The 54,998-nt window shown below is 71.4% G+C and carries 54 protein-coding genes and 1 pseudogene (2 of these 55 running past the window's edge); 34 read left to right on the top strand and 21 right to left on the bottom strand.

What is annotated here, in order from left to right; genetic code table 11:
• The 3 genes in view from BLU02_RS08130 to BLU02_RS08120 are tightly spaced (at most 19 nt apart) and all read left to right on the top strand, a layout consistent with a single transcriptional unit that may run on beyond the window.
• Window positions 1-23, top strand: partial view of an Ig-like domain-containing protein gene (locus BLU02_RS08130; RefSeq protein ID WP_060922926.1) — the 3' portion only. It extends 4,051 nt beyond the left edge of the window; 23 of the gene's 4,074 nt are visible here — the last part of the coding sequence; its start codon lies beyond the left edge, outside the window; it ends in the stop codon at window positions 21-23.
• The gene (locus BLU02_RS08125) at window positions 14-619 is read left to right on the top strand and encodes an SGNH/GDSL hydrolase family protein (protein WP_060922925.1); all 606 of its coding nucleotides are present in this window, start codon (window positions 14-16) and stop codon (window positions 617-619) included. Before BLU02_RS08130 ends, BLU02_RS08125 begins: the two co-directional genes overlap by 10 nt.
• Before the next feature lie 19 nt (window positions 620-638).
• The gene (locus BLU02_RS08120) at window positions 639-1,289 is read left to right on the top strand and encodes a GntR family transcriptional regulator (RefSeq protein WP_060922931.1); all 651 of its coding nucleotides are present in this window, start codon (window positions 639-641) and stop codon (window positions 1,287-1,289) included.
• A 201-nt stretch (window positions 1,290-1,490) separates the two neighbouring features.
• Here the strand turns inward: BLU02_RS08120 and BLU02_RS08115 are convergent, their stop codons facing one another.
• The 8 genes from BLU02_RS08115 to BLU02_RS08080 all read right to left on the bottom strand — a co-directional run bounded on the left by BLU02_RS08115 (window position 1,491) and on the right by BLU02_RS08080 (window position 9,810).
• Window positions 1,491-2,300 carry an amidohydrolase family protein gene (locus BLU02_RS08115; protein WP_083370934.1) on the bottom strand — a complete coding sequence of 270 codons (810 nt, stop codon included), beginning with the start codon at window positions 2,298-2,300 and terminating at the stop codon, window positions 1,491-1,493.
• A 21-nt stretch (window positions 2,301-2,321) separates the two neighbouring features.
• On the bottom strand, window positions 2,322-3,266 hold the full coding sequence (locus BLU02_RS08110) for an aldo/keto reductase (protein ID WP_060922548.1): 945 nt from the start codon (window positions 3,264-3,266) through the stop codon (window positions 2,322-2,324).
• The gene (locus BLU02_RS08105; RefSeq protein ID WP_060922547.1) at window positions 3,236-4,018 is read right to left on the bottom strand and encodes an RraA family protein; all 783 of its coding nucleotides are present in this window, start codon (window positions 4,016-4,018) and stop codon (window positions 3,236-3,238) included. Before BLU02_RS08105 ends, BLU02_RS08110 begins: the two co-directional genes overlap by 31 nt.
• Window positions 4,015-5,931, bottom strand: coding sequence for a DUF8034 domain-containing protein (locus BLU02_RS08100; protein WP_060922546.1), 1,917 nt, complete (start codon window positions 5,929-5,931; stop codon window positions 4,015-4,017). Before BLU02_RS08100 ends, BLU02_RS08105 begins: the two co-directional genes overlap by 4 nt.
• Window positions 5,928-6,782 (bottom strand): carbohydrate ABC transporter permease, encoded by an 855-nt coding sequence (locus tag BLU02_RS08095; RefSeq protein ID WP_017204137.1) that lies wholly within the window; start codon window positions 6,780-6,782, stop codon window positions 5,928-5,930. Before BLU02_RS08095 ends, BLU02_RS08100 begins: the two co-directional genes overlap by 4 nt.
• Window positions 6,782-7,765: a carbohydrate ABC transporter permease gene (locus BLU02_RS08090; RefSeq protein ID WP_231919661.1), complete on the bottom strand. Its 984-nt coding sequence runs from the start codon at window positions 7,763-7,765 to the stop codon at window positions 6,782-6,784. The genes BLU02_RS08095 and BLU02_RS08090 overlap by 1 nt, the downstream gene beginning before the upstream one ends.
• A 99-nt stretch (window positions 7,766-7,864) precedes the next feature.
• Entirely contained in the window at window positions 7,865-9,133 is a 1,269-nt protein-coding gene (locus BLU02_RS08085; RefSeq protein ID WP_060922545.1) for an ABC transporter substrate-binding protein, read from the bottom strand.
• A 140-nt stretch (window positions 9,134-9,273) separates the two neighbouring features.
• A complete protein-coding gene (locus tag BLU02_RS08080) occupies window positions 9,274-9,810 on the bottom strand; it encodes a CGNR zinc finger domain-containing protein (RefSeq protein ID WP_060922544.1) in 537 nt (178 codons plus the stop codon).
• 38 nt (window positions 9,811-9,848) lie between these two features.
• On the opposite strand from BLU02_RS08080, the gene BLU02_RS08075 reads away from it, so the two are divergent.
• The 6 genes and pseudogenes from BLU02_RS08075 to BLU02_RS08055 all read left to right on the top strand — a co-directional run bounded on the left by BLU02_RS08075 (window position 9,849) and on the right by BLU02_RS08055 (window position 17,071).
• Window positions 9,849-10,793, top strand: a complete 945-nt coding sequence (locus tag BLU02_RS08075; protein WP_060922543.1) for an EamA family transporter — start codon at window positions 9,849-9,851, stop codon at window positions 10,791-10,793.
• Window positions 10,794-10,987: 194 nt separating this feature from the next.
• Window positions 10,988-11,629 (top strand): annotated as a pseudogene (locus BLU02_RS17575) (GntR family transcriptional regulator); the annotation flags it as partial.
• Between the two features lie 18 nt (window positions 11,630-11,647).
• Window positions 11,648-13,174, top strand: a complete 1,527-nt coding sequence (locus BLU02_RS08070) for an MmgE/PrpD family protein (RefSeq protein ID WP_060922550.1) — start codon at window positions 11,648-11,650, stop codon at window positions 13,172-13,174.
• A 118-nt stretch (window positions 13,175-13,292) separates the two neighbouring features.
• Window positions 13,293-14,201, top strand: coding sequence for a methylisocitrate lyase (gene prpB, locus BLU02_RS08065; protein ID WP_060922542.1), 909 nt, complete (start codon window positions 13,293-13,295; stop codon window positions 14,199-14,201).
• 77 nt (window positions 14,202-14,278) lie between these two features.
• On the top strand, window positions 14,279-15,412 hold the full coding sequence (locus BLU02_RS08060) for a bifunctional 2-methylcitrate synthase/citrate synthase (protein ID WP_060922541.1): 1,134 nt from the start codon (window positions 14,279-14,281) through the stop codon (window positions 15,410-15,412).
• 171 nt (window positions 15,413-15,583) lie between these two features.
• Window positions 15,584-17,071 carry an MFS transporter gene (locus BLU02_RS08055; protein WP_060922540.1) on the top strand — a complete coding sequence of 496 codons (1,488 nt, stop codon included), beginning with the start codon at window positions 15,584-15,586 and terminating at the stop codon, window positions 17,069-17,071.
• 13 nt (window positions 17,072-17,084) lie between these two features.
• Here the strand turns inward: BLU02_RS08055 and BLU02_RS08050 are convergent, their stop codons facing one another.
• Window positions 17,085-17,687: an antibiotic biosynthesis monooxygenase gene (locus BLU02_RS08050; protein WP_231919660.1), complete on the bottom strand. Its 603-nt coding sequence runs from the start codon at window positions 17,685-17,687 to the stop codon at window positions 17,085-17,087.
• A gap of 153 nt (window positions 17,688-17,840) precedes the next feature.
• Window positions 17,841-18,815, bottom strand: a complete 975-nt coding sequence (locus BLU02_RS08045) for a putative endonuclease domain-containing protein (RefSeq protein WP_060922539.1) — start codon at window positions 18,813-18,815, stop codon at window positions 17,841-17,843.
• 392 nt (window positions 18,816-19,207) lie between these two features.
• On the opposite strand from BLU02_RS08045, the gene BLU02_RS08040 reads away from it, so the two are divergent.
• From BLU02_RS08040 to BLU02_RS08025, 4 genes are all read left to right on the top strand, one after another.
• Entirely contained in the window at window positions 19,208-20,707 is a 1,500-nt protein-coding gene (locus tag BLU02_RS08040) for a CoA-acylating methylmalonate-semialdehyde dehydrogenase (RefSeq protein ID WP_060922538.1), read from the top strand.
• Between the two features lie 9 nt (window positions 20,708-20,716).
• Window positions 20,717-21,898 carry an acyl-CoA dehydrogenase family protein gene (locus tag BLU02_RS08035; RefSeq protein WP_060922537.1) on the top strand — a complete coding sequence of 394 codons (1,182 nt, stop codon included), beginning with the start codon at window positions 20,717-20,719 and terminating at the stop codon, window positions 21,896-21,898.
• Window positions 21,895-22,773 (top strand): 3-hydroxyisobutyrate dehydrogenase, encoded by an 879-nt coding sequence (gene mmsB / locus BLU02_RS08030; RefSeq protein WP_083370933.1) that lies wholly within the window; start codon window positions 21,895-21,897, stop codon window positions 22,771-22,773. The genes BLU02_RS08035 and mmsB overlap by 4 nt, the downstream gene beginning before the upstream one ends.
• Before the next feature lie 102 nt (window positions 22,774-22,875).
• Window positions 22,876-23,652: an enoyl-CoA hydratase-related protein gene (locus BLU02_RS08025; protein WP_060923510.1), complete on the top strand. Its 777-nt coding sequence runs from the start codon at window positions 22,876-22,878 to the stop codon at window positions 23,650-23,652.
• A 92-nt stretch (window positions 23,653-23,744) separates the two neighbouring features.
• Here BLU02_RS08025 and BLU02_RS08020 read toward each other — a convergent pair whose 3' ends face one another.
• From BLU02_RS08020 to BLU02_RS08010, 3 genes are read right to left on the bottom strand one after another with little or no spacing between them, the layout of a single operon-like run.
• Window positions 23,745-24,188: a YdeI/OmpD-associated family protein gene (locus tag BLU02_RS08020; RefSeq protein WP_060923511.1), complete on the bottom strand. Its 444-nt coding sequence runs from the start codon at window positions 24,186-24,188 to the stop codon at window positions 23,745-23,747.
• Window positions 24,185-24,655 (bottom strand): SRPBCC family protein, encoded by a 471-nt coding sequence (locus BLU02_RS08015; RefSeq protein ID WP_060923512.1) that lies wholly within the window; start codon window positions 24,653-24,655, stop codon window positions 24,185-24,187. The genes BLU02_RS08020 and BLU02_RS08015 overlap by 4 nt, the downstream gene beginning before the upstream one ends.
• Window positions 24,655-25,191: a MarR family winged helix-turn-helix transcriptional regulator gene (locus BLU02_RS08010; protein WP_025105418.1), complete on the bottom strand. Its 537-nt coding sequence runs from the start codon at window positions 25,189-25,191 to the stop codon at window positions 24,655-24,657. The genes BLU02_RS08015 and BLU02_RS08010 overlap by 1 nt, the downstream gene beginning before the upstream one ends.
• A gap of 175 nt (window positions 25,192-25,366) precedes the next feature.
• Between BLU02_RS08010 and BLU02_RS08005 the strand changes: the two genes are divergently transcribed.
• From BLU02_RS08005 to BLU02_RS07985, 5 genes are read left to right on the top strand one after another with little or no spacing between them, the layout of a single operon-like run.
• Window positions 25,367-26,143: an electron transfer flavoprotein subunit beta/FixA family protein gene (locus BLU02_RS08005; RefSeq protein WP_060923513.1), complete on the top strand. Its 777-nt coding sequence runs from the start codon at window positions 25,367-25,369 to the stop codon at window positions 26,141-26,143.
• A 1-nt stretch (window position 26,144) separates the two neighbouring features.
• The gene (locus BLU02_RS08000) at window positions 26,145-27,116 is read left to right on the top strand and encodes an electron transfer flavoprotein subunit alpha/FixB family protein (RefSeq protein WP_060923514.1); all 972 of its coding nucleotides are present in this window, start codon (window positions 26,145-26,147) and stop codon (window positions 27,114-27,116) included.
• Between the two features lie 2 nt (window positions 27,117-27,118).
• Window positions 27,119-28,780, top strand: coding sequence for a cytochrome b/b6 domain-containing protein (locus BLU02_RS07995; RefSeq protein ID WP_083370932.1), 1,662 nt, complete (start codon window positions 27,119-27,121; stop codon window positions 28,778-28,780).
• A 3-nt stretch (window positions 28,781-28,783) separates the two neighbouring features.
• The gene (locus BLU02_RS07990; protein ID WP_060922626.1) at window positions 28,784-29,257 is read left to right on the top strand and encodes an ASCH domain-containing protein; all 474 of its coding nucleotides are present in this window, start codon (window positions 28,784-28,786) and stop codon (window positions 29,255-29,257) included.
• Between the two features lie 13 nt (window positions 29,258-29,270).
• The gene (locus BLU02_RS07985; RefSeq protein ID WP_060922627.1) at window positions 29,271-30,422 is read left to right on the top strand and encodes an acetyl-CoA C-acetyltransferase; all 1,152 of its coding nucleotides are present in this window, start codon (window positions 29,271-29,273) and stop codon (window positions 30,420-30,422) included.
• 51 nt (window positions 30,423-30,473) lie between these two features.
• On the opposite strand, the gene BLU02_RS07980 is transcribed toward BLU02_RS07985, so the two are convergent.
• Window positions 30,474-30,983 carry a GNAT family N-acetyltransferase gene (locus BLU02_RS07980; protein WP_060922628.1) on the bottom strand — a complete coding sequence of 170 codons (510 nt, stop codon included), beginning with the start codon at window positions 30,981-30,983 and terminating at the stop codon, window positions 30,474-30,476.
• A 130-nt stretch (window positions 30,984-31,113) separates the two neighbouring features.
• Here BLU02_RS07980 and BLU02_RS07975 point away from each other — a divergent pair, with 130 nt between their 5' ends.
• The 7 genes from BLU02_RS07975 (at window position 31,114) to rocD (ending at window position 39,933) form a co-directional block, all read left to right on the top strand.
• Entirely contained in the window at window positions 31,114-31,674 is a 561-nt protein-coding gene (locus tag BLU02_RS07975) for an acyl-CoA thioesterase (RefSeq protein ID WP_060922630.1), read from the top strand.
• Window positions 31,675-31,738: 64 nt separating this feature from the next.
• Window positions 31,739-35,413 carry a proline dehydrogenase family protein gene (locus BLU02_RS07970; RefSeq protein ID WP_083370931.1) on the top strand — a complete coding sequence of 1,225 codons (3,675 nt, stop codon included), beginning with the start codon at window positions 31,739-31,741 and terminating at the stop codon, window positions 35,411-35,413.
• 532 nt (window positions 35,414-35,945) lie between these two features.
• Entirely contained in the window at window positions 35,946-36,380 is a 435-nt protein-coding gene (locus BLU02_RS07965) for a hypothetical protein (protein ID WP_060922631.1), read from the top strand.
• Entirely contained in the window at window positions 36,380-36,610 is a 231-nt protein-coding gene (locus tag BLU02_RS07960; protein WP_060922632.1) for a helix-turn-helix transcriptional regulator, read from the top strand. Before BLU02_RS07965 ends, BLU02_RS07960 begins: the two co-directional genes overlap by 1 nt.
• Entirely contained in the window at window positions 36,607-37,605 is a 999-nt protein-coding gene (locus BLU02_RS07955; RefSeq protein WP_060922633.1) for an NAD(P)-dependent alcohol dehydrogenase, read from the top strand. Before BLU02_RS07960 ends, BLU02_RS07955 begins: the two co-directional genes overlap by 4 nt.
• 163 nt (window positions 37,606-37,768) lie before the next feature.
• On the top strand, window positions 37,769-38,647 hold the full coding sequence (gene ddaH, locus BLU02_RS07950) for a dimethylargininase (protein WP_060922634.1): 879 nt from the start codon (window positions 37,769-37,771) through the stop codon (window positions 38,645-38,647).
• Window positions 38,644-39,933, top strand: coding sequence for an ornithine--oxo-acid transaminase (rocD, locus tag BLU02_RS07945; RefSeq protein WP_060922635.1), 1,290 nt, complete (start codon window positions 38,644-38,646; stop codon window positions 39,931-39,933). The genes ddaH and rocD overlap by 4 nt, the downstream gene beginning before the upstream one ends.
• A gap of 90 nt (window positions 39,934-40,023) precedes the next feature.
• On the opposite strand, the gene BLU02_RS07940 is transcribed toward rocD, so the two are convergent.
• Genes BLU02_RS07940 through BLU02_RS07930 form a run of 3 tightly spaced genes read right to left on the bottom strand, consistent with a single transcriptional unit; the run spans window position 40,024 to window position 42,146 of the window.
• Window positions 40,024-40,308: a hypothetical protein gene (locus BLU02_RS07940; protein ID WP_060922636.1), complete on the bottom strand. Its 285-nt coding sequence runs from the start codon at window positions 40,306-40,308 to the stop codon at window positions 40,024-40,026.
• A gap of 60 nt (window positions 40,309-40,368) precedes the next feature.
• The gene (locus BLU02_RS07935; protein WP_060922638.1) at window positions 40,369-41,700 is read right to left on the bottom strand and encodes an MFS transporter; all 1,332 of its coding nucleotides are present in this window, start codon (window positions 41,698-41,700) and stop codon (window positions 40,369-40,371) included.
• A gap of 5 nt (window positions 41,701-41,705) precedes the next feature.
• Window positions 41,706-42,146: a MarR family winged helix-turn-helix transcriptional regulator gene (locus tag BLU02_RS07930; protein WP_060922637.1), complete on the bottom strand. Its 441-nt coding sequence runs from the start codon at window positions 42,144-42,146 to the stop codon at window positions 41,706-41,708.
• A gap of 71 nt (window positions 42,147-42,217) precedes the next feature.
• Between BLU02_RS07930 and BLU02_RS07925 the strand changes: the two genes are divergently transcribed.
• The 5 genes from BLU02_RS07925 (at window position 42,218) to BLU02_RS07905 (ending at window position 47,403) form a co-directional block, all read left to right on the top strand.
• A complete protein-coding gene (locus BLU02_RS07925; RefSeq protein WP_083370930.1) occupies window positions 42,218-42,976 on the top strand; it encodes a copper homeostasis protein CutC in 759 nt (252 codons plus the stop codon).
• Between the two features lie 9 nt (window positions 42,977-42,985).
• Window positions 42,986-43,840: an alpha/beta fold hydrolase gene (locus tag BLU02_RS07920; protein WP_060922639.1), complete on the top strand. Its 855-nt coding sequence runs from the start codon at window positions 42,986-42,988 to the stop codon at window positions 43,838-43,840.
• A gap of 720 nt (window positions 43,841-44,560) precedes the next feature.
• Window positions 44,561-45,298: a DUF1684 domain-containing protein gene (locus tag BLU02_RS07915; protein WP_060922640.1), complete on the top strand. Its 738-nt coding sequence runs from the start codon at window positions 44,561-44,563 to the stop codon at window positions 45,296-45,298.
• A 33-nt stretch (window positions 45,299-45,331) separates the two neighbouring features.
• Window positions 45,332-46,381 carry a lipoate-protein ligase LplAB gene (locus tag BLU02_RS07910; RefSeq protein ID WP_060922641.1) on the top strand — a complete coding sequence of 350 codons (1,050 nt, stop codon included), beginning with the start codon at window positions 45,332-45,334 and terminating at the stop codon, window positions 46,379-46,381.
• 104 nt (window positions 46,382-46,485) lie between these two features.
• A complete protein-coding gene (locus BLU02_RS07905) occupies window positions 46,486-47,403 on the top strand; it encodes a DNA-methyltransferase (protein ID WP_083370929.1) in 918 nt (305 codons plus the stop codon).
• Window positions 47,404-47,426: 23 nt separating this feature from the next.
• Here BLU02_RS07905 and BLU02_RS07900 read toward each other — a convergent pair whose 3' ends face one another.
• Genes BLU02_RS07900 through BLU02_RS07890 form a run of 3 tightly spaced genes read right to left on the bottom strand, consistent with a single transcriptional unit; the run spans window position 47,427 to window position 49,671 of the window.
• Entirely contained in the window at window positions 47,427-47,777 is a 351-nt protein-coding gene (locus tag BLU02_RS07900; protein ID WP_060923656.1) for a cupin domain-containing protein, read from the bottom strand.
• Window positions 47,774-49,177 carry an NAD(P)/FAD-dependent oxidoreductase gene (locus BLU02_RS07895; RefSeq protein ID WP_083370928.1) on the bottom strand — a complete coding sequence of 468 codons (1,404 nt, stop codon included), beginning with the start codon at window positions 49,175-49,177 and terminating at the stop codon, window positions 47,774-47,776. Before BLU02_RS07895 ends, BLU02_RS07900 begins: the two co-directional genes overlap by 4 nt.
• Window positions 49,178-49,203: 26 nt before the next feature.
• Window positions 49,204-49,671, bottom strand: coding sequence for an Lrp/AsnC family transcriptional regulator (locus BLU02_RS07890; RefSeq protein WP_025105441.1), 468 nt, complete (start codon window positions 49,669-49,671; stop codon window positions 49,204-49,206).
• Window positions 49,672-49,770: 99 nt separating this feature from the next.
• Between BLU02_RS07890 and BLU02_RS07885 the strand changes: the two genes are divergently transcribed.
• Entirely contained in the window at window positions 49,771-51,219 is a 1,449-nt protein-coding gene (locus BLU02_RS07885) for a gamma-aminobutyraldehyde dehydrogenase (protein ID WP_060923584.1), read from the top strand.
• A gap of 13 nt (window positions 51,220-51,232) precedes the next feature.
• Here the strand turns inward: BLU02_RS07885 and BLU02_RS07880 are convergent, their stop codons facing one another.
• A complete protein-coding gene (locus BLU02_RS07880) occupies window positions 51,233-51,760 on the bottom strand; it encodes a GNAT family N-acetyltransferase (RefSeq protein WP_060923583.1) in 528 nt (175 codons plus the stop codon).
• 168 nt (window positions 51,761-51,928) lie between these two features.
• On the opposite strand from BLU02_RS07880, the gene BLU02_RS07875 reads away from it, so the two are divergent.
• The 3 genes in view from BLU02_RS07875 to BLU02_RS07865 are tightly spaced (at most 23 nt apart) and all read left to right on the top strand, a layout consistent with a single transcriptional unit that may run on beyond the window.
• Window positions 51,929-53,074 carry an ROK family protein gene (locus BLU02_RS07875; RefSeq protein ID WP_083370927.1) on the top strand — a complete coding sequence of 382 codons (1,146 nt, stop codon included), beginning with the start codon at window positions 51,929-51,931 and terminating at the stop codon, window positions 53,072-53,074.
• A gap of 23 nt (window positions 53,075-53,097) precedes the next feature.
• Complete coding sequence (locus BLU02_RS07870) at window positions 53,098-54,024, top strand: polysaccharide deacetylase family protein (RefSeq protein WP_060923380.1); 927 nt, start codon at window positions 53,098-53,100, stop codon at window positions 54,022-54,024.
• Window positions 54,021-54,998, top strand: the 5' portion of a protein-coding gene (locus BLU02_RS07865; protein WP_060923381.1) for an MFS transporter. Its footprint extends 348 nt past the window's final position; only the first 978 of its 1,326 coding nucleotides appear in the window; its start codon is at window positions 54,021-54,023; the stop codon falls past the right edge of the window. The genes BLU02_RS07870 and BLU02_RS07865 overlap by 4 nt, the downstream gene beginning before the upstream one ends.

Here is a 54,998-nt window from a genome sequence, read left to right as displayed (position 1 = left end):
AGGACGTGCCACGATGCGGGTGACCTTCATCGGAGACTCGATCACCGACGCGGGGCGCGATCGCTCCGACCCGGAGTCTTTCGGGGACGGCTATGTGTCGCTCCTCGCCCCCGAGCTGCAGGCCGCTGGGGCCACGGTCCGCAACCTCGGGGTCGCGGGGGACCGCGCCCGCGACCTGGCCGCGCGGTGGGACGCGGAGCTGCTCCCGACGGCGCCGGAGCTGCTGACCGTGTACGTCGGCGTGAACGACATGTGGCGACGGTTCGACAGCGACGACCCGACCTCGGCCGAGGAGTTCGCCGCCACGCTCGGCGACCTCCTCGGCCGCGCGGTGGCCGCGCACGCCCCGCGGCTGATCCTCATGGAGCCGTACTTCCTCCCGGTGACGGAGGAGCAGCACGCATGGCTCGACGACCTCGACGGGAAGCGGGCGGCGGTGCGGGCTCTCGCCGCGGAGCACGGGGCGGCGTTCGTGCCCCTGCACGAGGTGTTCACGGCGGCGACGGAGCAGTATCCGGTCGTCGAGCTCGCGCCGGACGGGGTGCACCCGACGCCCCGCGGATCCGCCCTCATCGCGGATGCCTGGCGCACGGCCGCGTCCATTAGCGATAGTCGATAATGGACGTAGACTGATGGTCATGACGGATGCTCTCGGCACGGCCGGACTGCAGCGCGGACTGCTGTCGGATCAGATCTACGCGCTCATCAAGGCGATGATCAAGGACTCGACGCTGGCCCCCGGCGAGCAGCTCGTGGAGTCGCAGCTCGCCCGGCAGATGCAGGTGAGCCAGGCGCCCGTGCGCGACGCCCTCAAGCGGCTCGCGCACGAGGGGCTCGTGTCGCACGTGCGGCATCAGGGCAACTTCGTCGCGAGCTACTCCGCGGAGGAGGCGGCGCAGGCGAAGGTCGCGCGCGTCGAGCTGGAGGGGCTGGCGGGACGGCTGGCCTGCGGAGCGCTCGACCCCGCTCGCCGGGCCGAGCTCGTCGGCCTCATCGCGCAGATGCATGAGGCGGCTGAGGCGGAAGACCTCGCCCGGTTCCGCGAGCTCGACTTCACCTTCCACCGTGCGGTGATCGAGGCCAGCGGCAACGTGTACCTCCCCCGCATGTGGGACCTCCTGGAGCCGAGCCTGCGCGTCATGCACGTGCTCGGCGACCCCACCTTCACGGGGGACTGGCACGAGGTCGCGGACTGGCACAAGGGCCTGCTCGACACGCTGGAGGCCGGTGACGAAGAGGCCGCGTCCGCCCTGTTCCGCGCCCACGCTGCCGGCACCCTCCTCGACTGACCCCGCTTCCCGCCGCGCAAGGTCGCAGTTTCGCACCGAGGTCGCATGGCTGGCCGGAGTCCCTGCGACGCGGTGCGAATCCGCGACGGGACGCGACTCTGCTTCCGGGATGGGGTGTTCCGGCGCGAGGTCGCAGATTCGGCACGCGGTCACATCCATCCCCGGAATCCCTGCGACCTCGGGGCGAAACTGCGACGGGGGCTACGCGGTGAAGGGGGAGAGGCGGTCGGCGGTGCCGGACCAGAATGCTCGAGCCTCGGCAGCGGAGAGCGGAGGAAGAGCCTGCCGGGTCGCGGCGAGAACCTCCCCGTAGGTCGTGGTCCGCGTGGACATCGGCCAGTCGCTGCCGTACATCAGTCGATCCGCGCCGAAGAGGGCGAAAGCGGAGCGCAGCAGTTCCCGCGACTCGTCCGCCCCGCGCGCCGTGAGGTCGAGCCCGGAGACCTTCGCCGACACCCCCGGAGCCGACGCGGCCTCGGTGAGGGCGGAGAGCCATGCGCCATCGGCCGTCCGGGCGCCGAGGCCGAGGTGGCAGACGACGATCGCGGTGTCGGGGTGCCGTCGGGACAGGGCGGCGGCGGCGGGCAGCTGGTCAGGGCGGATGAGCAGTTCGAGGGTGCGGGAGGTCGCGCCGAGGTGGGCGGCGAGGGCGTCGAGGCCGTCCACATCCGAGAGATCCGCGGCGAACTGCGGCACCGCGGCGCGCACGCCGACCACGGCGGGAGAGAACGCGACCGCCGTGGCGCCGGCGGCTCGTCCCGGCGCGGGGGTGTACTGCAGCACCACGCGCCGCAGGAACGGGTCCCGGGCGGCGGTCGCGGTCAGCCACTCCGACTCCGCCACCGAGTCCGCCGCCTGCACGGCGATGGCGGAGGAGACGCCGGCGTCGGCCAGCTCCCGTCCGAGACGAGCGGCCGCGGCCTGCCGGGGGAGCCCGAGGTCGTCGCGGAACCACGGGATCGGCACGGCGTCCGCATCCCAGACGTGCACATGGGCGTCGACGATCCGCACGTCAGCTCCCGGGTCGCGCGGTCATGCGGCCTCCGCATCGAGGGCGTCCCACAGCGCGGCGGGCAGCGCGGCGTCGAGGCCGTCCACGAACGCGTCCACCTCGGCGGGGGTCCGCGCCCCGACGACCACCGCATCCGCGCCCTGCCGCAGCGGGAACTGCACCGCGGCGTCCGCGAGGTGCACGCCGTACGAGGCGCAGACGGCCTGCAGGCGCTGTGCCCGCTCTCGGAGCTCCGGGGGTGCCGGCTTGTACTCGAAGAAGGGGGAGCCGACCGGGTCGACGAGGATGCCGGAGTTGAACACCGCGGCCGCGAGCACCCCGATGCCGCGGGCCGCCGCGGTCGGCAGCAACCGGTCCAGGGCGGTGCGGTCGAGCAGCGTGAGCCGACCGGCCTCCATCACCACGTCGAGCGGCGCCTCGGCGACGTAGCGCTCCAGGGGGTCGAGCCGTCCCAGCCCCACGCTGATCGCGCGCACCACCCCTTCGTCGCGCAGTTCGACGAGGGCCGGAAGCGCCGTCGCGAACGCCGCCTCCACGTCCAGGGGGTCGTGCAGGTGCAGCACGTCCACGCGATCGACACCCAGCCGGGCGAGGCTGCCGTCGAGGCTCCTCCGCACGCCGTCCCTGCTGAGGTCGACGACGGAGTCGTGCCCGCTCGCGGCGCCCGCGACGGGGCGGCCGTCCGCATCGACCAGCACCCGGCCGACCTTCGTCGCGATCACGTAGTCGTCCCGAGGTACGCCGCGCAGGGCGAGGCCGAGCTTCCGCTCGCTCTCGCCCGAGCCGTACAGCGGTGCGGTGTCGAAGAAACGGACATCGCGGGCGAGCGCGGCCTGCACGGTCGCCACCGCGTCGCCGTCAGGCACGGGGGCGAAGAGGTTGCCGATCGGCGCGCACCCCAGTCCGACGTCGTCGCGCGCGGCGACCTCGGGATTCAGCGGACGGAGCTCTGGACGGAACGCCATGCCTCGTACTCCTCGCGGCTGTCGGGGGTCAACGGGTAGTAGTCGCTCAGGCGTGCGCCCTCGTCGAGACGGCGGCGGCTGAACACCTCCCACTCCTCATGATCGCGCGCGTCGTCCACGACCCGCGGCGCCATGGCCTGCGGCACCACGACAGGGCCGTCGTCGTCCGCGACCACGAGGTCGCCCGGCATGCACAGGGCCCCGCCCACCGCGACGGGCACGTCGTAGGCCCACGGCACCAGCTCCGACTGCGAGGCGTAGTGCGGGGTCGTGCCCGTCGACCACACCGGGATCCCGAGCTCGCGGATGCGGCCGGCGTCGCGGATGCGGCCGTCCACGACGATCCCCGCGCCCCCCTTGCGCGCGAAGTAGCGCGCGAGGATGTCGCCGATGCACCCGGAGAACCGGCTGCCGTACGCCTGAATCACCAGCACGTCGCCGGGTTGCACGGCCTCGAGCACGTGCCACAGGGCGGTGTGCCGCTCGGCGTACTCCTGGCCGTCGCCCGAGGCCATGTCCTCGCGCTGCGGCATGAACTGCAGGGTCAGCGCCGAGCCGACGACGCGCTGGCCGAGGCTCAGCGGCTCCGGTCCGTCGATGTAGCTGCGGCGGATCCCGAGTCCGTGCAGCTTGGCGCACGCGGTGGCGGAGGAGATCGCGTCGAAGGACTCGACCACCTCGGGCGAGGGCCGCTGGTAGGCCCCACCCCGCACGGGCAGGGCGAAGTCGGGTCGGATCAGATCGGCGCTCATGCGTCTCCTTCAGGGAACAGGTGGCGCGGCGAGCCGGTCGCACGCGCGATGGTCAGGTCGAGATCGGCGCTGTGCGCCGGGGGCAGGGTCACCACGAGGTCGTCGTCCACGTCGAAGGTCGTGGTGACGGTCGGGGCGTCCGGGGCCGTGTAGGTGCCCGAGGCGCCGGGCCAGAAGCCGGGCTCCTCGCCGGTCGCCGTGACCCGCACGATCCGGTCGAGGCCGAAGCGCCCGCCGCGCAGCCGCACGGTGCGGGTGTGCACGGCAGAGGTGTTCACGAGCTGCACGCCGATGCCGTCGTCGTCGAGGCGGTGCACGAGCGCGGCGACGTCCTCCGGGAGTCCGGGCCGCGCGCGGTCGACGTCCTCGTAGCGGAGCGCCGTGAAACCGAGTCCGCCGTTGTAGAGCACCTGTGGCGCCCCGCCGACGAGCTGCGTCAGCACCTCCGTCACCACGGGATTCACGCGCTGCCAGAAGTGCAGGTGTGCGGCGTCGGGATCGCGGTCGTCGGCGAGCATCATCGCGGCGCGACGTGCCACCTGGCCGAGCGCCATCTCCAGCGCCCGCACCGGATAATCGGGCAGGTCGCCGGAGAGGTACGCGAACCAGCCGGCCTCGTGACCCGCCTCCTCCTTGTCGCGGAACGGCGCGACGAGGTCGGCGGAGGAGGGGAGGCCGGCGATCGCCGTCTCCAGCCGCTCCCGGTCGGACGTGCGTCGCGACCACCACCACAGCCACAGGGGGAGGTCGAGCTGCAGCGGACCGTAGTCGAACCAGCCGTCCGCGCCGTGGCGGTAGGGGACCAGCAGGGCGGGCTCGGTGGCAGCGGCGCCGAGCCGGGCCATCCACCCGCCGCGCAAGCTGTACGTGGACTCCGCGACGCTGCCGCTGCGCGCCTCGGCGAGCACGGTGTCGAGCATGGTGCGCACGAGGTCGAGGGCGCCGTCGTCGCCGGTGACGAGCGCGTGGTTGAGCGCGCCGATCAGGGCGCTCATGCCGACGGAGTGCAGCCCGTGCGGCCAGGCCCAGCCGTAGTGTCCGCCCCACCAGCGGCCGTCGTGGAGGGAGCCGACGGTGCCGTCGGGGCCGACGTTGTCGGGGAGCAGGCCCCCGTCCGCCCGCGCGCGCCAGCCGTCGACGTACCGGCGGATCCACGCGGCCGTCTCCTCGTCGCCGTCGTAGAGCCAGCGATTCGCGGCGAGGGAGGTCGCAGCCAGGTTCACGGCGATGTCACCCGCCGCGCGGCGCTGCATCTCCTCCGCCATCCGCTGGGCGTGGGCGGGGTCGGCGAGGTCGTCCCAGGAGGCGATGCCGTCCAGGCCGTGCAGCGGCAGACCGTAGGGGCGCATCTCGTCCCGGTCGGCCGTGTACGGCACGATCTTCTCGTCCAGCCCCTCGCGGGCACCCAGAGCGCCGTTGTGCGGCGAGCGGATCATGTTGCGCTCGGCGTCGTAGTTGCCCTTCGCGGGGTCGGTGAAGAGGGCCGAGAACCGGGCGGCACGCGCGGCGAACGCGGTGTCGGCCGGGTCGGCGGCGCAGATGCCGGCGAGGAACAGCAGCGACTCGCCCTGATGGAACCAGTCGTAGCCGTTGTCGTACTCCTCGGTGAGCATGCCCGCGTCGGCGAGCTGCACGGTCACGCCCTCCCAGTGCCGCTTGGCGTCGGCGAGCACCTCGTCGGAGCCGCCGAGCAGATAGAACGCGGGCCAGTTGAAGAAGGGCTCGTACAGGTCGTCCACGCCGTCGCGGTCGATGAACTCGGCGACGCCGCGGAGGCGGCCGTCCGGCAGCGTGTAGCGGTCGCCGAAGAGGCGGCGGGCCTCCTCGACCTCGGCGAAGAGCCGGCGCTGCAGCACGGCCCAGGCCGGGATCGTGCGCAGCGGACGGGTGAGCGGGGTCTCCGGCACGGTCATCCCTTCGTCGCTCCGGCGACCAGGCCGCCGATGATGTGGCGCTGCATCACGATGAAGAACACCATCGCGGGCAGCACGGCCAGCAGGAGGGTCGGGAACACTTGGGTGTAGTCGGTCGAGAACTGTCCGACCGCCGCGTAGACGCCGGTGGTCACCGTGTAGATCCCGGAGCTCGGCCCGAGGATGATCTGCGGACTCACGAAGTCGTTCCACACGCCGATCGAGTTGAGTACCACGACCGTCGCGACGACGGGCTTCATGATCGGGAAGATGCACGCCCAGAAGGCGCGGATGGGCCCGGCGCCGTCCAGCGACGCCGCCTCGTCGATGTCACGCGGGACGCTGCGGAGGTAGGCCGTGAACAGGAAGATCGTCACCGGCAGGGTCGCCGCGGTCTCGAAGAGGATGAACCCGGGGATCGTGTTGATGAGCCCGAGCACCCGCAGCACGAAGACCACGGGGATCAGCGTCACCTGGCCGGGGATGAAGAGCCCGGAGACGAAGAGGAGCAGCAGTCCCAGGTGCCACTTCGACCGTCCGCGGGCGATGACGTAGGCGACGGGCGCGGCGAGGGCGATGCAGCACAGGTTCACGAGCACGACGAACAGCAGTGTGATGCCGTACGCGGCGATCACGTTGAACTTGCTGCTCGTGATCGCGGCCCACAGGTAGTCGAACGTGAACATCTGCGGCGTGATCAGCAGCGGGTTCTCGATGATGTCGGCCTGCGGTTTGAACGCGTTGATCAGCATCGTGTACATCGGGATCAGCATCGTGATCGCGACGACGCCGAGGACGATCCACCGGATCGTGCTGACGGCGAGGGCCGGGCGGTTGCGGGTCTGCTTCATCAGTCGGTCGCCTTCTGCTCGGCGCGGCGTCGCACCAGCGTGACGGCGAGGCCGACGACTGCGGTGACGATGAGGAGGATCATGGACTGCGCGGCGCCGAAGCCGAGGGCCGAGTTCGCGAAGGAGTCCTTGAGGATCTGGTAGACGATCGTCTGCGTCGAGCCGGCGGGTCCTCCGTCGGTGAGCGACAGCACCACGTCGTACGCCTTGAGGAGCCCGACGAGGGTGAGCACGAGGTTCACCGTGAAGACGGGGGCGATGAGCGGCAGGGTGATGGAGCGGAACTGCTGCCACCGCGAGGCGCCGTCCACGGTCGCCGCCTCGTAGTACTCCGCGGGGACGGACTTGATGCCGGCGAGGAACAGGATCATGTTGAAGCCGAAGTGTGACCACACGATCGTGAAGATCACGCTCGCCTTGGCGAAGGTCGGGTCGGTGAGGAACGGCATCGCCGGGAGGCCGAGCGTGCTGAGCAGGCCGTTGACGGCGCCGGTGGGGGAGAGCATCGCCGACCAGAGGAAGCCGATGATGAGGGCGCTGATCACGTACGGGTAGAAGAAGATCGTGCGCAGGATCGTGTTCGAGCGGCCGGGCCCGGAGATGAGGGCGGCGATCGCGAGGCCGATGGCGTTGCAGAGGATCGTGCCCACCACCGCGATGATGCCCGTGAAGATCGCGGCCTGGGTCGAGCGCGGGCTGCGGAACGCCTTGATGTAGTTGTCCCAGCCGATGAAGTTGAAGTTGAGGCTGTACCCGTTCCAGTCGGTGAAGCTGAGCACCGCCGCGAGGATCATCGGGATGACGAACATCGCGAGGAAGACCGCGACGGCCGGGCCGCCCATGAGGATGCCGGGGATCCGGTTCCGCCACTGCTGCAGCGCCGTGCGGCGGCGCGGGGCGGGGGGCGAGCTCATCGGCGTCGATGGTCCTGTCGGGGTGGCGGCGGCGGCCGGCGGCGGCGCGGTCGTGGTGGGCGGAGTCATGGCGGCACTCTCGTTCTCGGTGGCGCGTTCAGGGGGAGGCGCTGGGGCAGCGCCGGGACGGCGCCCGGGACGGATGTCGCGTCCCGGGCGCCGCGAGGGTCAACCGGCGTTGGCGGCGAACCAGTCGTCCATGGCCTGCAGCACCTGGTCGGCGGGTGCGCCGCCGAGCAGGGCCTGGGTCTGGGTGTTGATCTCGCCCGAGTAGCCGTCGGGGAGCGTGCGCTCGCCGTAGCCGCCGCCGGTGGGCGTGTAGGCCTCAGCCGGGGTGTCGGCCACGATCTGCAGCAGCTCCTCGCCGAGCGGCGTCATGTCGTACTCGTAGCCGTCGCGGAAGTTGCCGTCGACCGCGAGCTGGTCGCTCACCGCGGTCTGGTCGGTGGTGAGGAACTCGATGAGCTTCGCCGCCGCGTCCTGGTTCTTGCTCGCCTTGAGGATCGAGTACGGGCTGGCGATGTTGGCGCCCATCGCGGGCTGCTCGTCGGCGCTCATGGCGGGGGCGCGGAAGACGCCGATGTCCGCGGAGTCGGCGGCCTTCGCCTGGGTGCCGGCGAACCAGCTTCCCATCGAGTACACCGCGGTCTTGCCCGAGAGGAAGGCCTGCTCGGCGTCCGGGTACTTGATGCCCAGGGCGTCGCCCGGGATGTAGCCCTCGGACACCCAGTCCGCGTAGGTCTCGACCGCATCGCCGTAGGTCTCGCTGAAGGTGACGTCGCCCGCCGAGATGTCCTGGAACCACTCCGGGTCCTCGGCGATGATGGTCGGCAGCCCGAGCGCCTGCAGGGTGTGGCTCGTCATCCAGTCGCCACCGGTCTGGACGGGCGTCCACCCGGCGTCCTTGAGCTTGCCGAGGGCTTCGGTGAGCTCGTCGACCGTGGTCGGCACCTCCGTGATCCCCGCCTCCTCGAACGCGGTCTTGTTGTAGAAGAAGAGGCTCTGCAACTGCACGCCGATGCCGGCCATGTAGTTCTTGCCGTCGATCGAGTACTGGTCGGCGAGCGGACCGGACGACGCCCACTCGTACTGCGAGAGGTCGACGAGCTCGGGAGCGAGCTTGGTGGTGGGGGCGATGGACTGCACGACGTCGGGAGCGTCGCCGGCGGCCAGCAGGCGCGGCACGGCGGCTTCGACGCCCTCCGCACCCGGGTTCTGGATGACGACGTCGATATTCGGGTTGGCGTCCTCGAACGGCGCGACGAGGTCGTTCCAGAACTCCTCGGTCAGGTTCGGGGTGACGTTCACGAGCATGCGGACGGTGACGTCGCCACCGGCATCGCCGCCGTCGTCGCCGGCGGTGGTCGAGCAGCCGGCGATGGCGAGGGCGGATACCGCCGCGATGCCGACGAGGGGGAGGACTCGGGCCTTGATCATCGTTGATCCTTTCCTGATGCATGAGGGAGGGCCGCTCGCGACATTACACTAATCGATAATCGTTTGTGAAGAGCGGGCAGCATCGATTCCGCTCGGACCGCGTTCCGGTCTGCGGTCTCCGAGCGGAGCGCGCGGCGTGGTCAGCCGGCGGCGCGGCGGGCGCGGTACGCCGCGACGGCGTTGCGGTTGGCGCAGCTCGTCGAGCAGTAGCGCTTGGAGCGGTTGCGGGAGAGGTCGAGGGCGATCGCCTGGCATGTCCCGTCCGCACAGACGGTGAGGCGAGAGCCCTCGTCCGTGCGGATGACGTCGATCAGGGCCATCGCGGTCTCCACGAGCACCCGTTCGGCGAGCGGGCGTTCGTCGGCGAGGCCGTGCAGGTGCCAGTCCAGCTCGTCGTGACGCACGAGCCGCGGGGTCAGGCGCACCTCGGCGAGAGCGGCATTGACGTGCGCGGCCATCTCGTCGCGCGGAGCGAGCAGCATGGCGCGGAGGCGCGGCCGCAGAGCGCGGAGGTCGTCGAGTTCCACCGTGTCCCCGTCGACCCGTCCCGTGTACGGGAACACCTGAAGGAAGGTCTTCTCGTCGTCGATGTCGACCAGGGTGTCCGGGTCTTCCGCCGAGTTCGCGAGCCAGACCGCCGCGCGCAGCGCATCCTCTGTGTCATCGGTGAAGACCATGTTGACAGCTTACTCCCGCGGGCGTAGCGTCATCCCTCATGAGCACCGTGGCCGATGACACTCCGCGCACCCGGACCGGGGTGCGCCTCGGCCTGCCGCTCGCTGTCGCCGCCGCCTTCGCGTTCGGCTCCTCCGGGGCGTGGGCACGTGGACTCATCGACGCGGGATGGACGCCGGGCGCTGCCGTCACGGTGCGGGTCTGGGTCGCGGCGCTCGTGCTGCTCGTCCCCACGGTCCTCGCGCTCCGCGGGCGGTGGCGTGCCCTCCGGCAGAACGCGGGGATGGTCGCCGCCTACGGCCTCCTCGCCGTCGCCGCCACCCAGCTCTGCTACTTCCAGGCCGTGGCGTTGATGGACGTCGGGATCGCGCTGCTCATCGAGTACACCGCCCCGGTCGCCGTGCTCCTCTGGCTCTGGCTGCGCCGGGGCGAGCGTCCCACGCGGCGCAGCGTCCTCGGTGCCGGCATCGCCTTCGTCGGGCTCGTCCTCATGCTCGACATCGTGACCGGGGCGCAGGTGGATGTCGTCGGTATCCTCTGGGCGCTCGGGGCGATGGTGGGGGCCGCGAGCTACTTCGTGCTGTCCGCCAGGGCCGACACCGGGATCCCGCCGATCGCCCTCGCGGGCAGTGGGCTGCTGCTCGGTGCCGTGGGTCTGAGCCTCGCCGCGCTCGTCGGCGTGCTGCCGTTCGCGTGGACGACGGCCGACGTCGACTACCGGTTCGGCGCGGTGCCGTGGTTCGTGCCGGTCCTCGCGATCGGCGTGATCGCCACGGCCCTCGCGTACGTGCTCGGCATCGTCTCGACGCGGATGCTCGGCTCCCGGCTGGCCTCGTTCGTCGCGCTCGCCGAGGTCGTGGCGGCCCTGCTCTTCGGCTGGCTCCTACTTGGGCAGCTCCCCGGCCCGCTGCAGGCCCTCGGGGGCGTGCTCGTGCTCGCCGGCGTGGTCGTCGTGAAGCTCGGCGAGCCCCGCCCCGCCCCCTGAGCGGCGTCCCGCGGGCACGACTTCGGAGATCGGAGCCGACACGCCGGCCTCCCGCCCCGCGGTGCGGCGTGTCCCGGGCGCTCTCCGAAGCTGTGCCCGGGTGCGGGGCGGGTGGACGGAGATTATGTATACGAATCGACCACCCGCGCCCGAGAAGGGGACCACCTCGGGAGGTTTATGTATACACTGACGGAATGGTTCTCCCGGTCGAGCGCACGTCCATGGGTGATCGCGCCTATGCGGCGCTCCTCGACGGCATCCAGTCCGGGGAGCTGCCGGCCGGGTACGTGCTCGGCGAGGTGGAGCAGGCCGAGCGCCTCGGCGTGAGCCGGACCCCGCTGCGAGAGGCGCTGCGCCGCCTGGCCGCCGACGGCCTGGTGGTGCAGCAGTCGCCCCGCGTGACCGTGGTCGCCGACCTTGACGCCGACGACATCCGGTCCCTGTTCGAGATCCGTCGCGCGCTGGAGGAGACCTCCGCCCGACTGGCGGCCGTCCGGGGCGACGCCGACCGGTTCGCCGCGCTCGCCGCGGAGTTCGCCCACGTGGACCTCACCAGGGCGGAGGGCCGCGATGCCTACTACGCCCTGATCGCACGATTCGATGCGGCCCTCGACGACGCCGTCGCCAACGACTACATCGCTGCGGCGCTGCGCACGGTCCGCACCCACCTCGTCCGCGTGCGGCGCATGGCGCGGGACAAGCCCGCGCGGCTCGCCGCCTCCGCGGCCGAGCACCGCACCATCGCCGAGGCGCTCGCCGCCCGCGACGGCGACCTCGCCGCCCATGCCACGCACGTGCACCTGCACAACGCGCTCACCGGCATCCTCGACTCCCTCCCTCAGCGAAGGACACTCATGACCGTCACCCACCACGTCCGCGTGCACGCCAGCTCCGAGAACCTCGTCCGCGAGGATCAGCTCGCGTGGAAGATCGCCGAGGTCGCAGTCGACCAGGTCGAGGTCGAGCAGCCCGTCGTCGACATGATCATCAACCGCATCATCGACAACGCCGCCGTCGCCGCCGCCTCCCTCACCCGTGCGCCGATCGTCGCCGCCCGCGCGCAGGCGTTCAGTCACCCCGTCTCCACCGGTGGTGCCGGCGCCAACCTCTTCGGAACACCGCTCGACCGCCGCACCAGCCCGGAGTGGGCGGCCTGGGCGAACGGCGTGGCCGTGCGCGAGCTCGACTACCACGACACATTCCTCGCCGCCGAGTACTCGCACCCGGGCGACAATATCCCGCCGATCCTCGCTGTCGCGCAGCACACCGGCAAGGACGGCCGCGCGCTCGTGCGCGGCATCGCCACCGGCTACGAGATCCAGATGGACCTCGTGCGCGCGATCTGCCTGCACAAGCACAAGATCGACCACGTCGCGCACCTCGGCCCGTCCGCCGCCGCCGGCATCGGCACCCTCCTCGGCCTCGACGTCGAGACGATCTACCAGGCGGTCGGCCAGGCGCTGCACACCACGACCGCCACGCGCCAGAGCCGCAAGGGCGAGATCTCCACCTGGAAGGCGCACGCCCCGGCCTTCGCCGGGAAGATGGCCGTCGAGGCCGTCGACCGGGCGATGCGCGGACAGACGAGCCCCGCGCCGATCTACGAAGGCGAGGACGGCGTGATCGCCTGGATGCTCGACGGGAAGGACGCGGCCTACGAGGTGCCGCTGCCCGCTGCCGGCGAGGCCAAGCGCGCGATCCTCGACTCGTACACGAAGGAGCACTCCGCGGAATACCAGGCGCAGGCGTGGATCGACCTCGCCCGCAAGCTCGGCACCGCGAACCCGGCCCTCCGCGACCCCGCGAACATCGCCTCGATCGTGCTGCACACCAGCCACCACACCCACTACGTGATCGGCTCGGGAGCGAACGACCCGCAGAAGTACGACCCGACGGCCTCCCGCGAGACCCTCGACCACTCCATCCCGTACATCTTCGCGGTGGCGCTGCAGGACGGCGGCTGGCACCACGTCGACTCCTACACGCCGGAGCGCGCAGGCCGCCCCGACACCGTCGCGCTGTGGCACAAGATCACCACGGCCGAGGACGCGGAATGGACCCGCCGTTACCACTCGGAGGACCCGGACGAGAAGGCGTTCGGCGGCCGCGTCGAGATCCGCCTCACCGACGGCTCGACCGTGGTGGACGAGATCGCCGTCGCCGACGCCCACCCCCTCGGCGCGCGCCCGTTCGCGCGGGAGAACTACATCGCCAAGTTCCGCCTGCTCGCGGAGCCCGTGCTCGAGCCCGCCGAGATCGAGCGGTTCCTGGAGCTCGTGCAGCGCCTGCCCGAGCTCACGGCCGCCGAGGTCGCCGAGCTCTCGATCGTCGCGAAGCCCGGTCTGCTCGACGACGCCGCGGCGCCCGCCGGTCTGTTCTGATGCCCACGCCGTTCATAACTCAGGAGAATCGGCGCGGAACGCGTCGGCTGACCGCCTACACGGCTCTCTCCCCCGCCGGTCTCCTGAGTTGTGAACACCGATCGAAGGGGAGCAACTGATGCTGTACTCCACCACGACGCCGGCCGAGAAGCGGCGCCTGTTCCGGGAACGGCTCGCCTCCGGGGAGCTGCTGCGCTTCCCCGGCGCGTTCAATCCGCTGAGCGCCCGGCTCATCGAGGACAAGGGCTTCGAGGGGGTCTACATCTCGGGGGCCGTGCTCTCCGCCGACCTCGGCCTGCCGGACATCGGGCTGACCACGCTGACCGAGGTCGCCGGGCGGGCGAAGCAGATCGCCCGCATGACCGACCTCCCCGCGATAGTCGACGCCGACACCGGCTTCGGCGAGCCGATGAACGTCGCGCGGACGATCCAGGAGCTCGAGGACGCCGGTCTCGCCGGTACCCACATTGAGGACCAGGTCAACCCGAAGCGCTGCGGCCACCTCGACGGCAAGGCCGTGGTCGACGAGGACACCGCGATCAAGCGCATCCGCGCCGCCGCCGACGCCCGCCGCGACGAGAACTTCCTGATCATGGCGCGTACCGACATCCGGGCGATCGAGGGGCTGGATGCGGCGATCGACCGGGCCAAGGCGCTCGTCGACGCGGGAGCCGATGCGATCTTCCCGGAGGCGATGCGCACGATCGGCGAGTTCGAGGCCATGGCCGCGGCGCTGGACGTGCCGATCCTCGCGAACATGACCGAGTTCGGCAAGAGCGAGCTGTTCTCCGTCGACGCTCTCCGCGATGCCGGGGTGCGCATGGTCATCTGGCCGGTGTCGCTGCTGCGGATCGCGATGGGGGCGGCGGGCCGTGCGCTCGATACGCTGAACGACGAGGGGCACCTGACCTCGAAGCTCGGGGAGATGCAGCACCGCGCCGACCTCTACGAGCTGATCGACTACGAGTCGTACAACCACTTCGACTCGGGCGTCTTCAACTTCACACTCGACAACACCGGTCGCTGAGCGCAGCGAAGCGGACACACGACGCGGTTGCTGAGCGAGGAGCGCAGCGACGAGTCGAAGTACACGAAGGAGTGACCATGACCGAGCCGGACATCAAGAAGGGCCTCGCGGGGGTCGTCGTCGACACGACGGCGATCTCGAAGGTCAACCCCGAGACGAACAGCCTGCTCTACCGCGGCTATCCGGTGCAGGAGCTCGCAGACACGCAGTCCTTCGAGGCCGTGGCGTACCTGCTGTGGAACGGCGAGCTGCCGACGGGCGACGAGCTCGCCGCGTTCCGGCTGGAGGAGCGGAAGCACCGCGCCCTGGCCGACAACGTGAAGGCCGCCATCGACCTCGTGCCCCTCGAGGCGCACCCGATGGACGAGGTGCGCACGGCCGTGAGCCTGATCGGCGCATCCGACCCCGAGGCCGGCGGTTCCGTGCTCGACGCCGGTGGCAGCCCCGAGCAGAACCTGGCGCGCAGTATCCGCCTGTTCGCCGCGCTGCCGGCCATCGTCGCCTACGGCCAGCGTCGCCGTCGCGGCCAGGAGCTCATCGCTCCGCGCGACGACCTCGACTACTCGGCGAACTTCCTCTGGATGACCTTCGGGGAGGAGGCCGACCCGGTCGTGGTCGACGCGTTCAACCGGTCGATGATCCTCTACGCCGAGCACTCCTTCAACGCCTCGACCTTCACCGCCCGGGTCATCACCTCGACCCTCAGCGACATCTACTCGGCTGTGGTCGGGGCCATCGGCGCGCTCAAGGGCCCGCTGCACGGCGGGGCGAATGAGGCCGTGCTGCACATCTTCAAGGAGATCGGTTCGGCGGACGCCGTCGAGGCCTGGCTCGACAAGGCCCTCGCGGAGAAGCGCAAGATCATGGGCTTCGGACACCGCGTCTACAAGAACGGCGACTCACGCGTGCCGACCATGAAGGCCGCGCTCGACACCCTCGTCGCGCACTACGGCCGGGAGGACGTCGCCGAGCTGTACAACGCGCTGGAGTCACAGTTCGTCGAGCGCAAGGGGATCCACCCGAACCTCGACTACCCGTCCGGCCCCGCGTACAGCCTCATCGGCTTCGACACGCTCACCTTCACGCCGCTGTTCGTCGCGGCGCGGGTGACGGGGTGGACGGCCCACGTCATCGAGCAGGCCGGCGCGAACGCCCTGATCCGCCCGCTGTCGCACTACGACGGCCCCGACGAGCGGCACGTGGCCGGCTGACTCCGTTCCGTTCGAATCGCCTGAATGGCTCCATCTCACCGCGGGATGGAGCCATTCGCGCGATTCGGAGCAGTAGCGTGCCGACGGCCCGGGGTCAAGCGGATGCGGCGGATTTCCGGGAGGAGTAAACCGGATCCGGGACGACAGCGTGTCCCGCGAGAAGGAGGCCCCATGTCCGCGTCCGACGTCACCGTCAAGGAGGTCCGGTCGCTCGTCCCCGCGCGCATGGACCGGCTCCCCTGGTCGCGCTTCCACTGGATGATCGTCGTCGGACTCGGGTTCTCCTGGATCCTCGACGGCCTCGAGGTGCAGATCGTCGCGGCGAACGGCTACGCGCAGACGCTGGGGATGGGCCCGGCCGAGGTTGGCCTCGCCGGCACCTGCTACCTGCTCGGACAGGTTTTCGGCGCCCTCGTGTTCGGCCGTCTCGCCGACCGTCTCGGCCGCAAGAACCTCTTCCTGCTCTCCCTCGGGGTGTACCTCGTCGGGTCGGCCGTCGCCGGTCTCGCTTTCGCCCCGTGGTTCTTCTACATCTGGCGCTTCGTCGCCGGGGCGGGCATCGGCGGCGAGTACGCGGCCATCAACTCGGCCATCGACGAGATCATCCCCGCGAAGTACCGCGGCCGTGTCGACATCGCCATCAACGGCACCTACTGGGGTGGTGCGGCGCTCGGCGCCGTCGCCAACATGTTCTTCCTCAACACCGACCTCCTGCCCGCTGACATCGGCTGGCGGCTGAGCTTCTTCGTCGGCCCGATCCTCGGCCTCCTCATCATCTGGCTGCGGCGGCACATCCCGGAGAGCCCGCGCTGGCAGATGACCCACGGTCGCGAGGAGGAGGCGGAGCGCAACGTCGACGAGATCGAGGAGCGCATCCGCAAGGAGGGCAAGACGATCGAGCCCGTCGACGAGAGCAAGGCCATCACGGTCAAGGAGTACGGCAGCGTCCCGTTCCTCGTGATCGCGAAGGTGCTGTTCAAGAAGTACCCGCGGCGCACGCTCGTCGGCATCACGATGATGGTCACGCAGTCCTTCCTCTACAACGCGATCTTCTTCACGTACGCGCTCGTGCTGGAGAACTTCTACGACACTCCGCCGGCATCCGCGTCGCAGTACTTCATCGTCTTCGCGGTGGGCAACCTCGCCGGCGCCCTCATCCTCGGCCACTTCTTCGACACGTGGGGTCGTCGGCGGATGCTGTTCGGCACCTATGTGCTCGCGGGACTGATCCTGCTCGTCAGCGCCTTCCTCTTCAACGCGGGCGTGCTGAACGCGGGCACGCACACGGCGTTCTGGTGTGCGTCGTTCTTCTTCGCCTCAGCCGGGGCCTCCGCCGCGTATCTGACGGTGAGCGAGATCTTCCCACTCGAGCTGCGCAGCCAGGTGATCTCGTACGTCTTCTCGATCGGGCAGCTCGTCGGCGCCATCGCCCCGGTGCTCTACGGTGCACTGATCGGTGCGAGCGCGGAGTCCGGCGACCGCGGTCCGCTTTTCTGGGGCTACGTGCTCGGTGCGGCGATCATGATGTTCGGCGGTGTCGTGTGCGGTGTCTTCGGAGTCAGCGCCGCCGGGAAGTCGCTGGAGGACATCGCCGATCCGCTCTCGCTCGTGGAACCGGCGAAGAAGGGCGTCACCCCGGGCGCGGAGTCCGGCTCCTGAGAAGGCGGTTCCGCTAGCGGGCGAGCCAGTTCCGCAGGGAGCGTGTGACGAACGGCAGCACCCAGTACGTCATGATCGGCGTGAGCACGAGGGTGGTGATGAGCACCCGGAGCCACATCGGCACGGCGTCCCATCCCGGCACCGGGCTCATGGCGTAGGTGAACGCGAGGTTCACGGGGAAGAAGCCGAGCCAGATCGAGACGGCCTGCTTCCACCGCGGCGGCGCGGGGGCGACGGTCACGGTGCTGGTCGTGCCGTCCGGGTCGACGACGGGGATGGAGCCCGTGGAAGGCTCGTCGAACCAGCCCTCGATGCCGGAGCGGCGCTTGGACCGCTCGCTGCGGACGAAGCCCTGGCCCATCGACAGCCACCACGCGCGCTCTCCGGACTGCTCCCACGCGGTGAGCGCGTCCTCGCTCGCGAAGCGGTAGAGCATGTGCCAGACCTGGGAGTCCTCGCCGGCACGGACCCAGCCGGAGCCGAGGAATCCCGGGTACTTCGTCGCGAGGTTCACCCCGGTCTGCACCCACGCGGTGGCCTCGGCGATGCGCTCCGGGTCGACCTCGCGGCGGATGGAGACGGTGACGGGTTCGGACACAGGGGCGGATGCGGACATGGTGCGGTCCTCGGGGTGAGCGGCGTCGGGGTGCGGACGCGGGGTGGCGGCGCCAGGGTCGCGGCGCCTGGTCGATTCTAGTTCCCGTTCGAGTCGCGCGATTGGCTGTGAATCCGGGCCGGATGCCGCCATTCGCGCAACTCGAACGCGGGGTCATCGCCCCAGCGCCGACGCCACACGGCGGATCAGCTCCTCGGGTCTGTGGAGGAGAGGTGCGGTGACCTCGATCACCGTCCACCCGGCAGCCCGGAGCGCCGCGACCCGCTCGACATCCCGTGCCCACTGCGCGCCGTGCATCATGCCGTGATACTCCGCCGCGACGCGTTCGGCCTCCCAGACCATGTCGACGCAGGCGAGGAAGCGACCCCGGTCGTCGAACACGTCCACGTTGAGCTGCGGTTCCGGGATTCCGGCTGCCACGAGGAGGCACCGCATCCGGCTCTCCCGCGGCGACCAGGAGTCCTCCCGCACGAGCTCGACCGCCTCCCGCAACCGTGCCGCCCCGCGTCTCCGCCCAGCCGCCAGCATCTCCCGCAGCTCATCGATCGTCGCCCAGGGCTGCCTCGTGACATCCGGCCGTCCGACCCCCGGCCTCCAGTGTCGGCAGAAGTAGTCGCCGAGCGCCACCAGGTCCACGAGCGGCAGCGTGCCGAGGGAGACCCAGGTCGCGGCGGGGGAGGTCACCCGGAGGCCGTCCCGATAACGGATCGAGGTGAGGCTGGACAGCGTGCGGTGTCCGGTCACGCCGCGGGCGCGGGGGAACGGGATCCCGCCGGACGCGCTGACATGGAGGGCGAGGTCGTCCGCCGTCGCGACGCTCCCGCGGTCGTCGAAGGCGAGCGGTAGCGGACCTCCCCAGATCGATGCGGCGGTCTCGTGACTGAAGAAGTGTCCGGTGTGCAAGATCGGCGCGTAGGACTGGGCTCGTGCCACCCGCGCTCGTCGCTGACGTTCGTACGGGTCGGCGATGTCGATCGAGGGGTCCGCTCGCGGGTGCACGCGGACGCCGTGGAACGGAGCCTCGAGGTCGGATCCGCGCAGCCGACCGCGGCTCACGCCGTGCAGTCGCGCCGTCCGTACCGCGAAGTCCACCCCGAAGCGGGCCGGAAGCTGCTGTCGTCGTCCCATGCCCCCACGCTCCCACCCCGGCGGCCGCGACGGGATCGGTCTCCACAGCCCCGCTTCGAATCGCGCACTGTGCTCTATCCCCGGCCGAAATGGAGCAAAGCAAGCGATTCGAAGAAGGAGAAGACCCCCGCCGACCCGATTCGGCGGGGGTCTCGGGAGCGAGAGTGCTCACCGTGTGCACGGGAGACGCGACTACCCGATCCGGTCTGAGTCTGTGCCGTGCATCTGCAGTTGTAATCGGCCCGGATGTCCGGCGGGTGAACGGCCGGAGAACGGGCGACGGCGGCATCCGCACGCGGGGCGCCGCAAAATGCAAGGACGTCCTCGTATTTTCACGGTCGTCGGAGTAAACTCGCCGATGTGCCAAAGAGGGCACGGAGGGATGTCGCACAATGACCCGTACTATCCCGCACTTCGTGGGCGGAACGCATGTCACCCCGGAAGACGGACGCTTCGCCGACGTCTTCGACCCAAGCACCGGAGCCGTGCAGGCCCGGGTGCCGCTCGCGTCCGCGGAGGAGGTGCGCCGCGTGATCGCGAACGCCGAAGAGGCGCAGGTCGCGTGGGCGGCGACCAACCCGCAGAAGCGCGCCCGCGTCCTCCTGCGGTTCCTCGACCTCGTGCAGCAGGAGATGACCTCGCTCGCGGAACTCCTCGCGAGCGAGCACGGCAAGACCGTCGACGACGCCAAGGGTGACATCCAGCGGGGTCTCGAGGTCATCGAGTTCTCCGCCGGAGCCCCGCATCTGCTCAAGGGCGAGTACTCCACCGGGGCCGGGGCTGGCATCGACGTGTACTCGATGCGGCAGCCGCTCGGGGTCGTCGCCGCGATCACGCCCTTCAACTTCCCCGCCATGATCCCGCTGTGGAAGGCGGGTCCCGCGCTCGCCGCCGGTAACGCCGTGGTCCTCAAGCCCAGTGAGCGCGACCCCTCGGTGCCCGTGCGTCTCGCCGAGCTGTTCCTGGAAGCGGGGCTGCCGGCCGGCGTCCTCAACGTGGTGCACGGCGACAAGGAGGCGGTGGACACGCTGCTCACCGACGACCGGATCCGCGCGGTCGGCTTCGTCGGCTCCACGCCCATCGCCGAGTACATCTACGCCACCGCGGCCGCCCACGGCAAGCGCGCGCAGTGCTTCGGCGGCGCAAAGAACCACATGATCGTGATGCCGGACGCGGATCTCGACCAGGCCGTCGACGCCCTCATCGGCGCCGGCTACGGCTCCGCGGGAGAGCGGTGCATGGCCATCTCGGTCGCCGTGCCGGTCGGCGAGGAGACCGCGGAGGCGCTTGCCACCAAGCTCACCGAACGCGTCGCTCAGCTGCGGGTCGGCCCTTCCCTCGCGGCGGACGTCGACTACGGACCCCTGGTCACCCGCGCAGCGGTCGAGCGGGTCGAGGGCTACATCCAGCAGGGGATCGACGAGGGCGCGACGCTGCTCGCCGACGGCCGCGGCTTCACGGTCGACGGGCACGAGGAGGGCTTCTACCTCGGACCGACCCTGTTCGATCACGTGACGACCGACATGGCGATCTACCGCGAGGAGATCTTCGGCCCGGTGCTCGTGATCGCCCGCGCCGCCGACTACGAAGAGGCGCTGCGCATGGCCTCCGAGCACGAGTACGGCAACGGGGTCGCCATCTTCACGCGCGACGGTGACGCCGCCCGCGACTTCGCCGCTCGGGTGGAGGTCGGGATGGTGGGCGTGAACGTGCCCATCCCGGTGCCGATCGCCTACTACACGTTCGGCGGCTGGAAGCGCAGCGGCTTCGGCGACCTCAACCAGCACGGCGCCGACGCCTTCCGCTTCTACACGAAGACCAAGACCGTGACGAGCCGCTGGCCGTCGGGGATCCGCGAGGGCGCGAGCTTCGTCATCCCCACGATGCACTAAGGACACGCGATGACCATGACCACCGTCACCACCACCGACGAGGAGCGCGAGGCGATCCTCGATGCCGTGCGGGAGTTCGCCGACGCGGAGCTCGCCCCGTTCTCCGCGGAACGCGACGAGAAGCACCTGTTCCCGCGGGAGTCGCTGCAGCGCGGCGGCGAGCTCGGCCTCGGCGGGATCTACGTGAGCGAGGAGTTCGGCGGCACCGGCCTCACCCGCGTCGACACCGTCGCCATCTTCGAGGAGCTCGCCAAGGCCGACCCCGCCGTGGCCGCCTACATCTCCATCCACAACATGGTGGTGTGGATGATCGACACCTACGGCGACGACGAGCAGCGGTCGCGCTGGCTGCCGTCGCTGACCGCCATGCAGGAGTTCGGCGGCTACTGCCTCACGGAGCCGGGAGCCGGATCCGACGCGGCGAACATCGCGACCAGCGCCGTCCGCGAGGGCGACGAGTACGTGCTGACCGGGGTGAAGCAGTTCATCTCCGGAGCCGGTGAGGCCGCGGTGTACGTCGTCATGGCGCGGACCGGCGAGCCGGGAGCCCGCGGGATCAGCGCCTTCCTCGTCCCCGGCGACGCGGAGAACCTGAGCTTCGGTGCTCCGGAGAAGAAGATGGGGTGGCACGCGCAGCCCACCCGCCCCGTGATCATGGACGGCGTGCGGGTGCCGGCGTCCGCGATGCTCGGGGACGAGGGGCGCGGCTTCGCGATCGCGATGTCGGCGCTCAACGGCGGACGCCTCAACATCGCGGCGTGCTCTCTCGGTGGAGCGCAGGCCGCGCTCGACAAGGCCGTGCAGTACGTGCACGAGCGCGTCGCGTTCGGGGAGCCGCTGGCGGAGAAGCAGTCGATCCTCTTCGCGATCGCCGACATGCGCACCGACCTGCAGGCCGCGAGGCTGATGGTGCGCGACGGCGCGGAGGCGGTGGACGAGAAGGCGCCGGACGCGACGATGCGCTGCGCGATGGCCAAGCGCTTCGCGACCGACGCCGGCTTCGAGGTGGCCAACCGCGCCCTCCAGCTGCACGGCGGCTACGGCTACCTGCAGGACTACGGCATCGAGAAGATCGTCCGCGACCTCCGCGTGCACCTGATCCTCGAGGGGACGAACGAGATCATGCGCCTGATCGTCGGCCGGGAGATGCTGCGACCCGCGGGGTCGACGTCGATGCGGAGCGCATCATGACCCGCGTGGCCTTCCTCGGGCTCGGGCACATGGGGCTGCCGATGGCGAAGAACCTCGTCGCCGCCGGACACGAGGTGCACGGCTTCGACCTCGTGCCCGCGGCCGTCGAGGCGGCGCGGGCGGGCGGGATCCCCGTGGCGGCGAGCGGCGCGGAGGCGGTGGCGGACGCGGAGGTCGTGGTGACGATGTTCCCGGCGGGGAAGCACGTCATCGAGGCCTACCGCACGGAGCTGCTGGCGGCCGCGCGCCCCGGGACGCTGTTCATCGAGTCGTCGACCATCGCCGTGGACGAGGCGCGGGCCGCCCATGCGCTCGCGCTCGCCGCGGGCCACCGGCACATCGATGCTCCGGTCTCCGGCGGCGTGGTCGGGGCGGAGGCGGGGACCCTCGCGTTCATGGTCGGGGGTTCCGACGACGACTTCGCGGCGGCTCTTCCGCTGCTGGAGATCATGGGGAAGCGCATCGTGCACTGCGGCGGACCGGGACTCGGTCAAGCGGCGAAGGTCTGCAACAACATGGTGCTCGCGGTGTCGCAGATCGCCGTCGCCGAGGCCTTCGTGCTGGGCGAGCGGTTGGGACTCGAGCATCAGGCCCTGTTCGACGTGGTGTCCCAGGCGTCGGGGCAGTGCTGGGCGCTCACCACGAACTGCCCCGTGCCCGGTCCGGTGCCCACCAGCCCCGCGAACCGGGACTACCAGCCGGGGTTCGCTGGAGCCCTCATGGCGAAGGACCTCGGTCTCGCGCTGCAGGCCATCGAGCAGACCTCGACGGACGCCCGGATGGGTCGTCTGGCGCAGGAGCTGTATGCCGCCTACGCCGCCGGCGAGGGCGCGGCCCGCGACTTCTCCGGCATCATCACGGACATCCGTGGCTGACCTCCGGCTTTCGAATCGCCTGAATGGTCGCGAATCCGGCCGAAATGCAGCAAATCGGGCGATTCGAAGGAGAGGGTGGATGACGACAGGAAGGCGGGAGCGATGACCGAGTACGAGACGATCCTGGTGGAGCAGCGCGGACGGGTGGGCTGGATCACCCTCCACCGTCCGGAGGCGCTCAACGCGCTGAACAGCCGGCTCGCCGAGGAGGTCACCGCGGCCGCGCAGGCCTTCGATGCGGATGACGGCGTCGGGGCCATCGTCGTGACCGGCTCCGAGAAGGCCTTCGCGGCCGGCGCCGACATCAAGGAGATGGAGGGGATGTCCGCGGCGGAGATGCTCGAGACCGACCACTTCGGCGTCTGGCACGACTTCGCGGCCGTGCGCACGCCGGTCATCGCGGCGGTCTCCGGATTCGCGCTCGGCGGCGGCTGCGAGCTGGCGATGATGTGCGACATCATCCTCGCCGCGGACACCGCGAAGTTCGGACAGCCCGAGATCAACCTCGGCGTGATCCCCGGCATGGGCGGCACCCAGCGGCTCATCCGCGCGGTGGGGTACTACAAGGCGGCGGAGCTCGTGCTGTCCGGCCGCTTCATGGGCGCCGAGGAGGCGGAGCGCTCCGGACTCGTGTCCCGCGTCGTCCCCGCGGCGGACCTCCTGGCCGAGGCGACGACGTTGGCGGAGACGATCGCTTCGAAGTCGCTGCCGTCGGTCTACGCTGCCAAGGCCGCGCTCGATGCGGCGATGGAGACGACGCTGTCCGCCGGCCTCGCCCACGAAAAGCAGGCGTTCGCGGCGCTGTTCGACACGCACGACCAGAAGGAGGGGATGGCGGCCTTCCGCGAGAAGCGCACGCCGGACTTCCAGAACCGCTGACCGCGGTTCACAACTCAGGAGAACCGGTCGCGGAATCGCCGTTCGGCGGTTGCGCGTGGTTGTGGGCCGCAGTTCTCCTGAGTTGTGAACGATCAGCCGCGCAGGGACTCCACGATCTTCGCGATCCGGCGCTCGCGCGTCGCCTCCTGCTTGGCCTCGGCGACCGCCCTGGCGTGCTCCTTGCGCGCCGACGGGGAGAGGGCGTCGAACGCCGCGCGCACGGCCGGATCGGCGTCGAGGGCGCCGGCCAGCGCCGGCGGCACCTCGACCGTGCGTTCGGCGGTGTCGAGCCGGATCACGGCGTCGACCTCCTGGTCGATCTCGACCCCGAGGTCTGCGCGGGTGGCCTTGCTGAGACCGATCATGTTCTCGCCCCCCATGCGGGCCAGGCGCAGGCGAGCGGTGCGCCCGCCGATCGTGACCGCGACCGGGAAGGCCTTGCCGGCGCCGAAAGACGCCACCTGCTCGTCGGTGAGGAGGATCGCCGCGGCGGGGCCGCGACCGGCGAGGACGGTGTGCACGCGCAGTTCGCTCATGCAGGAAGAGTACGCCCGCTGTCCTCGATCGCGGCGACCAGAGCGGAGTTGCGTTCGGCGATGAGCCGCTCCATGTACCGGCCGAGCACGAGGGCGTCGACGACGCGGCCGAGGGGCCCGAAGGGCGACCGGAACACGATCGTGTCGCGCATGAGGGTGCCGCGCGGGTGCTCCTCGAACACATGCTCGTGCCGGAGCTCGCGGAACGGCCCGGCGATCTGTCGGTCCGTGAACCGATGCGGCGCGTCGATGTCGAACACCACGGAGCGCAGGCGGAAAGGGATGCCGAAGTGCCGCGCGCGCCAGGTGACCGTGGACCCCTCGGTGAACGCGCCGCCCGCGGGCTCCTCGATCATCGTCTCGTCGTAGCGCGCCATCGACTGCAGATGCAGTTCCGGGTCCAGTGCCGCGGCGAAGACGACAGCGCGCGATGCCGCGATCACGGTCTCGAGCACGAACCGGGGCATCAGAGCGGTTCGGGGAGGGGGCGCGGATCGATGAAGTCGCCGGCGTCGCGACGCAGGCGGGCGACGATGGCGACGAGCTCGGCGGCGTCGGCCTCGCTCATGCCGGGGTCGGCGAAGACGTCGGCGTTGAGCGCGGTCGTGGCGCGCTCGACGAGATCGCGGCCGTCGTCGGTGAGGGCGAGCATCGCCGCGCGTCCGTCGTGCGGGTGCGGTTCGCGGACGACGAGGCCGTCGCGCACGAGGCGCTCGGCCGTGCTGGTGATGGTGGTGGCGTGGACCTGCAGCCGCGCGACCACGCTCGACAACGGCAGGCGTCCGGCCCGGCTGAAGGCGAGCAGCCGCAGGACCTCGTAGCGGGCGAAGCTCAGCGCGAAGGGCTTGAGGGCCGCGTCGACACGGGCGAGGAGGAGCTGCTGGGCGCGCATCACCGAGGTGACCACCGTCATGCCGTCCGCGGCCTCGGTCCAGCCGTGCGCGATCCACTGCCGCTTCGCCTCGGCGAGCGGGTCGACGGGAAGCGGGCGGGGTCGGACCACGTCTCTACGGTACCGGGGGAGGCCGCCCCCGGCTGTCAGCGGCGAGCCGCGGGGCCCGACTGTCGACTATGTATACATTCGCGGCCGAAATCGGGGGTACCACCTGCGGATCCCTCCGCCTTTGGCTACATAGAAGACCGTGCGGATAGACTCAGCGTGTCGTGAGGAGCATTCGATGAAGATCTTCGTCCTGGTCAAAGAGGTGCCGGACACCTATGGCGATCGCACGTTGAATCTCGAGACCGGACTCGCCGAACGCGGCGCGGGGGATGTGGTCCTCGACGAGATCACGGAACGGGCCCTCGAGGTCGCCCTGGCCCACGCCGACAAGAACGAGGGCACCGAGGTCGTGGCCCTCACGATGGCGCCGGAGAGCGCGACCGCCTCCGTGCGACGCGCCCTCGCGATCGGTGCCGGGTCAGCCGTGCACATCGTCGACGAGCAGCTCGTCGGTGCCGACCTGGGCCTCACCGCCGAGGTGCTCGCCGCCGCGATCCGCCGCGGCGCCCCCGACCTCGTCATCACCGGCAACCTGTCCACCGACGGTGCCGGCGGCGTCCTCCCCGCCATGCTCGCCGAGCACCTCGGCTGGGCGCAGGCCACCGCCCTCACCGCGGTCGAGATCACCGCCGAGGGCGTCTCCGGTACCCGGGGTGCCGACGCGGGCAACCAGCAGGTCACCGCGCCGCTGCCCGCCGTGATCTCCATCACCGAGGCGCTCCCGGACGCCCGGTTCCCGAACTTCAAGGGCATCATGGCGGCGAAGAAGAAGCCGCTGGAGGTGCTGTCCCTCGCCGACCTCGACGTGTCGGCCGACCCGGCGCTCGCTCCGCGCACCATCATGACCGCGGTCTCCGAGAAGCCTCCGCGGGCGGCCGGGGTCAAGATCACCGACGAGGGCGATGCCGCCGAGAAGCTCGTCGAGTTCCTCGTGCAGAACAGGCTGGTGTGACATGGCGTACCCCGAGAACCCGATCCTCGTGCTCCTCGACGTCGACCCGTCCGGTGCACTCGCCAGCAGCACCGCCGGACTCCTCGGCGCGGCGGCAGGCATCGGCACACCGGTAGCGGTGATCGTCGGTGGTTCCGAGGCGGCGGTCGCCACGGCCGCGGAGGCCGGAGCCGCGGTCGTGCTCACGGCCGACGGCGACCCGTCCGCGCTGACGGTCCCGATCTTGGACGCGTTGCAGGCCGCCGCCGCGCAGGTGCAGCCCGCGGCCGTCCTCATCTCGAACTCGATCTCCGGCCGCGATGTCGCCGGGCGGTTCGCGGTGCGGACGAAGAGTGCTCTCGCCGTGGATGCGGTCGGGGTCTCCCGTGACGACGAGGGCATCGTCGCCCACCACTCGGTCTACGGCGGGGCGTACCTCGTCGACGCGGCCGCGACGTACGGCACGCTCGTCGTCACGGTGCGCCAGGGTGCGGTGGAGGCCAGGGCCGAGGCGGTCGCCTCCCCGCAGGTCGAACAGCTCGCGGTCACTCCGTCCGGAGCGGTCGCCGCGACGGCGGGGCCCGTCGAGACGGTCGAGGCCACCTCGTCCCGGCCCGAGCTGCGCGGAGCGACCCGCGTGGTCTCCGGCGGCCGCGGTCTCGCCTCGAAGGAGAAGTTCGTGCTCGTGGAGGAGCTCGCCGATGCCCTCGGGGCCGCGGTCGGCGCGTCGCGCGCCGCAGTCGATGCGGGCTACATCCCGCAGTCCCACCAGGTCGGGCAGACCGGGGTCTCGGTGTCGCCGCAGCTCTACGTCGCGCTCGGGATCTCCGGCGCGATCCAGCATCGCGCCGGCATGCAGACGTCGAAGAACATCGTGGCGATCAACAAGGACCCGGAGGCGCCCATCTTCGACGTCGCCGACTTCGGCATCGTCGGCGACGTGTTCGCGATCGTCCCGCAGGTGATCGCCGCGCTTGAGGCGCGGAAGAAGTAGTCATGGCGACGCGGGTGCTGCGCCGCGGGCTTCCGCGGGTGCCGGGCGGCGAGCCGTGGCCGCCCGCCGACGTGACCGTCGATGCGGTCGATGCCGTCGAGGTGGCCGCCGTGGCCGAGGTGGCCGCCGTCGAGGCGCCGGTGTCCGCGACGACGGAGCGCATCGAGCGCGGGGCCGCCGAGGTCGAGGCCGCTGTCGCGACCCCCTCGCTGTCGGAGGACGCCGCACCGCGTCCGGCCCTCCGTCGGGGCCTTTCGCGCGTGCCCGGCGGCGATCCCTGGCCGCCGCCCGCGGTCGGAGCTGCGCCGACGGCCCCGTCCCCACCCGCCGCGCTTCCGGGGGCGGCCGCGCCGTCCGCTGCCGCTGCTGCCGCTGCTGCTGCCGCTGCCGCTGCGCCTGCTGCCGAGCAGGCTGCCGCCGCGACGGCCTCGGCGCCTGCGGCGACGCCCGCCGCTGCGTCGCCCGCCGGAGGCGAGAGCGTCCGTCGTGGACTGCCCCGTGTCCCGGGCGGCGAGCCCTGGCCGCCCGCGGGGACCGTGCCCGCACGGGCGACCGCCGACACCTCCTCGGCCGTGGCGGCGGACGCCCCCGCGATCGCGGAGACTCCGGCTCCGGCCGCGGCACCCGCGACGGCGGAGCCCGCCATCCCCGGCACCGCGCTCGCCCCGGCCGCCGACATCAGCACACCGCTGCCCTGGACCCGCACGGTCTGGAACGGTCGTGCCCCCCGACACCTCCCGGCCGCCGCCTCGACCACCCCGCCCGCTCGCCGGCGCCCGACCTGGACCCAGGCGATCGCGGTGCTGTTCGGCGCCGCCGCTCTCGGCGTGCTCGCGGCCGCGGCCGTGGCTCTCGTCCGCACGCTGCTGAGCCTCCCGTTCATGCAGGACTTCCTGGCAGCCTTCCCGGGCGAGTACGAGTCGCCGATCCCGGTCGAGCCCGGCTTCGCGCCGTGGGTCAACTGGGCGCACTTCTTCAACATGTTCCTGATCGTGCTGATCATCCGCTCGGGGCTGCAGGTGCGCACCGAGAAGCGTCCGAGCGTGTTCTGGACGCCGCGGAACAACCCGAAGGGCAAGATCAGCCTGAACCTCTGGTTCCATCAGGCGCTCGACATCCTGTGGCTGCTGAACGGCGTGATCTTCGTGGTGCTGCTGTTCGCCACGGGGCACTGGGTGCGGATCGTGCCGACGAGCTGGGAGGTCTTCCCGAACGCGCTGTCGGCGGCGCTGCAGTACATCTCGTTCGACTGGCCGCACGAGAACGGCTGGAACAACTACAACAGCCTGCAGCAGCTCGCCTACTTCGTCACCGTCTTCCTCGCGGCACCGCTCGCCGCCGTCACCGGGTTCCGCATGTCGGGGCTCTGGCCCAAGAAGGCGGAGCGCCTGTCGAAGGCGTACCCGGTGGAGTGGGCGCGCGCCCTGCACTTCCCGGTGATGCTCTACTTCGTGGCGTTCATCATCGCGCACGTCGCGCTCGTGATGCTGACCGGCTTCCTGCGCAACCTCAACCACATGTTCGCCGCCCAGGATGCCGCGACGTGGACGGGGTTCTGGGTGTTCATCGCCTCGCTCGTCGTGATCGCGATCGCGTGGGTCGCGGCGCGCCCGCTCGTGCTCGCGCCGATCGCGAAGGCGTTCGGCAAGGTCTCGGGGCGCTGATCCATGACCGACCGCACCGCCATCGAGGACTACTGGCGCGAGGCCCGCATCGCGCTTCCGCACCTGCCTGAGGCTCTTCCCGAGGCGTGGGGTTTCGGCGCGACGCCGGAGCACGCCGACGAGCTCCTGGAGCTCGTGCTCCGCGGCATCAAGGTGGGCACGGCGTCCTCCGTCTGGGACTACGAGGAGACGGGGGATCCGCTGCCGACCGTCGGCGAGCTCAGCATCATCCTCGACGGAACCGGCGCCCCGCGTGCCGTGATCGAGACCACGGCGATCGACATCGTGCCTTTCGACGAGGTCGACGCGGCGCACGCCTTCGCCGAGGGGGAGGGGGACCGCACCCTGGCGCACTGGCGCGAGGTGCACGAGCGCTACTGGCGCACCCACTCCGAGAACCCGCGCGGCTACGCCCCTGACATGCCGGTGCTGTGCGAGCGCTTCCGGCTGCTCCTGCCGGCCGGCGCGGAGGACTGAGGAGAGGGAGATCATGGCAGAGGCCTACATCGTCGACGCGGTCCGTTCGCCGGTCGGACGCCGAGGCGGCGCTCTCGCGGAGATCCACCCCGCCGACCTCGGCGCGCACAGCCTGCGGGCCCTCGTCGACAGGACCGGCATCGACCCCGGCGCCGTGGACGACGTGATCCTCGGAGCCATCGATGCGATCGGCGGGCAGGCCGGGAACGTCGCCCGCACCGCGCTGCTCGTCGCCGACTTCCCGGAGCACGTGCCCGGCGTGACGATCGACCGCCAGTGCGGATCCAGTCAGCAGGCCGTGCACTTCGCCACGCAGGCGGTGCTCAGCGGCACCAGCGACCTCGTGATCGCCGGCGGGCTGCAGAACATGTCGCGGATCCCGCTCACCGCGGCCGCGACCGTCGGCCGGGAGTACGGCTTCACGACGCCGTACGCCGAGTCGCCCGGATGGCAGGAGCGGTACGGCGACCAGGAGATCTCGCAGTTCCGGGGTGCGGAGCTCATCGCCGAGCGGTGGGACATCTCACGGGAGGAGATGGAGCAATACGCACTGGAGAGCCACCGCCGGGCGGCCGTCGCCCAGGACGAGGGGCGCTTCGCGGCGGAGATCGCGCCGCTCGCCGGGCTCGATGACGACGAGGGCGTGCGCCGGGACACCAGCCTCGAACGCATGGCCGGCCTGCCGCCGCTCGCGCCCGGCGGGCGGATCACCGCCGCGGTCGCGTCGCAGATCAGCGATGCGTCGAGTGCTGTGCTCATCGCCAGTGCGCGGGCGGTGCAGGAGCACGGCCTCACCCCGCGCGCTCGCATCCACCACGTCTCCGTCCGCGGCGACGACCCCGTGCTCATGCTCACCGCGCCGATCCAGGCCACCAGGCACGCGTTGGAGCGCACAGGGCTCCGGATCGAGGACATCGACCTGTTCGAGGTCAACGAGGCGTTCGCCTCGGTCGTGCTCGCCTGGATGCGCGAGACCGGTGCGCCGCACGAGAAGGTGAACGTCAACGGCGGCGGCATCGCGCTGGGACACCCGATCGGCGCGACCGGCACCCGCATCCTCGCGACCCTGCTCAACGAGCTGGAGCGCACCGGTGGCCGGTACGGCCTGCAGACGATGTGCGAGGGCGGCGGCGTCGCGAACGTCACGATCATCGAACGCCTCTGAGACAGACGGAAGGGCCGCCCCGCGGGGCGGCCCTTCCGGTGAGGACGAGGGTCAGGGGCGCACGAAGCGGACCTCGGTGAGCGTCTCGCCCAGGAACGGCTCGGTGTGCGCGGCGCCGTCGAGGTGGAACCCGTTGCGCGTGTAGAACCGGTGCGCGCGGGGGTTGTCCTCGGCGACCCAGAGGTAGAGCGGCTCGTCCTTCTCGACGGCCGCGTCGAAGAGCTTCTGTCCGATGCCCGTCGAGTGGTATGCGTCGAGCAGGTAGATGAAGTACAGCTCGCGGAACGCCGGGGCGTCCTTGTCGCGGGCGGGACCCGAGCCGACGAAGCCGACGATCTCGCCGTCGACGAGCGCCGCGTTCATCTTGAAGTCGGGACCCTGCGAGGCCCAGTGCGTCCACAGCTCGGCCATACGGCGGGGCGAGACCTTCTCCAGCGCCGCCTTGCTGATGAGGTGATCGTAGGTCTCGTGCCAGCACTGCGCATGCACGCGACCGAGGGCTTCCGCATCCACATCACGGACCGGACGGACGATGACTTCGGGCTGGGCTTCGGCGCTCATGCGGTGACTCTACGGCGGGTCCGTGGAAATCGGAAATCGGGGTGACGGCCGCCGAGAGGGCCACCGGGGGCATGGAGGAATCGGACAACGAAGTTCGACCGTCGTGCGCGGATGGCTACGATCAGTGCTCGTGAATGTGATCTGGCGGACCCTCCTCGTGATCCTCGGTGCGCGTCGCCGCGTGCGGCAGGGGAAGACCCTCGACCCGACCGCCGTCGGCACCGTCACCGTCACTACCCTGCCCACGGACCTCGACATCCTCCGCCACATGAACAACGGCCGGTACCTGTCGCTGTTCGACCTCGGCCGCTGGGACCACCTCATCCGCACGGGGCTGTTCGACGTGATGAAGGAGCAGGGCTGGTACGCGGTGGTCTCCAGCGAGACCATCACCTTCCGCAAGTCGCTCCAGCTCTGGCAGCGGTTCGAGGTGCAGTCCCGCTTCATCGGGCACGACGAGAAGGCCCTGTTCCTGGAGCACCGGGCCGTGGTCGGCGGCGAGGTCTACGCCCGGGCCATCGTGCGGGCCCGCGTGCTGCGCCGGTCCGGCGGCACGGTCAGCAACGAGGATCTGTTCGCCGCGGTGGGCAAGCCCGACGGTGTGCCCGAGATCGACGCGTGGGTGCACGACTGGGCCGCCGCGTCCGCCCTGCCTCCCGTGCGCACCCCTGCCCCCAGCATCTGGAACTGACCCGACTGCGGCCCGCCCGGTCGGGCACCCCGGGATTCCGCGACCGGAGACCTAGGGTGGTCACATGGCAGAGTCGTCGTCATCCTCCGCGGAGGCGGGGGCGTCCGCATCCCTCGCCGATCAGGCCGTCGAGCTCGCGCGCCGCTGGGTGATCGAGGCGGCCGCGGCCGACGTCGACCCCGCCGCCGAACGCCTCGCCGGGGTCCTGCGCGACGCCAACGGTCTGCCGTTCACCCTCGGCTTCGTCGACGGCGTGATGCGGCCGGAGAGCCTGACCGCCGCGGCCGCCCAGCTGCGCCGGATCGCGCCCATCGTGCCGGAGTTCCTGCCGTGGTACCTGCGCTCCGCCGTGCGGCTCGGCGGCGGCGTCGCCCCGGTGCTGCCGACCCCGGTCGTCCCCCTCGCGCGGCGGGCGCTGCGCGAGATGGTGGGGCACCTCGTGGTGGACGCGCGGCCGACGAAGCTCGGACCCGCGATCGAGAAGCTGCGGGAGTCGGGCTCGCGCCTGAACCTCAACCTCCTCGGAGAGGCGGTGCTGGGCGAGGCGGAGGCGCAGCGGCGGCTCGACGGCATCCACGAGCTCATCCGGCGTCCGGACGTCGACTACGTATCGGTCAAGGTCTCCGCGATCGTCAGCCGCATCTCGATGTGGGGCTTCGACGAGGTCGTCGACCGGGTCGTGGAGCGGCTGCTCCCGCTGTACGTGACGGCTGCGGCAGACGGCACCTTCATCAACCTCGACATGGAGGAGTACCGCGACCTCGACCTCACGATCGCCGTCTTCACGCGGCTCCTGGAGGACCCGCGGCTTACCGGACTCGAGGCCGGGATCGTGCTGCAGGCCTATCTGCCCGACGCGCTCCCGGCCCTCCAGGAGCTCACCGCCTGGGCGCAGGACCGCGTGATCCACGGGGGAGCCCGCATCAAGGTGCGCCTCGTGAAGGGCGCGAACCTCGCGATGGAGCACGTCGAGGCGACGCTGCACGGGTGGACGCCCGCACCCTACGACACGAAGCTCGACACCGACGCCAACTACCTGCGCTGCCTGGACTGGGCGCTGCAGCCCGAGCACACGGCCTCGGTGCGGATCGGCGTGGCCGGCCACAACCTCTTCGGCATCGCCCACGCGTGGCTGCTGGCCGGGGAGCGCGGCGTCCGCGACGCGGTCGAGTTCGAGATGCTGCTCGGCATGGCCCAGGGGCAGGTGCAGGCGGTCTCCCGGGAAGTGGGTCCGGTGCTGCTGTACGTGCCGGTCGTCGCACCCGCCGAGTTCGACGTGGCCATCAGCTACCTCGTGCGGCGGCTGGAGGAGAACGCGTCGTCCGAGAACTTCCTCTCCGCGGCGTTCCACCTGCACGACGACGAGACGCTCTTCGCCCGGGAGGCGGACCGCTTCCTCGACGCTCTCGACCGGGCAGGTGACCCGGCCCTCGGCCTCGGTCCGCGCCGCACGCAGGACCGCCTCGCGCCCGTGCACGAGTCCGTGCGGCCGGCGCCGGCCGGCCCGGTCGCGGAGGCCGATCTCACGAAGGCCGTGCTCGGCATCGTGCGCGGCTCGGACGACGCCGACACCGGCGCCTACCTCGAGACCGCCGTGTACGCGGCGCGCGAGCGCGGGGAGGACACCGGGGGCGCCCCGGGCTTCGAGAACACGGCCGACACGGATCTCGCCCTCCCCGCCAACCGCGAGTGGGCGGCGGGGATCCGCGCCCGGCTCGCGGACTCGACGGTCGGGACGGAGGTCCTGGACGCGGCCCGCGTCGACGACGCCGACGACCTCGGACGCATCGTGCGCGGCGTGCAGGGTGCGGCGGCGGCGTGGGGATCGCGTCCTGCGGCCGAACGCGCCGAGGTGCTGCTGCGCGCGGCGGCGGCGCTCGAATCCCGGCGTGGGGAGCTGATCGAGGTCGCGGCCGTGGAGACCGGCAAGGTCTTCGCCGAAGCCGACGTGGAGGTGAGCGAGGCCGTCGACTTCGCCCGGTACTACGCCGCGACCTGCCGTGAGCTCGATGCGATCTCCGGCGCCGTGTTCGTCCCCGCCCGCGTGACCGTCGTCGCGCCGCCGTGGAACTTCCCCCTCGCGATCCCCGCGGGTGGCGTGCTGGCGGCGCTCGCCGCGGGCTCCGGCGTGGTCCTGAAGCCCGCCCCGCAGGCGCGGCGGTGTGCGGCGGTGCTCGTGGAGGCCCTGTGGGACGGCGGCGTTCCCCGTGAGGCTCTCGCCCTTGTCGACATCGAGGAAGGCGACCTCGGCCGTGCCCTCATCACGGACGAGGCGGTGGACCGGGTGATCCTCACCGGGTCGTGGGAGACCGCGGCGCTGTTCCGCTCCTGGCGTCCCGACCTGCCCCTGCTCGCGGAGACCAGCGGCAAGAACGCCATGATCGTCACGCCCTCGGCCGACCTCGACCTCGCCGTGGCCGACCTCGTGAAGAGCGCGTTCGGGCACGCGGGGCAGAAGTGCTCCGCTGCGTCGCTCGCGATCCTCGTCGGGCCGGTGGGGCGCTCGCAGCGTTTCGCCCGTCAGCTCGCCGACGCGGTCCGCTCGCTGCGGGTCGGCTGGCCCTCGGATCCGCTCGCCGAGGTGGGCCCGGTGATCGAGAAACCCGAGGGGAAGCTCGCCTGGGCCCTCTCCGAGCTGGAGGGCGAGGAGCGGTGGCTCATCGAACCCGCCCTCGACCGCGCCGACGACGGCAGCGGACGGCTCTGGCGCCCCGGCGTGCGGGTCGGCGTGCAGTCCGGCTCCCGCTTCCACACCGAGGAGTTCTTCGGCCCGGTCCTCGGGATCATGCACGCCCCGACCCTCGCCAAGGCCGTCGACCTGCAGAACGCCGTCGCCTACGGCCTCACCGCGGGGCTGCATACGCAGGACCCGGACGACCTCTCCTTCTGGCTCGACCGTGTGCAGGCCGGGAACCTCTACGTCAACCGCGGCACCACGGGGGCGATCGTGCAGCGGCAGCCGTTCGGCGGGTGGAAGCGCTCCTCCGTCGGGGCCGGTGCCAAGCCGGGCGGGCCGAACCACCTCATCGGACTCGGGTCGTGGCGCGCCCAGCACGGGTCCCCGGCGTCGAGCACCCTTCATCTGCGGGGGCTCGACTCCCGGATCACGGGGCTCATCGAGGCCGCGCAGCCGTCCCTCCCGTTCGAGTCCTTCGAGTGGCTCCGGCGGTCGGCCTTGTCGGACGCGTTGGCCTGGGACCGGGAGTTCGGGCGGGTGCGGGACGTGTCGCGGCTGGAGATCGAGCGCAACCTCTTCCGCTACCGGCCCGTCCCCGTGGAGATCCGCGCCACCGAGGACGCCGCCCTGCACGACCTGCTGCGGGTCGTGATCGCGGGCGTGCGCGCGGGGGCAGGCTTCGTGGTGTCCACTCCGGTCGGGCTTCCGGCGGGCGTGCGGCATGCTCTGGGCGACCTGGACGCCGTGGTGTTCCTGGAGACGGAGGACGAGTGGCTCCAGCGGATGCAGGTGGCCGAGGGCGAGGGGTCCTCGGGAGACGCGGGGGTTCCGGTGCTTCCGCGGCATGAGCGCGTGCGGCTCGTGGGCGGACGGGAGTCGGTGGCGGCGCTGCGCTCCGCGTTGGCGGTGGCCACCGGCGGTGACCCGGACCTCGCGGCGTACGACGCGGAGGTGACGGCGGCGGCCCGCATCGAGCTCCTTCCGTTCGTGCACGAGCAGTCCGTCTCGATCACCGCGCACCGCTATGGAAACCCCGACCCCTGGAGCGCCTCCGTCATCTGACCCCCCGCCCGTCTCCGGTGCGGGTGCGAAAAGGCGCCTCCCCTCGCCATCCGGGGTGCGTTTTTGATCCCGCCCGCCGGGGGCGCCGCGCCGGTTTCGGTGCGGGTGCGAAAACGCGCCGCTGCGGAGCGACGGGGGTGCGTTATTGATCCCGCCCGACCGGGGGGGCGCCGGTTTCGGTGCGGGTGGAAAGACGTGCCGCTCCGGAGCGACGGGGGTGCGTTTTCGATCCCGCCTGCGGTGGGTGTGCCGGAGTCGGGGGCTGCGGCGGGCAGGGGAGGTTCCTGGGGCGCGGGATCGGAAAGGTGCCGTCGTGGGCCTGGGGAGGGGCGTTATTGATCCCGCGGCGCGGGGTGTGGGGGAGGGAAGGGGACGCGGGATCGGAAACGGACGGGAGAGGCGGTGCGGGGGTGCGATTGTGATCCCGGGAGAGGCTGTGGGGAGGGACGCGAACAGGTGTAAAAGATTCTTGACACGCTCGGGAGTGCGGTCGTAGTCTCGTGTCAAGAATTTTTGACACGAGGAGATTCGCATGGTCTACGAGGAGCGCAACGTCTGGGCCGGGCTGATCGTCAGCCCGATCGTCGCGGTCGTCTACGTCGTGCTGTTGCTGCAGCAGGCCGGCGGCGGTCCGCTCACCGCCACGGACTGGTTCCCGCTGATGCTGTGGACGATCGGCGGGGGCATCGTCGGGACGATCGTGCTCAGCGTCCTCTGGGGGATCATCGCCGGGATGTCCGATCCGGACGGCGTCGGCCGCTCCGACATCCGCGACCGGGACATCGGCCGGATGGGAGCCCGCGTGGAGCAGGCCTTCGTCACCATCGCCGGCCTCGGGGTCATCGTCCTCTGCGGTCTCGGCGCCGACGTGTTCTGGATCGCGAACACCATGTTCGCCGGGTTCCTCGTGGCGGCCGTCGTCGGCGGTGTCGCCCGGGCGATCGCGTACCGCCGGGGGCTCCGCTGATGGTCAAGCCCACCCTCGTCTCCAACACCATCCGCGCCCATCGCGAGCGCGCCGGACTCACGCAGGCCGAGCTCGCCCGCACGATCGGGGTCACCAGGCAGACCCTCATCGCCATCGAACAGCAGAAGTACTCGCCGACACTCGAGCTCGCGTTCCAGATCGCCCGGGCGTTCGGGGTCGGGATTGACGACCTGTTCGCGTATCCGACCGACCCCGGAGGTGCCGCATGACCGAGACGATGCCCGCCTGGACCCGCGAGACGTACGGCCCGGCCGCCGGGACGACACTGACCCGGCAGCCCGTCCCCCAGGCGCATCGCGGCGAGGTCGTGCTGCGCGTGCAGGCCACCGCCCTCAACGCCGGCGACGTGCGGCTGCTCCTCGGCGACCCGCTGCTGGTCCGGCCGTTCTTCGGGCTCACCCGCCCGAAGAACCCGGTGCGGGGACTCGACGTCGCCGGCACCGTCGTGGCGGTCGGCGCCGACGTGGTGAACGCCGAACTCGGTGAACTCGTCGTCGGGGAGCTCCAGGGCGGCGGCGGCCTCGCCTCCCACGCCCGCATCGCGGCCGACCGCGTCGTGCCCATCCCGCCCGATGTGACGCCCGAGGCGGCTGCGTGCCTGCCGATCGCCGGAGGCACCGCGTGGCAGGCGCTCGACGCGGCCGGGGTGGGGCTGCGGCACCGTGCGCAGCGGGTCCTCGTGATCGGGGCGTCCGGCGGCGTGGGGACGTTCGCCGTGCAGCTCGCGGCGCTCCGCGGGGCCGAGGTCTGGGCGACGTGTGGCGCGCGCAATGCCCTGCTGCTGGAACGCCTCGGAGCCGTGCGCACGCTCGATCACCGCACGTCTCCGCTCACGCACCTGCCCTCCTCGCGGTTCGACGCCGTCATCGACATCGCGGGAGGGGTGCCGATCCGCGAGCTGCAGCGCCTCGTCCGGCCGGGTGGCCGCGTGGTGCTCGTGACCGGCGACGGCGGACGCGTGCTCGGTCCGGTGCCCCGGATGATCCGCGCCGCCGTGCTCTCGCTCCGCGGGCCGCGGGTGGTGTCGCTCACGGCGACCCCGCGCCCTGAGGTCCTCACGAAGCTGCTCGAGCTCGTGGAGGAGGGGCATCTGGTGCCGGTGATCGAGCGCACGTATCCGTTCGACGAGGGGGTGTCCGCGCTCGCGCACGTCGAAGCCGGGCACACGGTCGGCAAGGTCGTGGTGACGCAGCGCGAGGGCTGAGGGCGACACGGGACGGATGCTGGTGGCGCCCAGGGTCTGGTGGCACAATGGTCACCGGCGTGCCCGAGTCGCATCTTCCCCTCCGCCTCTTCCGAGCAGGGGGTCGAAGGACCGCCGGGCCCCTGGACAGCGTCCGCCGCGCCCGTTCACACGAGGAGCATCCATGTCGACGCCGGAGACCGCCGTCACCACCGCCCCCACGCGCACCGCGCACCGCCGCCACTACCTGATGTGCCGTCCCGAGCACTTCACGGTGAACTACTCCATCAATCCGTGGATGGAGCCGTCGCGGCCGACCGACACCGCCAACGCCGTCGCCCAGTGGCAGAAGCTCTATGACCTGTACGTCGAGCTCGGTCACGAGGTCGAGCTCATCGATCCGCTCCCCGGCTACCCGGACATGGTCTACACGGCCAACGGCGGCTTCCTCATCGATGGCCGCGCCTACGTGCCGGAGTTCCGGTTCGTCGAGCGCCAGGGCGAGGCTCCGGCCTTCGCCGACTGGTTCCGCGCCGCCGGCTACGACACGGTGATGCCGAAGGAGGTCAACGAGGGCGAGGGCGACTTCCTGCTCGTCGGCGACGTGATCCTCGCGGGCACGGGCTTCCGCTCCACCGGCGACAGCCACCGCGAGGTCGGCGAGGTCTTCGGCCGCGAGGTCGTGTCGCTGAACCTCACCGACCCCCGCTTCTACCACCTCGACACCGCGATCGCGGTGCTCGACCCCGTGCAGGGCGTGGAGAACGGCGGTCCCGAGCGGGCGAACATCGCCTACCTCCCCGGGGCCTTCGACGACGCCAGCCGTGCCGAGCTGGAGAAGCGCTTCCCGGACGCGATCCTCGTATCGGACGAGGACGGCGCGGTGTTCGGCCTGAACTCCTCGAGCGACGGCTACAACGTCATCATCTCGCCGCGGGCGAAGGGCTTCGAGCAGCAGCTCCGGGAGCGCGGCTACAACCCGATCACCGTCGACCTGTCCGAGCTGCTCCTCGGTGGCGGCGGGATCAAGTGCTGCACGCTCGAGCTGCGGGGTGCGAAGTGACGATCGAGCAGGCGGCGGGCGCTTCGACGAGCTCAGCGACCCAGGGAACGGACGCAGCGACCCAGGGAACGGACGCTTCGACCCTTCGACAGGCTCAGGGACCCAGCGCGGTCGCCGAGCCGCACGTCGCGCACAACTACCACCCGCTGCCGGTGATGATCGCGCGCGGCGAGGGGGCCTGGGTCACCGACGTCGAGGGCAAGCGGTACCTCGACCTGCTCGCGGCCTACTCCGCGGTCAACTTCGGGCACCGGCACCCCGCGCTCGTCGCGGCGCTGACCGAGCAGCTCGGTCGGGTCACGCTCGTCAGCCGGGCGTTCCAGAGCGACATGCTGGAGCCCTTCGCCGCCGCCCTCGCCGAGCTCTGCGGCAAGGAGCTCGTGCTGCCGATGAACACGGGCGCCGAGGCGGTGGAGACCGGAATCAAGGTCGCCAGGGCCTGGGGCTACCGTGTGAAGGGCATCCCCGAGGGGAAGGCGCGGATCGTCGTGGCGAAGGGCAACTTCCACGGCCGCACGACGACGATCGTGAGCTTCAGCGACGACGAGACTGCGCACGACGACTTCGGCCCCTACACGCCGGGCTTCGACCGCGTGCCGTTCGGCGACGCGGAGGCGATCGCCGCGGCGATCACGGAGGACACGGCGGGCGTGCTCGTGGAGCCGATCCAGGGCGAGGCCGGGGTCGTGATCCCGCCGGAGGGGTACCTCCGCCGCATCCGCGAGATCTGCGACGAGAAGAACGTGCTGTTCATCGCCGATGAGATCCAGGCCGGCCTTGGCCGGGTCGGCGAGACCTTCGCGTGCGACCGTGAAAGCGTCGTTCCGGACCTGTACCTGCTGGGCAAGGCGCTCGGCGGCGGCATCCTGCCGGTCTCGGCCGTGGTGGGGAACACGGATGTGCTGGGCGTGATCCGCCCCGGCGAGCACGGCTCCACGTTCGGCGGCAACCCGCTCGCGGCGGCCGTCGGCCTCCGCGTGGTGGAGATGCTGCAGACGGGCGAGTTCCAGGAGCGTGCGCGGGCGCTGGGCGCGCACCTCGAGCAGGCGCTGCAGCCGCTGATCGGCAACGGGGTCACGGGCGTGCGCATCGCCGGGCTGTGGGCGGGCGTCGACATCGACCCTGCCATCGGCACCGGCCGCGAGATCGCGGAGAAGCTGCTCGACCGCGGTGTGCTCGTGAAGGACACGCACGGGCAGACCATCCGCATCGCCCCGCCGCTCGTCATCCGGGCCACGGAGCTCGACTGGGCCGTCGAGCAGCTCAAGGTGGTACTCGACGCCTGACCGCGGCCGACCCACCCCCTTCTGCACGAGCCACCCCCTTGCGAACGTTCGCAAGGGGGTGGCTCGTCTCGAAAGGGGTGGGTCGACGGATCAGGCCGGCGGGGAGTCGGGGTCGAGCGTGCGGAGGGTGTCCTCCTCGGCGGCGTTGTCGGCCGCGAGCTCGTCCTCGGTGTTCTCGTCGCCGCCCAGCGGAGCGTCGCGGCCCGGGCCGGAGCTGCCCTGGATGGCGCCGCCGGTCGACTCGCCGCGGGAGCTGTCGCCCTGGATCGCGCCGCCGGTGCCGTCGCCCTGGCCGGAGTTCTCGTCAGGGACGTCGACGCCGGGAGCGCCTTCGGCCGGATCCTGCGGGTGCGGGGTGCTCATGTTCTCGTCCATGACCCGACGCTACGACCGCCGGGCCGTGATGAGGAAGGCGTTGACAAACGCCTTCGCAGCTCACTCGCCGTCGCGGCGCGGGAGGCGGATGGGCGTGGTCGCCGCCGCCTTCTCCGTGTAGTCGACCGGTTCGACGGGCTGCACGACGCGCAGCGGCCGGGTCTCGTCGAGCGTCAGCCGGAAGCGGCTGCTCTCCTCACGGCGCAGACGCCCTGACGTGAGCACCCAGGTCACGCCGATCGCGCACGCGATGAAGCCGGCGGTCCCGCCGAGCATGATGGCGGCACGAGGACCGAACGCGTCGGCGACCCAGCCGGCGATCGGCGCGCCGACCGGAGTCGACCCCATGATGACGGCCATGTAGAGGGCGAGCACGCGTCCGCGCAGTGCCGGATCCGTCGTGATCTGCACGTAGCCGTTGGCCGTGGTCAGCAGCGTCACGATCATGAAGCCGGTGAACGTGAGCGTGACCGCATAGGAGAGGTAGGTGGGCATCGCGGCCGAGACGAACGCCGCGATCCCGAAGCCGCCCGCCGCGAGGATCACCACGCGCACCCTCGCCCGGTCCCGACGCGCGGCGAGGAGGGCGCCGATCAGGGACCCGATCGCGAGCACCGAGCTCAGCACCCCGTACCCGTCGGCGCCGGCTCCGAACTCCAGCGCCATGGTCGAGGCGAAGATCGGGAAGTTCATGCCGAACGCGCCGATGAGGAACACGGTCACGAACACGACCTTGAGGTCGCTGCGCGCCCAGACGTACCGGAACCCCTCGGCGAGGCCGCCGCGGTTGCGGTTCTTCGGCCGCGGTGCGAGCAGGTGCGTGCGCATGAGCAGCAGCGCGACGATCATGGCGAGGAACGTCGCGGCGTTGACGATGAACACCCAGCCGGAGCCGATCGCGACGATGAGCAGACCGCCGACCGCGGGGCCGATCATCCGGGCGAGGTTGAAGGAGGCGGAGTTGAGCGCCACGGCGTTGGAGGTCTCGGTCGCGGACACCATGTCCGACACGAAGGCCTGCCGCGCGGGGGCATCGAAGGCGTTGACGATGCCGAATCCGAGGGCGAAGGTGAGCATCATCGGCAGGGTCATCACCCCGGCGAGCAGCAGGGAGCCCACGGCGATCGCGAGAGCGAGGAGCGCGGTCTGCGTGGTCAGGAGGATCTTCCGCCGGTCGAAGCGATCCGCGACCCAGCCGGTCAGGCTCACGAGAACCAGGGGAGGGCCGAACTGCAGCGCCATGGTGACGCCCATCGCGGTCGCGTCGTTGTCGGTGAGTTCGGTCAGCACGACCCAGTCCTGCGCGGTGGCCTGCATCCACCCGCCGACGTTCGACACGAGGGCTCCGGCGAACCAGATCCGGTAGTTGATGTTCGCGAAGGAGCGGAACATGGCGTTCATCGCTCCACCACCCTCCGCATCAGGGCGCTGGCTTCTCGCAGCGTCGCCAGCTCCTCCTCGGTGTAGTCGACCTCGCGGAGCATGTCGGCCAGCAGCACGTCGCGGCGGCGGATGGTCTCGACGACGATCTCGACGCCGGCGGGGGTGATGTCCACCTGCACGCGGCGGCGGTCGTCCTCGTCGGGGGTGCGGGCGACATAGCCCTGCTCCTCCAGGCCGTTCACGATGCTCGTCATCGACGGGGCGGTCACGCGCTCGCGCTCGGCGAGGGTGGAGATCGTGCGCCGACCGTTCATGCGGAGGTCGGCGAGGACGGCGAGCTGAGTGTCGCTCATCATGTCGGCGGCACGGGCGCAGCGGAGCCGGCGGGCGAGCCGGAACGTGGCCATGCGGAGGTCTGTGGCGGTGAGGTGCAGGGAATCATCGGACGCAGACATACTTAGTTAGTCTATCTAATATTTCTGCCCCGAGGGCCGGGGGAGCCGAGGTCAGCGGGCACAATGGAGGGGTGACCCGAACGATCCCTCTCGAAATCGCCGTCCAGGATCCCGCCGGAGTGCGCATCGCCGCCGAGGTCGGCGCCGCTCGCGTCGAGCTCGCCACGGCCCTCGCGCTGGGCGGGCTCACCCCGTCGCCGGCCACCCTGGAGCTCGCGCTCGAAGCCGCGGGGGCGAACGGCCCCGAGGTGCACGTCCTTATCCGTCCGCGCGCCGGCGGCTTCCACTACAGCGCCGATGAGCTGGCCGTCGCCGAACGCGACGTGCGGCACGCGGTCGCGGCGGGCGCAGCGGGAGTGGTGATCGGCGCGCTCGACGGCGAGGGCCGACTGGATCGCGACGCCATGGCCCGGCTGCGGGATGCGGCCGGGGGAGCTCCGGCGACCCTGCACCGCGCGATCGATGTGACCGCCGACCCGGTGGCGACCCTGCGGGCCGCGAGGGAGCTCGGGCTCCGGCGCGTGCTCACCTCCGGAGGGGCGTCCGCAGCGATCGACGGCATCGACACCCTGCGCGCGCTCGTCGCCGCAGCCGAGGGGCAGATCGAGGTGATGGCCGGCAGCGGCGTCGACGTCGCGAGCGCTCCGGTGCTCGCCCGGGCCGGGGTGGACGCCCTCCACTTCTCCGCGAAGCGGGCCGTGACCGAGGACGGCGGCGTGCGCATGGGCTCCGCCTCCGACGGGGTCGGCGGCTACGAGGTGACGGATCGCGACATCGCCTTCGCCATCCGCGACGCCATCCACGACGCCCTCGCGGAGACCGACCGGTAAGGCAGGACCATGACCGAGACCCGCGAGTACACCGACAGCCACGGCATCGCCATCGTCTACGACGTCCACCCGGCGGAGGGGACGCCCCGCGGCGTCGTCCAGCTCCTGCACGGGGTGGGGGAGCACGCAGGACGGTATCCCGCGCTGATCGCCGCACTCACCGGAGCCGGGTTCACCGTCTACGCGGACGACCACCGCGGGCACGGGCGCACCGGAATGCGTCAGCACGGCGACCCGGCCCGCCTCGGACGGCTCGGTCCCGGGGGACTCCGGGCGGCCAAGGACGCGGTCTGGCAGCTGACCGGCATCATCCGCGACGAGAACCCCGACCTCCCGCTCGTGCTCCTCGGGCACTCGTGGGGGTCGTTCCTCGCGCAGATGCTGGTGAACGAGCACGCGGAGGCCTTCGATGCGGTCATCCTGTCGGGCTCGGCGCTGCGCACGCCCCGCTCCCTGAACCCGGCGCCGCTGAACGCCGCGTGGGCCGCCGACGACGCGACCGGATACGAGTGGCTGAGCCGTGACCCCGCGGTGTGGAAGGCCTTCGAGGAGGACCCGCTCACGACGGGGGTGCCGCTGCTCAAGCTCTTCGGTCCGCTCGACGCGGCGCGACTCTACGGGCGTCCGGCGAAGCACCTCGCGCGCGACCTCCCGGTGCTCCTCCTCGTCGGCCGTGACGATCCGGTCGGCGGTCCCCGCAGCGTCCACAAGCTCGCCGACGCGTACCGCCGACGCTCCGGGCTCACGGACGTCACGACCCTCGTCTACCCCGACGCGCGGCACGAGATCTTCCAGGAGCTCCAGCAGGACGAGGTGCGCGCCGACGTGCTCGCGTGGCTCGACGCCCACATCCCGGCCCGCTGACCCCCGCCCCGTCCCCTCCAGTTCCGTCCAGGATCACTTTCGCCCCTCCGTCCGCCTCGCGGGATCACTTTGGTGCCCGGAACACGTCGCAGAGGCGCGTTTCTGCACTCGCGACGAGTGGGGGCGTCGGCGAGCGTCGACGCGGCGGCGTCCGCGGCGACGTATCGGGATCACTTTCGCGCCTCCAGCCATCCCGCGGGATCACTTTCGGGCCTGGGGCGGGCTGCGGGAGAGCGTTTTCGAACACACACGGTGAGCGGGTACGCCGGGGGCCGCGCCGCTGATCGGGGCGGTGGTGGTGAGTTCAGAGCGTGCGCATGGCGGAGGGCCGCGCGGTGGCGGATCAGAAACGGGCGGGGGACGGGATGGCGGGTGCGGTTTCGATCCCGCTGGCGGTGTGTGTGGCGGGCGTGTCCCGGTGGCGGGATCAGAAACGGGCGCGGAGCGCGGTGCCAGGGGCCGGTTTTGATCCCGCGCGCGAGGGGTGGCGGGCTGCGCGCCGGGGGCGGGATCAGGAACGGGCGGGGGAGGGGGCGGGGAGGGGCGGGTTTGATCCCGCACGGGAGGGAGGGACGGGAGGGAGGGACGGGGCTGAGGGCGGAGGGAGTGTGACGCGGGATGACGCGGGGTGAAGGCGTGTGACGGAGGGAGGCCACGGGCCGTGGGGGCAGCCCTAGATTCGGGGCACATCCGCACGAGCGAGGGGGAGGGCCCGCGGCGATGAGCTTCCTGACCGACTGGCATGAGTGGCACGCGGCGCGCGAGCGCTATGCGGGGTCGGAGTACGGGCCGTCCGCGCTGGAGTCGACGAACTGGCTCATCACCGAACCCGCCGCGGTCGACGGCGTGCCCGGACTCTGGGCCCTCACCGGGGACGGCGGCATCCGCGGCAGCGAACTGGGACCGTCGGGGTCGGTCGTCACCCTCCGCGGCACCCAGACCCTGCGCCTCGGGCGGCGCGAGCTGCGTGTGTTCGACCGCAACGGACTGCTGGCCCTCCGCGTCTGGAACCCCGCTCGTCCGCAGCGGGAGTGGTTCACGGCGATCGACGCCTACGGCCCCGACGAACGATGGCGGATCCCGGCCACGTTCGAGCCCGCGCCAGACGAGCGGATCGTCGTCACGGCGGTCGACGGCGAGGAGCGCGAGACCGCGATCGCCGGACGCCTGCGGTTCGAGCTCGCCGGGGCCCCGCGCGAGCTCACGGTCACCCGCAGCGGGAGCGGAGCGCTGAGTGCGGTCTTCGCCGACGGGACGAACGGGCTGGAGACGTACCGGTTCCGGTTCCTCCCCGTCGACGAGCCCGCCGCCGACGGGTCCGCCGTGATCGACTTCAACCGGGCGTACCTGCCGCCGTGCGCCTTCTCCGACCAGTTCATCTGCCCCCTGCCCACGCCCGGCAACCGCTACTCCACGCCGATCAGGGCCGGGGAACGCGTGGTCGTGCTCGGCGGCTGACCACGGCGGCAGCGTGCGCCTTAAGCTGGATCCGTGCACGGTGAATACAAGGTTCCTGGGGGCAAGCTCGTCGTCGTCGACCTCGAGGTCGAGAACGACCGGATCGCGCGGTTCCGGCTCGCCGGGGACTTCTTCCTCGAACCGGACTCCGCGCTCGACGACATCAACGCCGCCGTCGAGGGCCTCCCCGCCGAGTCCGACGCCACGGCCATCGCCGCGGCCGTCCGCGGTGCCCTCCCCGAGGGGTCGCAGCTGCTCGGCTTCAGCCCCGAGGCCGTGGGCACCGCCGTGCGTCGCGCTCTGGTCACCGCGCCCGGGTGGCGCGACTTCGACTGGGAGATCGTCCACGAGAAGGCGGTCTCGCCGCGCATGAACCTCGCCCTCGACGAGGTGCTCACCTCCCGGGTGGGCGAGGGGCGCCGTCGTCCGACGCTGCGCATCTGGGAATGGGACGAGTCGGCCGTCGTCATCGGGTCGTTCCAGTCGTACCGCAATGAGGTCGACCCCGAGGGCGCTGCGACGCACGGCTTCGACGTCGTCCGCCGCATCTCCGGCGGCGGGGCGATGCTCATGGCCGCGGGGCAGATCATCACCTACTCGCTGTACGTGCCGGCCTCGCTCGTGGCGGGTATGACCTTCGCCGACTCCTACGCGTTCCTCGACGACTGGGTGCTGCAGGCGCTCCGGTCGCTCGGCATCGACGCCGTCTACCAGCCGCTCAACGACATCGCGAGCCCGACCGGCAAGATCGGCGGCGCCGCGCAGAAGCGCCTCGCGAACGGTGGCGTGCTGCACCACGCCACCCTCTCCTACGACATCGACGGCCAGATGATGACCGAGGTGCTGCGCATCGGCCGCGAGAAGCTCAGCGACAAGGGCACGACCTCGGCAGCCAAGCGCGTCGACCCGCTGCGCAGCCAGACCGGACTGGAGCGCGCCGAGATCATCGAGCGCTTCAAGGACACGTTCCGCTCGCTCACCTCCGCCGAGGACGGCGGCATCACGCCGGACGAGTACGCCGATGCCCAGGCGCTGGTGGAGTCGAAGTTCTCGACCGACGCGTGGCTGCACCGGGTTCCGTGAGCCCTTCGACAGGCTCAGGCCCTTCGGCAGGCTCAGGGACCCAGGGCCCTTCGACGGGCTCAGGGACCCAGGGCGGTGGCTCAGGGACGCAGGTTCCGGGGCGGGTGTCGGTGATCGAGGGGGACAACCTCGCGGTCGCGGCGACCCTGCCGTCCGCATCCTTCACGCTCGTCTACCTCGACCCGCCGTTCAACACCGGGCGGGTGCGGGAGCGGCAGGTGGTCACCGCCCGCCGCACGTTCACAACTCCGGAGGAATCGGCTGATCCGGACGGGAGCAGCCCCCAATCGGCCGACACCGCATCGGATCTCCTGGGTTCTGAACGTGCGCCCGGCGAGCCCGAGGTGCGGCACGGCTTCCACGGGCACCGGTACGAGCGGGTGCGGGGCATGCTGCGCGCGTACGATGACAGCTTCGACGACTACGGCGCCTTCCTCATGCCGCGGCTGGAGGAGGCCTGGCGCCTGCTCGCCGACGACGGCACCCTGTACCTGCACCTGGACTACCGCGAGGCGCACTACGCGAAGGTCATGCTCGACGCGGTGTTCGGCCGGGACTGCTTCCTCAACGAGCTCATCTGGGCGTACGACTACGGCGCGAAGTCCCGGCGGCGGTGGCCCACCAAGCACGACACGATCCTGGTGTACGTGAAGAACCCGCGGACGTACGTGTTCAACTCCGACGACGTCGACCGGGAGCCGTACATGGCGCCGGGACTGGTGACCGCGGAGAAGGCCGCGCGCGGCAAGCTGCCGACGGACGTGTGGTGGCACACGATCGTCCCCACCACCGGGCGGGAGAAGACCGGGTATCCGACGCAGAAGCCGGAGGGCGTCCTGCGGCGCATCGTGACCGCGTCGAGCCGGCCGGGTGACCGGGTGCTCGACCTCTTCGCGGGCAGCGGCACGACCGGAGCCGTGGCCTCCGCACTCGGTCGGGAGGCCGTGCTCGTGGACGACAACCCGGAGGCGGTGCGGGTCATGGCTGAGCGCATCCCACACGCGGAGGTCCGCCGGGCCTGAGCGGGCCTGGTCGGCAGCAGGCGTCAGAGCCCGATCGAGACCTTCCGCAGGGTCTCACTCGCCGTCCAGACCGTCCGCATGCCGGTGGTGAGCCGCATCACGGACCCGGGGCCGAGCTCCACCGGAGGGAGCGCGGGCGCGGTGAACGTCACGGTCGCGCGGCCGGAGAGCACGACGAACACCTCGTCCTCCTCGACGTCCACCGCCGTGCCCGGCGTCATCTCCCAGACGCCGATCTCGATCCCTCCTGCGTCGTCGAGCACGGAGTACGCGGTGGTCGGCGCGCCGTCGCGGACGTCTTCGGCGGGCAGGGAGGCGTGCGTCAGCGCGAGGCGTCCGGCGTCGACGGCGGCCCCCGGGGCGAGGCCAGTCACGAGTCGAAGCCCATGCCGAGAGCGTCGAGCGTCTTCAGGAACAGGTTCCGGCGCCCCTCGTTGTGATCCGCCCTGTCCATCGCGGCACGGACGAGGTTGATGCCGACGGACGCGGCGGGCTCCGGCGGGAACGGGATCGGCTTCTCGCGCACCATCCGGAGCTGCGTGCGCTCGGTCTCCTCGCCGGCGAGCTTGTCGAGCATCACGTCCGCAGCGAACCGGGCGGCGCCGACCCCGAGGCCGGTGAAACCCGTGGCGTAGGCGACCCGGCCGCCGCGGGCGGTGCCGAAGAACGCGCAGAACCGGCTCGACGAGTCGATCGCTCCGGCCCAGCGGTGCGTGAAGCGGAGGCCGGCGAGTTGCGGGAACGTGGTGAAGAAGTGCGAGGCCAGGCGCCGGTGGCTCTCCATCCGATCCTCGTAGGCGGGGCGCACCTTGCCGCCGAAGTGGTAGACCGCGTCGTAGCCGCCGAACAGGATCCGGTCGTCGGCCGTGAGGCGGTAGTAGTGGAACTGGTTGGCGCTGTCGGCGAGCCCCTGGCGGTTCCGCCAGCCGATGGACGCGAGCTGCTCGGCCGACAGCGGCTCCGTCATCAGCACGTAGTCGTACACGGGAACCGTCATGAGGCGGTTGCGCTTCAGGAGCGAGGGGAACACGTTCGTCGCGAGCGCCACCGTGTCGGCGGTCACCCGGCCGTGCTCCGTGACGAGGGTCACCGGACCGGAGTCCGCGCCCTCGATCCGCCGGACGAGGCTGTGCTCGTGGATCTCCACGCCGAGGTCGGCGGCCACCCGCGCGAGCTCCAGCCCCAGCTTCGCCGGGTGTACGAGAGCGCAGCCGTCCCGGTCCCACGCGCCGGCGAGGAACGTGGGCGAGTGCACCTCCGCCTGCACCGCCTCCCGGTCGAGGAAGCCCTCCTCCTCGCGCAGCCACTCGACCTGATGCGGCTCGACGGCCACCGCGAGCTGGCCCGTCCGCTCGAACTCAGCATCCATGTCGTACCGCCGCACGGTCTCGGCGATGCCGTCGAGGTTCTCGTGGCCCAGCTCCTCCAGGCGGTCGATCTCCTCGGGCCAGCGGTTCACGCCGTTCTCATGGCCGTGCGTGAGGCTGGACTCGCAGAAGCCGCCGTTGCGCCCGGACGCCGCCCAGGCCACGCGGGACGCCTCGAGGAGGACCACCCTCCGCTCCGGATCCCGCTCCTTCGCGCGCACGGCTGTCCAGAGTCCGGTGTAGCCGCCGCCGACGACCACGAGGTCCGTGTGCACGGTGCCGCGGAGCGGCGGGTGCGCGGGGCGCTCGACGTCGTCGAGCCAGAAGACCGACAGGGCCGTGTCGCGCAGGGCGTCGTCGATGACGGACTGCGGAGGACGCCGGCGTTCGAAGACCGTGGTGCCCATGTTCACTCCGATGCGAGGGGAGCGCGTCAGCGCGTTCCCCAGTTGTAGAGGTCTTTGTAGAGGCCGGCGTAGAGCAGGCTCTCCGTCTGGATGATGCCGGGGATGGTACGGATGCGGGTGGCGATGAGGTCGAGCAGGTGGTCGTCGTCCTCGCACACCGCCTCGACGAGGATGTCGAACGTCCCGAGAGTGACCACGACGTACGCGAGCTCCGGGATCGCCGTGAGCTCCTCCGCGATCGCGCGGGGGTCGCCGGACACCCGGATCCCGATCATCGACATGCGGTGGAAGCCGAGCTGCAGCGGGTCGGTCACGGCGACGATCTGGATCAGGCCCGATTCGGTCAGCCGCTGCACCCGCTGGCGGGCCGCGGCCTCGCTGAGCCCCACCTCCCGGGCGATCTCCGCATAGGGACGCCGACCGTCCTCCTGCAGCAGCTCGACGATGCGCTTCGAGATGTCGTCGAGGGCGGGGGGAGGCGTCTTCGGACTCATGTACCGATCGTGACACTCGGATGGGGGCTGCGCAACCGAATCCGTCGATCTGTGGACGAAAAGCTACAGATTCCGCGTTCTGATGGCTACCATGGCGCTATGTCCTCACCGTCGACGATGACCGTGCCCCTGCAGAACTTCATCGGCGGTCGCGCTGTCACCGCAGCGGGGAGCGGGCGCCTGCCGCTCATCGATCCGGTGACGGAGGAAGCCTACGGCGAGATCCCGATCTCCGACCGCACCGACGTGGATGCCGCGTATGCCGCGGCCGCGGCGGCGTTCCCGATCTGGCGGGACACCCCGCCGTCTGCGCGCCAGCTCGCGCTGTTCCGCATCGCCGAGGAGATGGCCGCGCGGGCCGAGGAGTTCGCCGACCTCGAATCGAAGGACACCGGCAAGCCGCGGGCGACGCTCGTCGCCGACGAGATCCTGCAGTCCGCGGACCAGCTGCGGTTCTTCGCCGGCGCCGCGCGGAGCCTCGAGGGTCGAGCCGCCGCGGAGTACCTCCCCGGGCACACCTCCTTCGTGCGCCGGGAGCCGATCGGCGTGATCGGGCAGGTGACGCCGTGGAACTACCCCCTGAACATGGCGGTGTGGAAGATCGCTCCCGCGCTCGCCGCCGGGAACACGGTCGTGCTGAAGCCGGCGGAGTCCACGCCGCTCACCACCCTGCTGCTCGCGGAGATCGTCGCGCGCCACACCCCCGCCGGCACCCTCAACATCGTGCTCGGCGACCGTGAGACCGGAGCGGCCCTCGTCGAGCATCCGACGCCGCAGATGGTGGCCATCACCGGCTCGGTGCGCGCGGGCATGGCCGTGGCCCGCTCGGCGGCCGACGACGTCAAACGCGTGCACCTGGAGCTCGGCGGCAAGGCGCCCGCGATCGTCTTCCCCGACGCGTCGATCGAGAAGGCGGTCGAGGGCATCGTCACGGGGGCCTTCTTCAACGCGGGGCAGGACTGCACCGCGGCGACCCGGGTGCTCGTGCACGCGTCGGTGCACGACGAGCTCGTCGCGGCACTGGTGGAGCGGACCCGCACGCACGCGCGGACCGGGGCGCCGGACGAAGAGGGCGTGCTGTACGGACCGCTGAGCAGCGCGGCCCAGCTCGCGCAGGTGCAGGGCTTCGTCGACCGGCTTCCCGGGCATGCGACGGTTGCGACCGGCGGGGCGCGGCAGGGTGACCGGGGCTACTTCTGGGAGGCGACCGTCGTGACCGGCGTGCAGCAGGACGACGAGGTCGTGCAGGGGGAGATCTTCGGTCCCGTGCTCACCGTCCAGCCCTTCGACACCGAGGAGGAGGCGCTCGCGATGGCGAACGACGTGCCGTACGCGCTCGCCGCGTCGGTGTGGACCCACGATCATGCCCGCGCCATGCGCTTCTCCCGGGATCTCGACTTCGGGTGCGTCTGGATCAACACCCACATCCCGTTCGTGTCGGACATGCCGCACGGCGGTTTCAAGCACTCCGGATACGGGAAGGACCTGTCGCAGTACGGCTTCGACGACTACACCCGCATCAAGCACGTGATGAGCGCGCTCGACTGACGGCGGGACCGCTTCAGCGCGGGGCGAGGTGCTTGACGCGGCGGTGCTCGCGGAGCGTGAACTGCGGGCGCTGATCGATCTTCGTGGCCCCGTCGAGCTCCCACCCGTGCCGGGCGTAGAAGCCGTCGGCCCGGTCGTTGCCGTCGAGCACCCAGAGGTAGGCGCGGGTGTGGCCGGCGTCGATCATGCGCTGCTCGGCGGCGTCGAGGAGGGCATGCCCTGCCCCCGTCGACCACGCGGTGGGATCGGCGTAGATGCCGTACAGCTCCGCATCGTCCAGGCCGTCGGGGTCGCGGCCGGAGCCGAACGACGCCCAGCCGACGACCGTGCCGTCGCGCTCGGCCACCAGGGTCCCGAGGCTCGTGGGGAGGGGATCGGCGAAGATGCGGCGCCACCCGTCGGCGCGCTCCGAGACGGACAACCCGTCCAGCACCTCCTGGTCGATGAGGCCCTCGTAGGCCGCCTGCCACGAGCGCACATGCACTCCGGCCACGGCCTCGGCATCGTCGGCGATGGCGTCTCGGATCACCAGGGGCGTCATCCCTCCACCCTATGCGCGCCCGCCGACGTCCTTCCGTCCCCTCCCGGTACTCGGTGACCCGGTGCTGGCGACCCGGCCGGAGAAGACGGGTCGACGGGTGCGACGCGATGTGGCAGGCTGGCGGGCACCGACTCCGCACGAGAATCGACCCCCCAGAGGTTCCGCCGCATGTCACGACCCCTCGCAGGACCGCAGACCCTGCTCCGTACACTCAACGGCCGCGCGATCCTCGAGCGCCTCGCCCGGAGCGGACCGCAGACCCGGGCCGAGCTCATGGCGGCGACCGGCCTCTCCCGCACGGCCGTGACCCAGGTGCTGCGGATGCTCGACGCGGCAGGAGCCGTCACCGCGGCCGGGGTGGACCGCGACACCCGCGGGCCGGCGGCCGGCCGTGTCGCGCTGCACCCGGCCCTCGGCTTCGCGGCCGCCGTGCACGTGGACCATCACGCCGCCCATGTCGTCCTCGTCGACGCGACCGGCACCGTCAGAGCCGAGCGGCACGGCGCCTTCCCCACGGGCGAAGACCGGGTCGCGCACATCGCCGCGCTCGTCACGGCCTGCCGCCGATCCGTGAAGGGCGCGCTCCACCTCGCCGTCTTCGGAGTGCCCGGCATCGTGGCTGCCGACGGCGCGATCCGCGACGACCAGGGGCCGGACGGCGGCGCCTTCCGCGCGGCTCTCGCGGCCGCCCTCGACTGCCCGGTCCGCGTCGAGAACGACGTCAACCTCGCCGCGCTCGCCGAGTCGACCAGCGGCGTCGGCATCGACCTCTCGAGCTTCGCGCTCCTGCTGCTCGACGACGACCTCGGGGCCGGGATCGTGATCGACGGGACGCTGCATCGCGGGTTCTCCGGAGTGGCGGGCGAGGTGATGTACCTCCCGCAGACGCCGGTGCCCATCGGCGCCCCCGTCGCGGGGGCCACGGTGGTGCGCGACCTCGCCCTCGGCCTGGGGCTGGATGTCGACGCGCCGTTCCTCGCCCACCTGGAGGCGGCACAGCGCGGCGACGAGGCGGCGCAGGCGCTCGTCGCCGAGATCGGACGCCGGCTCTTCCTCGCGGCGGGCAGCGTCGCCCTCGTGCTCGATCCCGAGGCCTTCATCCTCGGCGGGGAGGCGGTACACCCGGCGCTCCTGGACGCGATCGAGCGCGTCGCGGACGAGTTCTCCGCGCAGCTGCCGCTCCGCTTCCTCGCCTCGGCGTTCGGGCCGGAGGCGCCGCTCGTCGGAGCCGTGGGCGAGGCGGCCTCCGCGCTCCGTGCCGACGTCTTCACCCGGATCCTCACCCCCTCCCGCGCAGCCGCCGCCGGCCGCTGACCGCCCGCCCGACAGGACACGCCATGACCGCCTCCTCCGCCCTCGCCGACCGACTCGGACTGCCGTCCGGAGCCAGGGCGGTCATCCTCAACGCCGACGACTTCGGGATGTGCCATGCCGCGAACGCCGCGATCTCCGGACTCCTCGTGCGCGGCCGGATCGACTCGGCGACGGTGATGGTGCCCTGCGCCTGGTCCCCGGAAGCGCTCGCCTTCGCCGCTGCCCACCCGGACCTCGACGTGGGCGTGCACCTCGTGCTCACGAGCGAGTGGCGCCGGTACCGATGGCGTCCGCTCACCGGGGCCTCGACCCTGGTCGACGCCGACGGCTACTTCCCCGCCGACGTCGCGACGGTAGAGCAGCACGCCTCCGAAGCGGACGTCGCGGCCGAGATCGCCGCCCAGCTGCAGACCGCGCTCGATGCCGGCGTCGACGTGACCCACCTCGACAACCACATGGGCTCCGTCTATGGGCTGCTGACCGGCCGGGACTTCCTGCGCGCCGTCTTCGAGCTCGCCGCCCGGCATGGCCTCCCCTTCCGCCTGCCCCGCGAGATGGAGGGGGCGGACGCCGATCCGATGCTGCAGGCGAAGCTCACCGAGGCGGCGGCGGTGGCCGATGCGTTCGGCGTGGAGATCGTCGACCGGCTGTGGACGCACCCGTTCGAGCTGCGCGGCGAGGGCACCGCCGACGAGGAGTCGTACGAGCAGGTCCGAGACGGCTTCCTCGCGGTGCTGCGCGCCGTCCCGCCCGGGGTCACCGAGATCTACCTGCACCCGATGGCCGACGGCGAGGAGCTGCGCGCGGCGGTGGACTTCGCGGCGGCCAAGCGCGGCTACGAGCTGCGGCTGCTCGACGACCCTCTCGTGCAGCAGACCATCGCCGAGGAGGGCCTGGTCCGCGTCGGCTGGCGCGCGCTGCGGGACCTGCAGCGGGGAGACGCCCGATGACGACGCTCGGCGAACGGCTGCGCGACCGCCGTCTCGACGCCGCGCCGTCCCGCGCCCAGACCATCGCCTTCGGGGCCTCGGGGTTCCCGACGCAGCTGATGACGCAGACGTTCTCGGCGTTCGTCGTGTACTTCTACGTCTCGCACCTCGCCGTCCCCGCGGGGTGGGTGGCGGCGGCGATGATCGCGCACGGCATCCTCAACGCGGCGCTCAACCCGGTCGTGGGGGCGCTCTCCGACCGGATCCGCACGCCGTGGGGCCGGCGCATCCCGTGGATCGGGCTCGGCATCGTGCCGCTCGTCGTCGCCTTCGCCCTCGTCTGGATGCCGCCCGCGCTCCCGGCGGCCGGGCTCATCGTGTGGTTCCTCGTGGTCGTCGCGGTCTACGACATCGCCTTCGTCGTCGTGGTGCTGAACATCTCCGCGCTGTTCCCGGAGATCTTCCGGACCACGGAGGAGCGCGCCCGCGGGAACGTGCCGCGGCAGATCTTCGCGATCCTCGGCATGGTGCTCGGCACGGCCGGAGCCCCCGCGCTCTACGACGCGATCGGCTGGCCGGGGATGGCGCTCGTGCTGTCCGGTGTCTGTCTCGTGCTGCTCGCCTGGTCGTTCCTCGGCGGGATGATCGAGCGCCGGGTGCCGGAGGCCGCCTCCGAGGCGATGCGCTGGCGGGATCAGCTCGTCTACACGTTCCGTAACCGCGCCTTCGTGCCGTACGTGCTGGGCTCGCTCTGCGTGCAGACCTCGATCGCCGTGATCCTCGCCGCCGTCCCCTTCTACGTCCGCTACTCGCTGGGGGCGGCCGAGGGCGAGGGGAGCCTCCTGCTCGGCGCCATCTTCCTCACGGCGATCCCGTCGATCGTGCTGTGGAGCGCGGTGGTCCGGCGCACCTCCCCGCGCACGGCCCTGCTCTGGAGCGTCGGGGTGTTCGGGGTCGCGGTGCTCGGGTACCTCATCCCGACGTCCGTGGGGGCG

Source organism: Microbacterium paraoxydans (assembly GCF_900105335.1).
GTDB lineage: Bacteria > Actinomycetota > Actinomycetes > Actinomycetales > Microbacteriaceae > Microbacterium > Microbacterium paraoxydans.
This window is presented reverse-complemented; position numbering and strand designations above follow the sequence as displayed.

What these genes read in the sequence shown, in the direction of transcription:
- BLU02_RS08125 (WP_060922925.1), top strand. Translation starts at nt 14, where the DNA reads ATGCGGGTGACCTTCATCGGAGACTCGATCACCGACGCGGGGCGCGAT.
- BLU02_RS08120 (WP_060922931.1), top strand. Translation starts at nt 639, where the DNA reads ATGACGGATGCTCTCGGCACGGCCGGACTGCAGCGCGGACTGCTGTCG.
- BLU02_RS08110 (WP_060922548.1), bottom strand. Translation starts at nt 3,266, where the DNA reads ATGGCGTTCCGTCCAGAGCTCCGTCCGCTGAATCCCGAGGTCGCCGCG.
- BLU02_RS08105 (WP_060922547.1), bottom strand. Translation starts at nt 4,018, where the DNA reads ATGAGCGCCGATCTGATCCGACCCGACTTCGCCCTGCCCGTGCGGGGT.
- BLU02_RS08100 (WP_060922546.1), bottom strand. Translation starts at nt 5,931, where the DNA reads ATGACCGTGCCGGAGACCCCGCTCACCCGTCCGCTGCGCACGATCCCG.
- BLU02_RS08095 (WP_017204137.1), bottom strand. Translation starts at nt 6,782, where the DNA reads ATGAAGCAGACCCGCAACCGCCCGGCCCTCGCCGTCAGCACGATCCGG.
- BLU02_RS08090 (WP_231919661.1), bottom strand. Translation starts at nt 7,765, where the DNA reads ATGACTCCGCCCACCACGACCGCGCCGCCGCCGGCCGCCGCCGCCACC.
- BLU02_RS08085 (WP_060922545.1), bottom strand. Translation starts at nt 9,133, where the DNA reads ATGATCAAGGCCCGAGTCCTCCCCCTCGTCGGCATCGCGGCGGTATCC.
- BLU02_RS08080 (WP_060922544.1), bottom strand. Translation starts at nt 9,810, where the DNA reads ATGGTCTTCACCGATGACACAGAGGATGCGCTGCGCGCGGCGGTCTGG.
- BLU02_RS08075 (WP_060922543.1), top strand. Translation starts at nt 9,849, where the DNA reads ATGAGCACCGTGGCCGATGACACTCCGCGCACCCGGACCGGGGTGCGC.
- BLU02_RS08070 (WP_060922550.1), top strand. Translation starts at nt 11,648, where the DNA reads ATGACCGTCACCCACCACGTCCGCGTGCACGCCAGCTCCGAGAACCTC.
- prpB (WP_060922542.1), top strand. Translation starts at nt 13,293, where the DNA reads ATGCTGTACTCCACCACGACGCCGGCCGAGAAGCGGCGCCTGTTCCGG.
- BLU02_RS08060 (WP_060922541.1), top strand. Translation starts at nt 14,279, where the DNA reads ATGACCGAGCCGGACATCAAGAAGGGCCTCGCGGGGGTCGTCGTCGAC.
- BLU02_RS08055 (WP_060922540.1), top strand. Translation starts at nt 15,584, where the DNA reads ATGTCCGCGTCCGACGTCACCGTCAAGGAGGTCCGGTCGCTCGTCCCC.
- BLU02_RS08050 (WP_231919660.1), bottom strand. Translation starts at nt 17,687, where the DNA reads ATGTCCGCATCCGCCCCTGTGTCCGAACCCGTCACCGTCTCCATCCGC.
- BLU02_RS08045 (WP_060922539.1), bottom strand. Translation starts at nt 18,815, where the DNA reads ATGGGACGACGACAGCAGCTTCCGGCCCGCTTCGGGGTGGACTTCGCG.
- BLU02_RS08040 (WP_060922538.1), top strand. Translation starts at nt 19,208, where the DNA reads ATGACCCGTACTATCCCGCACTTCGTGGGCGGAACGCATGTCACCCCG.
- BLU02_RS08035 (WP_060922537.1), top strand. Translation starts at nt 20,717, where the DNA reads ATGACCATGACCACCGTCACCACCACCGACGAGGAGCGCGAGGCGATC.
- mmsB (WP_083370933.1), top strand. Translation starts at nt 21,895, where the DNA reads ATGACCCGCGTGGCCTTCCTCGGGCTCGGGCACATGGGGCTGCCGATG.
- BLU02_RS08025 (WP_060923510.1), top strand. Translation starts at nt 22,876, where the DNA reads ATGACCGAGTACGAGACGATCCTGGTGGAGCAGCGCGGACGGGTGGGC.
- BLU02_RS08020 (WP_060923511.1), bottom strand. Translation starts at nt 24,188, where the DNA reads ATGAGCGAACTGCGCGTGCACACCGTCCTCGCCGGTCGCGGCCCCGCC.
- BLU02_RS08015 (WP_060923512.1), bottom strand. Translation starts at nt 24,655, where the DNA reads ATGCCCCGGTTCGTGCTCGAGACCGTGATCGCGGCATCGCGCGCTGTC.
- BLU02_RS08005 (WP_060923513.1), top strand. Translation starts at nt 25,367, where the DNA reads ATGAAGATCTTCGTCCTGGTCAAAGAGGTGCCGGACACCTATGGCGAT.
- BLU02_RS08000 (WP_060923514.1), top strand. Translation starts at nt 26,145, where the DNA reads ATGGCGTACCCCGAGAACCCGATCCTCGTGCTCCTCGACGTCGACCCG.
- BLU02_RS07995 (WP_083370932.1), top strand. Translation starts at nt 27,119, where the DNA reads ATGGCGACGCGGGTGCTGCGCCGCGGGCTTCCGCGGGTGCCGGGCGGC.
- BLU02_RS07990 (WP_060922626.1), top strand. Translation starts at nt 28,784, where the DNA reads ATGACCGACCGCACCGCCATCGAGGACTACTGGCGCGAGGCCCGCATC.
- BLU02_RS07985 (WP_060922627.1), top strand. Translation starts at nt 29,271, where the DNA reads ATGGCAGAGGCCTACATCGTCGACGCGGTCCGTTCGCCGGTCGGACGC.
- BLU02_RS07980 (WP_060922628.1), bottom strand. Translation starts at nt 30,983, where the DNA reads ATGAGCGCCGAAGCCCAGCCCGAAGTCATCGTCCGTCCGGTCCGTGAT.
- BLU02_RS07970 (WP_083370931.1), top strand. Translation starts at nt 31,739, where the DNA reads ATGGCAGAGTCGTCGTCATCCTCCGCGGAGGCGGGGGCGTCCGCATCC.
- BLU02_RS07965 (WP_060922631.1), top strand. Translation starts at nt 35,946, where the DNA reads ATGGTCTACGAGGAGCGCAACGTCTGGGCCGGGCTGATCGTCAGCCCG.
- BLU02_RS07960 (WP_060922632.1), top strand. Translation starts at nt 36,380, where the DNA reads ATGGTCAAGCCCACCCTCGTCTCCAACACCATCCGCGCCCATCGCGAG.
- BLU02_RS07955 (WP_060922633.1), top strand. Translation starts at nt 36,607, where the DNA reads ATGACCGAGACGATGCCCGCCTGGACCCGCGAGACGTACGGCCCGGCC.
- ddaH (WP_060922634.1), top strand. Translation starts at nt 37,769, where the DNA reads ATGTCGACGCCGGAGACCGCCGTCACCACCGCCCCCACGCGCACCGCG.
- BLU02_RS07940 (WP_060922636.1), bottom strand. Translation starts at nt 40,308, where the DNA reads ATGGACGAGAACATGAGCACCCCGCACCCGCAGGATCCGGCCGAAGGC.
- BLU02_RS07935 (WP_060922638.1), bottom strand. Translation starts at nt 41,700, where the DNA reads ATGTTCCGCTCCTTCGCGAACATCAACTACCGGATCTGGTTCGCCGGA.
- BLU02_RS07930 (WP_060922637.1), bottom strand. Translation starts at nt 42,146, where the DNA reads ATGTCTGCGTCCGATGATTCCCTGCACCTCACCGCCACAGACCTCCGC.
- BLU02_RS07920 (WP_060922639.1), top strand. Translation starts at nt 42,986, where the DNA reads ATGACCGAGACCCGCGAGTACACCGACAGCCACGGCATCGCCATCGTC.
- BLU02_RS07915 (WP_060922640.1), top strand. Translation starts at nt 44,561, where the DNA reads ATGAGCTTCCTGACCGACTGGCATGAGTGGCACGCGGCGCGCGAGCGC.
- BLU02_RS07895 (WP_083370928.1), bottom strand. Translation starts at nt 49,177, where the DNA reads ATGGGCACCACGGTCTTCGAACGCCGGCGTCCTCCGCAGTCCGTCATC.
- BLU02_RS07890 (WP_025105441.1), bottom strand. Translation starts at nt 49,671, where the DNA reads ATGAGTCCGAAGACGCCTCCCCCCGCCCTCGACGACATCTCGAAGCGC.
- BLU02_RS07885 (WP_060923584.1), top strand. Translation starts at nt 49,771, where the DNA reads ATGTCCTCACCGTCGACGATGACCGTGCCCCTGCAGAACTTCATCGGC.
- BLU02_RS07880 (WP_060923583.1), bottom strand. Translation starts at nt 51,760, where the DNA reads ATGACGCCCCTGGTGATCCGAGACGCCATCGCCGACGATGCCGAGGCC.
- BLU02_RS07875 (WP_083370927.1), top strand. Translation starts at nt 51,929, where the DNA reads ATGTCACGACCCCTCGCAGGACCGCAGACCCTGCTCCGTACACTCAAC.
- BLU02_RS07870 (WP_060923380.1), top strand. Translation starts at nt 53,098, where the DNA reads ATGACCGCCTCCTCCGCCCTCGCCGACCGACTCGGACTGCCGTCCGGA.